This is a genomic window from Pseudomonas sp. DrBHI1 (assembly GCF_002205115.1).
Classification (GTDB): domain Bacteria; phylum Pseudomonadota; class Gammaproteobacteria; order Pseudomonadales; family Pseudomonadaceae; genus Aquipseudomonas; species Aquipseudomonas mosselii.
The window spans coordinates 29897-85971 of sequence record NZ_NIBE01000127.1; the positions used below are offsets into that span (position 1 = coordinate 29897).

Consider the following 56075-nt stretch of genomic DNA (forward strand, 5'->3'; position numbering starts at 1 on the left):
GGCAGCGACGTCGTTGCGCCCGGCAGCGGGCTGCTCGCCGTGCACCGGCGCGGCCACGCGACTGCCCCAGAGCACCGGAGCGGCACCGTCGGTGCGCGGGAATGGGCTGGAGTTCACGCTGTGCTTCTGCTTGCTCAGCTGACGCACCAGCACATCCTGCAGGCCAATGCCGCCACCCTGGCGGGACATGCTCACCGCCAGTTGCTGGTCATACATGTCACGGTACTGCTTGACCGTGTCGCTGTTCATCGGGCTGTCTTCGTCGGCCATCACATCGGTGGCCTTGCGCGACGCCTTGAGCATCTCGCTGACGAACAACGACTCGAATTCCTGGGCCACCTTGCGGATGTTGCCCTCGCTGTCGCGATCGCCAGCTTTGAGCGAACTCAACCGATTGAGGTCGGTGAAGGCCCCACTGTCGGACGCGCCGGAGATCAGGCTTTTCGGATTCATCCCTGGCGTCCTCAGATCACGATCAGGTCGGCTTGCAACGCACCGGCCTGCTTCAGGGCTTCGAGGATCGCCATCAGGTCGCTCGGCGCTGCGCCGACCTGGTTCACCGCGCGGACGATCTCATCCAGCGTGGTGCCCGGGCCGAACTTGAACATCGGCTTGGCTTCCTGCTCGGCATTGACCCGCGAGCGTGGCACCACGGCGGTCTGGCCGTTGGAGAACGGCCCCGGCTGGCTGACGATCGGGTCTTCGGTGATGGTCACGGTCAGGCTGCCGTGGGTCACCGCCGCCGGCGAGACCTTGACGTTCTGGCCGATGACGATGGTGCCGGTGCGCGAGTTGATGATGACCTTGGCCACAGCCTGCCCCGGATCGATCTCCAGGTTCTCGAGAATGGACAGGTAGTCCACTCGCTGGCTCGGGTCCATCGGCGCGGTGACCCGCACCGAACCACCATCGACGGCCTGGGCCACGCCCGGGCCAAGCAGCTCGTTGACCTTGTCGACGATGCGCTTGGCGGTGGTGAAGTCCGGGCGATTGAGGTTCAGGGTGAGACTGTTGCCCTGGTTGAAGCCACTTGGCACCGCGCGCTCGACCGACGCGCCACCGGGAATACGACCGGCCGACGGGACGTTGACGGTGATCTTCGAGCCATCACGGCCTTCGGCGTCGAATCCACCGACCACCAGGTTGCCCTGGGCGATGGCGTAGACGTTGCCGTCGATACCCTTGAGCGGCGTCATCAACAGGCTGCCGCCGCGCAGGCTCTTGGAGTTGCCGATCGATGACACCGTGATGTCGATCACCTGGCCCGGCTTGGCGAAGGCCGGCAGGTCGGCATGCACCGACACCGCGGCAACGTTTTTCAACTGCACGTTGCCCGATCCTGGCGGCACCTTGATGCCGAACTGCGACAGCATGTTGTTGAAGGTCTGCAGGGTGAACGGGGTCTGGGTGGTCTGGTCACCGGTACCGTTCAGGCCCACCACCAGGCCGTAGCCGATCAGCTGGTTGGCCCGCACGCCGGAAATGCTGGCGATATCCTTCAAGCGCTCGGCGTGGGCGCCGAACGCACAGGACAGAAGTAGTGTCGCGGCAATCAACCGCCTAGCGTTGAACATGGTCATCCGTACTCAGAAAGGCCAGAGCGGGCTGATGAAGAAGCGGTCCAGCCAACCGGGCTGGCTGGCATCGGCAAACGAGCCGGTGCCCGAATAGGTGATGCGCGCGTCGGCCACGCGAGTGGACGGCACGGTGTTGTCGGTGGCAATGTCGTCGGCGCGCACCAGGCCAGCAATGCGCACCAGCTCTTCGCCGGTGTTCAGGGTCATCCACTTCTCGCCACGCACGGCGATAATGCCGTTGGGCAGCACCTCGGCCACGGTGACGGTGATCGAGCCGGTCAGGGTGTTGCCCTGGGTGGCCTTGCTGTCACCTTTGGTGGAACGGTCACCGCTGTAGCCGGCCTCCAGGGTGAGGTCGCCACTGCCCAACGGGTTGTTGGTGTTCGGCACGGTACCGAACAGCGAGGTCAGACCGAGGTTGGCCTTGCTGTTCTTCTGGATCTGGGAACCTGCGTTCTTGCTCGCCGAGGTGCGCTCGTTGAGGGTGATGGTGATGATGTCACCGACCCGAAACGCCTTGCGATCGGTATACAGGCCCTGCTCGAAACCGGCCTGGTAGATCGAGCCGTTGTTGGCCGCTGCCGGCAACGGGGTGCGCGGCAGGACCGGCGCGTAGTACGGATCGTTGGGCTTGGGCGTCGGCGCGACGCAACCGGCCAACGATACCGCCCCCCCCAGGGCGAACACGGACAACAGACGTTTCATGACGCTTACCTCTAGGCAAAACAGGCGCTGCAACAGCGAGCGAATGGTCAGCGGCCCGCACCCGGCGGGCCGCCAGGGGTTACAGCTGCTGGGTGACGAACGACAGCATCTTGTCGGCGGCGGAGATGACCTTGGAGTTCATCTCGTAGGCGCGCTGGGTGGTGATCATGTTCACCAGCTCTTCGACGGTGCTGACGTTGGACGCTTCCAGGGTCTGCTGCTCGGTGGTGCCGAAGCCGTTCAGGCCTGGGGTGCCGACCTGCGGCGCGCCGCTGGCAGCGGTCTCCAGGAACAGGTTGCCACCGATCGCCTGCAGACCGGCCGGGTTGATGAAGTCGGCGGTCTGGATGTTGCCGATGACCTGCGCGGCCGGGTTGCCGACGGTGGTGATCGACACGGTGCCGTCCTTGCCGACGGTGAACGTCTGCGCGTCTGGCGGCACGACGATGGCCGGTTCCAGGGCAAAGCCGTTGGCGGTGACGATCTGGCCGTCGGAGTTCAGGTGGAAGGTACCGTCGCGCGTGTACGACACGGTGCCGTCGGGCTGCAGGATCTGGAAGAAGCCGCGACCGTTGACCGCCATGTCCAGCGGGTTTTCAGTGGTCTGCAGGCTGCCGGCATTGAAGCTCTTCTGGGTGCCGACGATGCGCACACCGGTACCGACCTGCAGGCCCGAAGGCAGCTCGCTGTCCTGGGTGGACTGCGCGCCAGGCTGGCGCTTGATCTGGTAGAGCAGGTCCTGGAACTCGGCACGATCACGCTTGAAGCCGGTGGTCGAGACGTTGGCCAAGTTGTTGGAGATGACCGCGAGGTTGGTGTCCTGGGCGGACAGGCCGGTTTTAGCGACCCAAAGAGCCGGAAGCATTTAATGTTCTCCTCGTGCGCCTGTTTTACGGCACCCGTTCAAATGTAATTAGCCGATTTGCAAAACCCGAGCCATGGCTTCATCGCCTTCCTTGGCCGCGTTCATCATCTTGACGTGCAGTTCGAACTGACGGGACAGCGCCAGCACCGAGGTCATTTCCTCGACGGCATTGACGTTGCTCGACTCCAGGAAACCCGAGACCACCCGCACGTTGACATCGGCGTCAGCCGGCTGGCCAGTGGTGGTGTGGATCATGCCGTCCAGGCCCTTGGTAAGCCCCTTGATATCCGGATTGACCAGCTTGATCCGGTCGACCTCGGCCATCACCCGCGGATCCTCGCCCATGGCGCGGATGCTGATGGTGCCGTCGTCGCCGACCTCGACCTTCTGCTCCGGCGGAATGGCGATGGGACCGCCATTGCCGATCACCGGCATGCCGTTGCCAGCACGCAGCACGCCCAGGGCGTCGATGTTCAGGCTGCCGGTGCGCACGTAGGCTTCGCTACCGTCTGGTGCCTGCACGGCGATGAAACCCTTGCCGGCAACCGCCACATCCAGCTCCCGACCGGTCTCGACCAGCGCACCCTCGCTGAAATCGGTGGCCGGGCGCTCGGTCATGGCGAAGGCGCGTGCCGGAAAGCTGTCGCCGAACACCGGCATCGAACGCGCCTGCTCCAGGTCACGCTGGAAGCCGTTGGTGGAAACGTTCGCCAGGTTGTTGGCATGGGCCTTCTGCGCCAGCGCGTTCTGGCTGGCGCCGGTCATGGCCACGTAAAGCATCTTGTCCACAGCATCTCCTCTACGCGAACCTTGCCGCGCTATCGTTGGCAAGGGTAAAGCAAATATCGAACCAAACTGACGCAACCCTTTGAGTACGGGGCATTCAGGGCCACGCCAAGACAAAAAGCGTCAGTTTGTCGGCGAATGTTTGCCGCAGGCGGCAACACCCCGTCAGTTGTTCCGACACGCGCCATTGTTGTAGGGCCCGGAATGACGCTTCCAGCCCTCGCCCGGATCGGTGGCCGAGCACATGTAGCGCCCGGTCGCCAGGCTTTGCCACTGATACCAGGGCGCCGGCGCGGCGCGCAGCGAGAGCGCGATCAACAGTGCGCCCGCCACCGCCACGAGCATCGACAGTTTCTTCATGGCTTTGCCCTCCGCTGTGCCAGACGTGAAAAAGCCCCCGCAAGCAGGGGCTTTTTCACGCCACGATCATCAGGTCATCTGGATGATGGTCTGCATGATGGTGCTTTCGGTGGAAATGGTCTTGGCGTTGGCCTGGTAGTTGCTCTGCGCCTTGATCAGGTTGACCAACTCGCCAGTCAGGTCGACGTTGGAGTCTTCCAGGGAACTGCCCGCGATACGACCCAGGGTACCGGTGTCCGGCTCGCCGATGATCGGCACGCCCGAAGCGTAGGACTCTTTCCAGGCGGTGGCGCCGACAGGGGTCAGCCCCTGCAGGTTCGCGAAGTTGGCGATCACCACCTGACCGATGACCTTGTTCTGGCCGTTGGTGAAGTTGGCGAACAGGTTGCCGCTCTGATCCACGGTCAGGCCGGCGAGCTCACCGGTGGCATAGCCATCCTGGTCCTTGGCAGTGGTGGCCGAGGCCGCGTTGTACTGAGTGGTGGCCAGCATGTCCAGGGTCACACCACCGGTGCGTGCGGTGGCACCATTGCCTACCCAGGCGCCTGCGGCGTTCTTCTCGGCCGGCACCCAGTTGGCCAGCTGGAAGGTCTTGTCGGCAGCGACGGTCAAGCCACCTGCGACCGGCCCGGCAGCCATTGCGGCGGTATCCAACTTGCCTGCCGAGGTGAACGGCAGCTTGTTGACCAGCGGAGTGGACAAGGTGGGGTCGGCCGGATTGCGACCATCGATGGTGGTGTACATGGTCCAGGAGTTGGTACCGGCATCCTTGACGAAATACTGGTTCATCTGGTGTTCGTTGCCCTGGCTGTCGTAGACCGGGGTATTGAAGGTGTAGTTGTAGCTTTTGACATTGGTCGGATCGAACGGCGCAACCGTCGGCGCTGCGTCGCTGGAGTTCAGGTTGACCGTTTCGGAAATGCGACCCGTCGGCTTTGGCGACAGGTTCGAAGTATCGATCTTCAGGTTGGTCAGCGACCCCTGGATGACCTTGCCGTTTTCATCCACCGGATAACCCTGCAGGTTGGCGCCGTTGGCGTTGACCACGTAGCCTTCCTTGTCGCTGTAGAAGGCGCCGGAGCGGGTGTAAATCCGCGAGCCGTTGTCATTCAGGGCAAAGAAGCCGTTGCCGTCGATGGCCATGTCCAGCGCCTGGCCGGTGCCATTGATGTTGCCCGGGTTGAACATCTGCGAGACCGCCATGGTCTTCACGCCGCTGCCCACCTGGGTCTTGCCGCCGGCGGTGCCACGGATGGACTGCGAATACTGGTCGCCGAACTCGGCGCGCGACGATTTGAAACCGGTGGTGGCGACGTTGGCAATGTTGTTGCCGGTAACGTTCAGAGCCTTGTTCGCCGCGTAGAGACCGCTAAGGCCGATATTGAAAGACATTTACTCGCTCCTTGTGCCGATGCTGCGGCGTTAGATTCCGATGGTGGTTACTTTGGAGATGCCGACTTTGCCGATACCGGCCAGGTCGAGCATCATCTCGCTGCCGTTCTGGAAGCTGACACTGTTGACCTTGGCCGGCAGCAGCGTGGCCAGCGTCTTGGCCTTGCCGTCGACCTTGGTCTCGGCACTGAAGGTATAGGTGCCCGGCTCGACCGCCTCGCCCTTCTCGTTCTTGCCGTCCCAGATGAAGTCGGCGGTACCGGCCTTGCGCGCCCCCAGGTCGATGGTCTTGACCACGTTGCCATCCTTGTCCTTGATGCTGACCTTGCCCTCGGTGATGTTCGACGGCACCACGACCTGACCATTGAAGCTCTTGGTGGTGTCGACCACCGCCTTGTCGCTCGCCACGATCACCGAGCGACCGACCAGCGAAGTGGCCTGCAGCGCCTGGGACGAACCAATGCCGGTGAGGATGCCGTCGACCGACTCCTTCAGCGACTGGATGCCCTCGAGGCTGCTGAACTGGGCCAACTGCGCGACGAATTCGCCGTTGTCCTGGGGATCCAGCGGGTTCTGGTTCTTCATCTGCGTCACCAGCAACTGCAGGAACGCATCCTTGCCCAGCGCGCTGCCGGCCTGCCCGGTGTTGCTCTTGTTGGCAGGCTTCTGCAGCGAATCCAGATAGCCGCTGCCGACCTTGGTATCGGTATTGGTGGTAGTCATTACGGCTCCCTGCTTACTGACCCAGGGTCAGCACTTTCTGCATCATGTTCTTGGCGGTGTTCATCAGTTCGGCGTTGGTCTGGAACGCGCGACTGGCGGAGATCATGTCGGCCATCTCCTCGACCACGTTGACGTTCGGGTAGTAGACGTAGCCGTCCTTGTTCGCCGCCGGGTGGTTCGGCTCGTAGCGGGCCTCGAGGTTGCTCTGGTCCTCGATGATGCCCTTGACCTGAACGCCCTGCCCCGCCTCGCCCTGATCCTCGAACAGCGACTGGCCCGCGCCGCCCTGAGCCTGCTGGAAGGTGGTGGCGAACACCGGATGACGAGCGCGGTAGGTCTGGTCGATGCTCGAGGACACCGTCTCGGCGTTGGCGATGTTCGAAGCGACGGTGTTAAGGCGCGTATTCTGCGCGCTCATGCCGCTACCGGCGATGTTGAAGACACTGGCAAGGGACATGGTCACTCTCCGCGCAGGGCCGATACCAGCCCTTTGAATTTACTGTTGAGCAGGGTGAAGCTGGCCTGGAAGCCAACGGCGTTTTCGGTGTAGTTCGATTGCTCGATCTGCGCGTCCACGGTGTTCTGGTCGATCGACGGCTGCATCGGGGTGCGGTACTGCAACGTGTCGTCCATCATCGCCAGGCCTTCGGCCTCGATGTGACGGCTGTTGGTGCGGTCCAGGGCGATACGTCCGTTCTGCTGTTTGTCGGCCTCGGCGGCGAGCACCGAAGAGAAGTCCATGTCACGCGCCTTGTAGTTGGGCGTGTCGGCGTTGGCGATGTTGTTGGCCAGCACCTCGGCACGCTGGGCGCGAAAGCCCAGCGCCTTTTCGTGGATGCCGAGCGCTTTGTCGAAGCTGATGCTCATATCGGGGAAACCTTCGGAGGTTGACCAGAGTTTCGTTGGCTTAGGCTTTAGCAAGGGCTGTGCCAACCACCACAACCCCGATAAACAGGGGCCCAACGGGCTCAGCACAGGATGGGCATGCCAGAAAAGCGGCAAAGTGCTTCCGCTTCGAACGCAACAAGCGGCAATTGCCAGGCGGCAAAAGCGGCAAAACAAAAAATTGACGTCAAACAATAATGACCATTAGCCATTATTCGCGGTAGGATTCGCGTCCTGCGCAGCGCTGTGGCACGAAGCCACCCTTCTCGAAAGCCAATGGTTTCTACCCACGCATGGATGCGCGACGACTTTTTACTGTTTTCCAAGGATAGAAGCCGTGGCTTTGCCAACCTTCCGCAAGACCCTCCTTACACTGGCCATCAGCGCTGCGCCCCTGCCCTCCCTGGCTCAGACCGTCACCCTGAACGACAGTGGATTTCGCAGCGAACACCAGGTCATCAACGACGACCTGGCGTTTGCCGGCAGCTTCACCGGCCAGGACAAGAGCGCCATCCACCTGTTCGACACCCGGGTCATGGGTGACCTCACTTTCAACAGCACCGTCAACGACAACGACCAGACGGTCATCGCCACGACACATGACAGTGATGGCATCCACCTCGCCAGCAGCAACCTGAGCGGGGAACTGCTCCAACTCGGCAACGTCAAGACCAGCAGCAGTGGTGGTGCCGCCCTGCGTCTGCGGGCCAGCATCCTGGACGGCGACCTGCGTAACCTGGGCCAGCTCAAGTCCACCGCTGGCGCCTTCGCAGTCAGCGGCGTGCAGAACCACGGTATTGACCTGGCCTCCCCCAACACCGGCACCACGCTGATCAGGGGCGACGTGATCAATGCCGAGGGGGCGCTCATCGAGGCTTCCTCGCCTGTAGCGCGCGCCATCAACGTGGCCGGCGCCAACCTGGAGGGCAAGGTCATCAACCGCGGCACCATCCGTGCGAGCGGCAGCAACGCCATCGGCATCCTGGCCAGCTCCAGCCCCGACAGTCGCGGGATCAGTGCCGTGCTTGCCGGCGTCCAGAACCACGGCGAGCTCTTTGCCAGCAGCGAGGGCATCTTGCTCGATGGCGCGACCCTGACCGACACGTTCGGGCAGCATGTCGTCAACACCGGCCGGGTCACAACCAGCGGCACCGCTATCAGGATCGGCAATGTCGCCCTCGATGGTCCTGGCATGCAGCCCTGGCAGAAGACCAATGGCGACCTCAACATCTACAACAGCGGCGGTATTTGGGCCGACGTCGCCATCGACGCCAGCGCGAGCAACCATCCGGTCGAACTGATCCTGCGCGAAGGCAGCGAGACCTATGGCACCCTGAGCGGAATAGCCAACATCGAAGTCGAGGGCGACAGCACCTACGGCACCACCGTCATCAACCGCGGGAGTGCCGACATCCGCCTGGTGAACGATGGCTGGATCGATGTCGGCAGCGCCGGCGATCCTGCCGTCACGCTCCACTTCGACTCCGACCACACCCGCATCGACGGCAACCTGCGCGTGGCCGACAACTCGGCGATGGGCCTGCTGCTCTCCGAGATGACCATCCCCAACGAGGCGATCGTCAGGGTCAGCGGCACCACGGAATTCGGCCAGAACACCAGGATCGCCCTGACCCCCGAAGGCGATGATTTCCAGGCCGGCGGCACGCGCTACCTGCTGCTCGAGGCCGGCCAGGTGAAGGTGCTCGACGCCAGCGGCACCCCCAAGGTCGTCAGCACCTCGGTGATGCTCAACGTCACGAGCAGCACCCTCGAGGACAACAAGGTCTATGCCGTCGTCAGCACCCAGCCCACCGAGCGCCTCGAACAGATCGTGGCCGGGCAAGGGGGCGACAGCAACGCGCGTCAAGCCCTGGGCAACCTGGCCGAGTCCGGCCTGCTGGCACGCCTGGGCAAGCAGGATCCGCTGTTCCTCGCTGCCGCCGGCGCCGACGAGGCTCGACTGGCCAGGCTCGCCGAGCAACTGGCACCGGACGTCAGCGACGGCGCCCGCCAGGCCGCCATGGCCAGCCAGCGACTGATCGGCAACGCCATCGCCAGCCGCTCCAGCAGCCTGCGCGCCCCTCACGCCAGCGAAGCACGCCGCGCCTCCGGCGTGTGGATGCAGTCGCTGTACAGCGACGCCAGCCAGCAACAGCGCGATGACATTGCCGGCTACAACGCCTACAGCCGCGGCATGGCGGTCGGCGCCGATGCCCAGCTTGACGACCAGTTCACGCTCGGCGCGACCTACAGCCTCATCGACAGCGACATCAACAGCCAACGCGGCAACAAGACCCAGGTACAGAGCCATGCCTTCTCGCTGTATGGCATCTACACACTGGACAACTACTTCGTCGACGCCAGCTTGACCTACGGCATCAACGACAACGAAGGCAAGCGCGAGATCGCCGGCACCCGGGCCAAGTCGGACTATGACAGCAACCTGCTGGGCCTGAACCTGGTGGGCGGCTACAGCTGGCAGCTGAATCCGCGACTGCTGGTCGAACCACGCCTGGCGGCGCGCTACACCCGCATCGACATCGACAGCTTCAACGAGAAAGGCTCGTCGGCCGCGCTCAAGGTCGAGGCACAACGCTACGAGGCCATCGAACTGGGCGTCGGCGTGCTCGTGGCCAGCCAACTGCCGCTCGGCGCCGGCACCCTGGAGCCGCAACTGAAGATGATGGCGTATCACGACTTTGCCGCCGACCCTGTGCAGAACACCGCGACCTTCGTGCTTGGCAGCACACCCTTCGTAAGCCACGGCGCCGGCGTGGCGCGCAGCAGCTACGAGGCCGGCCTGGGTGCGGACTACAAGCTGGGGGCGGTGAGCGTTGGAGTCAGCTATGACTACGTGGGCAAGTCGGGCTTCGATGCCGACGTGTTCTCGGCCAGGCTGCGCTACGCATTCTGACACGCCATCACAGGCAAGCCCGCAGCGAAAACAAAAAGGCCGGGATCGCAGGATACCGGCCTTTTTTGCCCAGCCTTACTTGGCCTGGTAGATGATCCCCGGACTGCACTGGACCATCTGATAGTGGTCCGGCAACCCGTTGAGCGCCTCGGACGCGCCAAGGAACAGGTAGCCACCAGGCTTGAGCGTGCTGTGAATGCGCATCAGGATGTCCTTCTTGACCTGAGCCGAGAAGTAGATCAGCACGTTGCGGCAGAACACGATGTCGAATTTGCCCAGCGGCGCATAGCTGTCGAGCAGGTTGTACGAACGGAACTCGACGCGACTGCGGATCGGCGGCTTGACCGCCCAGCGCCCCGGCCCCTTGGGGTCGAAGTAGCGCTGCAGGCGCTCCTGTGACAGGCCACGGGCAATGGCCAGGCTGTCGTACTCGCCAGTCTTGCAGTTGTTGAGCATGGCGCCGGACAGGTCGGTGGCAACAATCTGCGCGCCCATCTTCAACTGGCCGAGGTTGGTGCGCTCGAACTCGTCGATCGACATCGAGATCGAATACGGCTCCTGCCCCGACGAACAGGCCGCCGACCAGATGCGCAGGCGCTGGCCCGGATTGTTCTTGATGAACTCCGGGATCACCTTGCTCTTGAGCACTTCGAACGGGTAGGTGTCGCGAAACCACAGCGTCTCGTTGGTGGTCATGGCATCGACCACCTGCTCGCGCAAACCACTGCGTGGCTGGGTCTGGATGCGCTGAACCAATTCGCCCAGCGACTTGATGCCCTGTTGCTCCATCAGCTTGTTGAGACGGCTGGAGACCAGGTACTGCTTATTCTCGCCCAGCAGGATGCCACAGGCTTTCTCCAGGAAGACCCGGAACTGTTCGAAATCCAAATTACCCGTAGACAATGCTGCCGCCTCTTCTTAAATCGCTAGCGCCGGGGACGAGCCCCGGCCGTTTCAATGACTCGCCTTGATCCGATCGACCACGCGCTGGGCAAGATCGTCCGGCCTGAACTTGGCCAGGAAGTCATCAGCACCGACCTTCTTGACCATCGCCTGGTTGAATACCCCGGACAGCGAAGTATGCAGGCAGATGTGCAGCTTTTGCATACGCGGATCGCTGCGGATCTCCGCCGTGAGGGTATAGCCGTCCATTTCCGGCATTTCAATATCCGAGATCATCATGAGGAACTCTTCCTCCGGACGCTTGCCCTCGTCCACCAGCTTACGCAGGTAGTCCAGGGCCTGGCGACCGTCGTTGAGCGCCACCACCTCGACCCCCACAGTCTGCAGGCAACGGCTCACCTGCTTGCGCGCCACCGACGAATCATCGACCGTCAGCACCCGCAACATCACCGCCTTGTCCTGCACCTCGGCATCGATCACCCCCTCGGACACCGACTCGGACGACGGCGCCACTTCGGCCAGCACCTTCTCGACATCGATGATCTCGACCATGCGATTGTCGACCCGGGTCACGGCGGTCAGGTAGTGATCGCGCCCGGTGCCCTTGGGTGGCGGATGGATCTCTTCCCAGTTCATGTTGACGATGCGCTCGACCGAGTGCACCAGGAAGCCCTGGGTCTTGGTGTTGTACTCGGTGATGATCACGAAACTGTTGCGCGTTTCTTCCTTCAACTGCGGAAGGCCAGTGGCCATCGACAGGTCAAGGATCGGGATGGTCGCCCCCCGAATGTTGGCCACACCGCGCACCACCGGATGGGATCTGGGCAGCAGCGTCAGGTCCGGGCACTGCAGCACCTCCCGCACCTTGAACACATTGATGCCGTAGAGCTGATCGCCATTGAGGCGAAACAAAAGCAGCTCCAGGCGGTTCTGCCCCACCAGTTGCGTGCGCTGGTTGACCGAATCCATCACTCCAGCCATGCCAGACTCCTTCAACGATTGCCTAAGTACCGAATCGGCACGGGCTTTGCTTTTTTGAACGCCATGTACACGAAAACGACAAATTTCCGACGACTGACGCGCCTGCTGACCGGCTCACTGGCCGCCCTGTGCCTGCTGGCACCCGGCATTCGTACGCTGGCGGACTCTTTTACCTTGCCTGAACAGCTTATCGGTGTCACTCAGGGGTTTCTTGAGTTCACCGTAGAGGATTATCTGGCGACGACCCAAACCCCGGGCCGCTATGAAATCCAGGTCAATACCCTGGACCCGCGCCTGCGCATGCCCCAATGCAGCCAGCAATTGGATGCCTCGCTGGAAAGTTCGACGCCGCTCGGGCGGGTCACGGTACGGGTACGCTGCGACAGTGCCGCGCCCTGGACGGTGTTCGTCCCGGCACAGGTCCGCCTGCTGCGCGATGTGGTGGTCATGACGCGCCCCCTGAAGCGCGAAAGCGTGGTGACCGAAGGCGATGTGGCCATGCGCGAGCGCGATGTCGGCAGCCTCGGCCCAGGCTACCTGACCCAGCTCGACCAGGCCGTGGGCATGAAGCTGCTGCGCCCCACTGTGCTCGACCAGGTACTGACGCAACAGCACCTGGAACAGGCCGAGGTGGTTCGCAAGGGCGACCATGTGGTGATCATCGCCCGCAGCGGCAGCCTGAGCGTGCGCATGCCGGGCGAGGCACTGGACAAGGGCGGCCTGCAGACGCAGATCCGCGTGCGCAACCTGAATTCCAGGCGCGTGGTCAAGGCGCGGGTCACAGGCCCCGGCCAGGTCGAGGTGGCCATGTAATACACCGTGTCGGGATAATGACAGAACGCTGGCGATGTGGAACCGCGCGCCCTAAACTGTGTCACAAATCGGGTTGCGCACCTGTACCTGGAGGCACTGATGCATTCACACCTAAAGTTTTGCTCAGGCTGGCCGAAAACCAGGCATGCGTCCTAATTCCCAGGGGTTCTGAACATGGTCATCGACTTCAGTCGTCTCAACAACTCTCCGTCCGTCACGGGCGGCGTTCGCGGCAATGCCGCGCCAGGCAACGCCGAAAAAGCCGGCGAAGCCAGTGAAGCGCCAAAGCGCGCCAATGCCAGCGGAGAAGCGGTACACCTGAGCCCAGAGGCCCAGCAATTGCAGAAGATCAGCGACAAGCTGCGCGATCAGCCGACCGTCAACAGCGCCCGCGTGGCCGAGTTGAAGCAGGCCATCGCAGACGGCAGCTACAAGGTCGATGCCGACCGGGTCGCCAGCAAACTGCTTGATTTCGAAGCCCAGCGCTGACCTTCAGGCGCGCTGACTTCAAGGACGCAACACGCCAAGAGTTAGCCATGCACGACACTACCCTGCTGCAACTGATTGAAAACGACATAGCGCCGACGCAGGAACTGCTCGAGCTTCTGCAGAACGAAGCGATAGCCCTGCACGGTCGGGACATGATGGCCCTGGAGCAAATCCTGGCCCGCAAGCAGTCGTTGATCATCTTGCTCGAGCAGCAGGGCAAGCGGCGCAGTCAGCTGCTCCTCGAACTCGGCCTGAGTGCCGACCGCGAGGGGGCCCAGGCGCTGGCCGCACAGTCGAGCAATGGCGAGGCCATCATGAGCCGGCTCGATGCACTGGGCGAGCTGATGGATGCCTGCCGGCAGGTCAACGAGACCAATGGCCGGATCATCCAGGTGCAACAACAGACCACGGCGAACCAGATCAGAATCCTTCAGGGTGGCGATTCCCCGTCGCTCTACGACAGCCGTGGCGGCACCTCGCCAATGGCCAAGCCCCGCGCACTCAGCCAAGTGTGATTAGTTCTATCTTATTTGTACCAAGACACGGAACATACTGGCAAAATGCCGTAACTTGCGTGTGCCGTTTTGCCTGGAGATTGATAACCCGTGTTCAATGAATCCGATGCGCCCCAGCCACCAAAGGTGCTCACCACCCCTTTGGAGATCACGGCCAACTTGCGCCAGTTGCTGGATAGCCACGACCCGCTGATCATCAGCTTCCACGAGCGCAGCCAGCGGTTCCAGAGCTATGTGGTGCACGTCGACCGGGACAACGGCGTCCTGGCACTGGATGAAATGATCCCCCGCGACGGCGAAAAGTACATTGAGAACGGCGAGTCGTTCCGCGTCGAAGGCTTCCATGACGGCGTGCGCATCGCCTGGGAGTCCAGCACACCACTGACCATCACCGAGATCGACGGCCATCGCTGCTACCGCGGCCCACTGCCCGAGGAAGTGACCTATCACCAGCGTCGCAACGCCTTCCGCGCCGCGCTGAAGCTATCGCAACTGGTCGACATCACCCTCGACGGCGCCCACCTCAAGGGCAACGGCGCCCTGCGTGGCAAACTGCTGGACATCTCCGCCACCGGCTGCAAGCTGCGCTTCGACGGCAACGTCGAGGACCGCCTGCAACTGGGCCAGGTCTACGAGCGCTTCAAGGCCGGCAACCCGCTGGGCCTGACCGACACCCTGGTAGAACTGCGTCACCTGCACTTCGAGGAACGCATTAACACCACCTTCGCCGGGGTGCGCTTCCATAACCTCAACGGTCAGGCTCAGCGCAAGATCGAGAGTTTCGTCTATCAACTGCAGCGCGAGGCACGGCGGTTCGACAAAGACGACTATTGAGCGTCGCCAGGACATGATAAACGCCACCCCATGGGTGGCGTTTTGCATTCAGCGAGTAGCTGATTTGCTCGTCTCGCTTTCCCGCTCCATGCCGGCCTCCTCTTCGGTATCTTCCGCCGCCACCGGCGCCTGCATCACCTCCTGCACGGTCTGCTCATCGACCCGAGGGTCAAGGGCCGCCGACAAGGGCGAGCCAGCCGCCGGCATGGCCACGTGCCCAAGCGGCGCATCCTGGACCTGGTGCAGCCCGGTGACTGCCTTGGGCCGGATACGCCAGACCAGCACCAGGGCGAAGAATACGAAGAAGGCATACAGCATCTGCGCGCCCAGCAGCTTCATCAGCACCCCGGCCGCCAGCGGCCCGATGCAGGCGCCCACGCCATAAGTGACCAGCAGCATGGCGGTCAACGAGACGCGCCGCTCGCTTTCCACATGGTCGTTGGAGAACGCCACCGCCAGCGGATACAGGCAGAACTGCAGCAGCGATATGACGAAACCGATGCCGAACAACAGCGCCAACGGCACGCCTGGCAGGATCGCCAGCGGCGCCGAGGCCAGGGCCAGGCCGATCGCCACGCCACGTATCAGCACGGCGCGATCATAGCGGTCGGACAACCAGCCCAACGGCCACTGCACGAGCAGGCCGGCGAAAATGCAACTGCCCATGAACAGGCCGATCTGCTCGGTGGAAAGCCCCTGGCTGGACGCATACAGCGGCGCCAAGCCATAGAACGAACCGACGATCAGACCCGAGCCAAGTACCGTGGACAGCGACTGCGGCACACGCTTGATGAAAAACTTCGGCTCCATCGGCGCCGGCCGCAATGGCGCGGGGTGGATGCGTCGGGTCATGGCCACGGGCACCAGGCACAGGGCAAAGCACATCGCCACGAGCATCAGCAACTCAGGCCCAAGCTGCGGATGCACCACCAGGATCAACTGGCCAAGCACCAGCCCCAAATAGGAAGCGATCATGTAGCCGCTGAACACCGCGCCGCGATGCTTGGCATCGGCCTGCTCGTTGAGCCAGCTCTCGATGACCATGTACTGGCACATCATCCCCAGGCCGACGATCATGCGCAGCCCGACCCAGGCCGGCAGCCAGCTGGTCAGCCCGTGCCCGAGCACCGCCGCGCCGACAATGCCGGCACAGGTGGCGTAGGCGCGGATATGCCCGACCCGGCCAATCAGCCGGTGCCCGACCTTGCCGCCTACCGCCAGGCCGAAGTAGTTGGCCGCCATCAGCGCACCGATCCACAGGCTGTCGACATGGTCGGCGGCCAGACGCAGGGCCAGGTAGGTACTGAGCAGACCCGAACCGATCAGCATCATCAGGGCGGCGAAGTACAACGACTGAAACGGCTTCCAGATATTTCGCATACGTCCCGTCAAGCTCCTTGATCTGGTGGCGCGAGGTTGCCGCCAAGCATAAAAGCAAATTCACTGCAGCGCAGGCCCCCGGCGGCTAAATCGGCCGCCGGGGGCGCATCCAGTAGCGGTCGTGTCGCGCTCAGGCTTGCGCGGCCAGCACGCGGCGCTCCCAGGGCGTGATCTCATCGAAGAAATCGCTCAGCTCCAGGGTCTTGGTGGCGATGTAGCCTTCGATGAACTCCCTGCCGAACAGTTCCCGCGCCAGGTTGCTGCGCTTGAGGCGTTCCAGCGCGGCGTGCAGCGTACAGGGCAGGCTCAGGTGCTCGGGCACCTCGAACTCGCCCTGGATCGCCGGCGTTGGCGCGATCTGGCGCTCGATGCCATGCAGGCCGGCGGCAAGGCTCGCGGCGATGGCCAGGTAGGGGTTGGCGTCGGCGCCCGGCAGGCGGTTCTCCACCCGCCGGGCCGCAGGTGAGCTGGCCGGGATGCGCAGGCCCGCGGCGCGATTGTCCTCGGACCAGCAGGCGTTGTTTGGCGACGCATAGGGGTGGCACAGCCGCTGGTAGGAATTGACGTTAGGCGCGAACAGCACGGTGAAGTCAGCCAGGCAAGCCTGCAGGCCACCGATGAAATGGTGGAAGGTGTCGGTCGCCCTGCCCTGCTCGTCGCTAAATACATTGCGCCCGCTGGCGCTGTCGACCAGGCTCTGGTGGATATGCATCGAGCTGCCGGGCGTGTGCGCCAGTGGTTTGGCCATGCACACCACGGTCAGGCCGTGCTTGAGCGCGACCTCCTTGAGCAGGTGCTTGAACAGGAAGGTCTGGTCGGCCAGCAGCAACGGGTCACCGTGCAGCAGGTTGATCTCGAACTGGCTTACGCCCATCTCGTGCATGAAGGTGTCACGCGGCAGGCCCAACGCCGCCATGCAGCGGTACACCTCGTTGAAGAACGGACGCAGACCGTTGTTGGAGCTGACGCTGAAGGCCGAGTGCCCCATTTCCCGACGCCCGTCCTTGCCCAGCGGCGGCTGGAACGGCAGGGTCGGGTCGCTGTTGGCGGCAAACACGAAAAACTCAAGCTCTGTCGCCACCACCGGCGCCAGCCCGCGCTCGGCATAGCGGGCAATCACCGCCTTGAGCTGGCCACGACTGGACAGCCCCGAGGGCGTGCCATCGAGTTCCACCGCGTCGCAGATCGCCAGGGCCCGAGGCTCGTCGCTCCAGGGCAGACGGTGGATCTGCGAAGGCGCCGCCACCAGCGCCAGATCGCCGTCGTCGCTGCCATAGTATTTGGCCGCCGGGTAACCGCCCATGATGCACTGCAGCAGGACCCCACGGGCCATCTGCAGGCGGCGGCCTTCGAGGAAACCCTCTGCGGTCATCACCTTGCCGCGAGGCACGCCGTTAAGGTCGGGGGTGACGCATTCGATTTCATCGATGCCCTTGAAATGCGCTGCCTGGGCGCGCGGGCCTTCGGTCGTCATGACGCTGTCCTTCTTGTTGTGTTCGCATGCCGGGAATGGCGACGCACACAACATAGGCCGGGGGTGTTTAAAATATCAAGCACCCCAGGTACCTTGCCCGGATCATTGCTCGCGCAGGGTCATGCCATTGGCCGGCAACGGCAGCGCGGTCTTGTAGCGCACCTGCTTCAGCGCAAAGCTGGAGCGAATGTTCGCCACCCCGGGCAAGCGCGTGAGGTAATCGAGGAAGCGCTCCAGCGCCTGGATGCTCGGCAGCAGCACCCGCAGCAGGTAATCCGGATCCCCGGTCATCAGGTAGCACTCCATGACCTCAGGCCGTTCGGCAATCTCCTCCTCGAAACGGTGCAGCGACTGCTCCACCTGCTTCTCCAGGCTGACGTGGATGAACACATTCACATCCAGCCCCAGCGCCTCGGGCGATAGCAACGTGACCTGCTGGCGGATCACCCCCAACTCCTCCATGGCCTTGACCCGGTTGAAGCACGGTGTGGGCGACAGGTTGACCGAGCGCGCAAGCTCGGCGTTGGTGATGCGGGCATTTTCCTGCAGGCTGTTGAGGATGCCGATATCCGTTCGATCCAGTTTACGCATGAGAGAAATTGACCTGGTTTTTGTGTTTGTACGGAATGTTTATCTGCGCCGCCGGACAAAGGCAATGAACTTGAGAGAAAAATTCTTTTGCCGTCCCCCTATGATGTAAAAAGACGCTGACCTGCCAGTCACAAGCAGGCAGTCAGCAGCGGCCGCTTCAAAGCTCACAAAAACAACATTCGAGCGAGCGTAAAAAGCATGAACGAGTACGCCCCCCTGCGTCTGCATGTGCCCGAGCCTACAGGCCGGCCAGGCTGCCAGACCGATTTCTCCTACCTGCGCCTGAATGACGCCGGTCAAGTCCGTAAACCCCCTATCGATGTGGAGCCTGCCGACACGGCAGACCTCTCCTACAGCCTCGTGCGCGTGCTCAACGAGCATGGCGACGCCGTCGGCCCCTGGGCCGAGGGTATCGACCCGAAGGTGCTGCGCCAGGGCATGCGCGCCATGCTCAAGACCCGCATCTTCGACAGCCGCATGGTGGTCGCCCAGCGCCAGAAGAAGATGTCGTTCTACATGCAGAGCCTGGGCGAGGAAGCCATCGGCAGCGGCCAGGCCCTGGCCCTCAACCGCACCGACATGTGCTTCCCCACCTACCGCCAGCAGAGCATCCTGATGGCCCGCGAGGTGTCGCTGGTGGACATGATCTGCCAGCTGCTGTCCAACACCCGCGACCCGCTCAAGGGTCGCCAGCTGCCGATCATGTACTCGGTGCGCGAAGCCGGCTTCTTCACCATCAGCGGCAACCTGGCCACCCAGTTCGTCCAGGCAGTCGGCTGGGCCATGGCCTCGGCGATCAAGGGCGATACCAAGATCGCCTCGGCATGGATCGGCGACGGCGCCACCGCCGAATCGGACTTCCACACCGCCCTGACCTTCGCCCACGTCTACCGCGCCCCGGTGATCCTCAACGTGGTCAACAACCAATGGGCGATCTCGACCTTCCAGGCCATCGCCGGCGGCGAGTCGACCACCTTCGCCGGTCGTGGCGTAGGTTGCGGCATCGCCTCGCTGCGGGTCGACGGCAACGACTTCATCGCCGTCTACGCCGCCTCGCGCTGGGCCGCCGAACGCGCGCGCCGCGGCATGGGCCCAACGCTGATCGAATGGGTCACCTACCGCGCCGGCCCGCACTCGACCTCAGACGACCCGTCCAAGTATCGCCCGGCTGACGACTGGAGCCATTTCCCGCTGGGCGACCCGATCGCCCGCCTCAAGCAGCACCTGATCAAGCTCGGCCACTGGTCCGAGCAAGAGCACCAGGCGGTCACCGCGGAGCTTGAGGCCGAGGTGATCAAGGCGCAGAAGGATGCCGAGCAGTTCGGCACCCTGAGCAATGGCCATATCCCCAGCGCCGCCTCGATGTTCGAGGACGTGTACAAGGAAATGCCCGACCACCTGCGCCGTCAGCGCCAGGAACTGGGGGTCTGAGATGAACGATCACAACAACAGCATCCATCTGGAAAACGCCATGTCCACCACCACCATGACCATGATCCAGGCCCTGCGCTCGGCCATGGATGTCATGCTCGAGCGCGATGACAACGTGGTGGTCTACGGCCAGGACGTTGGCTACTTCGGCGGCGTGTTCCGCTGCACCGAAGGACTGCAGACCAAGTACGGCAAGTCCCGCGTGTTCGACGCGCCGATCTCCGAGAGCGGCATCGTCGGCACCGCCGTGGGCATGGGCGCCTATGGTCTGCGTCCGGTGGTCGAAATCCAGTTCGCAGACTACTTCTACCCCGCCTCCGACCAGATCGTCTCGGAGATGGCCCGCCTGCGCTATCGTTCGGCCGGCGAGTTCATCTCGCCGCTGACCCTGCGCATGCCCTGCGGCGGTGGCATCTACGGCGGCCAGACCCACAGCCAGAGCCCCGAGGCGATGTTCACCCAAGTCTGCGGCCTGCGCACCGTGATGCCATCCAATCCCTACGACGCCAAGGGCCTGCTGATCGCCTCGATCGAATGCGACGACCCGGTGATCTTCCTCGAGCCCAAGCGCCTGTACAACGGCCCGTTCGACGGCCACCACGACCGCCCGGTAACCCCGTGGTCCAAGCACCCGCACAGCGCGGTGCCGGATGGCTACTACACGGTGCCGTTGGACAAGGCGGTGATCACCCGCCCGGGCAACGACGTCACCGTGCTGACCTACGGCACCACCGTGTATGTCTCGCAGGTGGCCGCCGAGGAGAGCGGCGTCGACGCTGAGGTCATTGATCTGCGCAGCCTGTGGCCGCTGGACCTGGAAACCATCGTCGCGTCGGTGAAGAAGACCGGTCGCTGCGTGGTCGTGCACGAGGCCACCCGTACCTGCGGCTTCGGCGCCGAACTGGTGTCGCTGGTCCAGGAGCATTGCTTCCATCACCTCGAGGCGCCGATCGAGCGCGTCACCGGCTGGGACACCCCCTACCCCCACGCACAGGAATGGGCCTACTTCCCCGGCCCTTCGCGGGTAGGCGCGGCACTGAAACGGGTCATGGAGGTCTGAATGGGCACGCACGTCATCAAGATGCCGGACATTGGCGAAGGCATCGCGCAGGTCGAGTTGGTGGAATGGTTCGTCAAGGTCGGCGACATGATCGCCGAGGACCAGGTGGTGGCCGATGTCATGACCGACAAGGCCACCGTGGAAATCCCCTCGCCGGTCAGCGGCAAGGTATTGGCCCTGGGTGGCCAGCCGGGTGAAGTGATGGCGGTCGGCAGCGAGCTGATCCGCATCGAGGTCGAAGGCAGCGGCAACCATGTCGACGCGCCCCAGGCCAAGCCGGCGGAACCGGAACCGGCGCAGGTCAAGGCCGCGGCCCAACCCGAGCCACGCATCGAAGCACAACCCCAGGTTGCCGCGACCCACGCCGCCGCGCCTATCGTGCCGCGCGAGGCCCACGACAAGCCACTGGCGTCACCGGCCGTGCGCAAGCGCGCCCTGGACGCCGGGATCGAGCTGCGCTACGTGCATGGCAGCGGCCCGGCCGGGCGCATCCTGCATGAAGACCTCGACGCCTTCATCAGCAAGCCGCAAAGCAGCGCCGGCCAGGCGCCGGGCGGCTACGGCAAGCGCACCGACAGCGAGCAGGTACCGGTGATCGGCCTGCGCCGCAAGATCGCCCAGCGCATGCAGGACGCCAAGCGTCGCGTCGCCCACTTCAGCTATGTCGAAGAGGTCGACGTCACTGCCCTCGAGGCCCTGCGCCAGCAGCTCAACGCCAAGCATGGCGACAGCCGCGGCAAGCTGACCCTGCTGCCGTTCCTGGTGCGCGCCATGGTCGTCGCCCTGCGCGACTTCCCGCAGATCAATGCCACCTACGACGACGAGGCCCAGGTCATCACCCGCCACGGCGCGGTGCATGTCGGCATCGCCACCCAGGGCGACAACGGCCTGATGGTGCCGGTACTGCGCCACGCCGAGGCCGGCAACCTGTGGAGCAACGCCAGCGAGATTGCCCGTGTCGCCCACGCCGCGCGCAACAACAAGGCCAGCCGCGAGGAGCTGTCCGGCTCGACCATCACCCTGACCAGCCTCGGCGCCCTGGGCGGTATCGTCAGCACCCCGGTGGTCAACACCCCGGAAGTGGCGATCGTCGGCGTCAACCGCATGGTCGAACGGCCGGTGGTGATCGATGGCCAGATCGTTGTGCGCAAGATGATGAACCTGTCCAGCTCGTTCGACCACCGCGTGGTCGACGGCATGGATGCCGCCCTGTTCATCCAGGCCGTGCGCGGCCTGCTGGAACAGCCCGCCTGCCTGTTTGTGGAGTGATCATGCAAGCGCTCATCAATACCACCCTGCTGATCATCGGCGGCGGCCCCGGCGGCTATGTGGCCGCCATCCGCGCCGGGCAACTGGGCATCCCCACCGTGCTGGTCGAAGGCCAGGCCCTGGGCGGTACCTGCCTGAACATCGGCTGCATTCCCTCGAAGGCGCTGATTCACGTGGCCGAGCAGTTCCACCAGGCCAGCCGTTACACCGAACCTTCGCCGCTGGGCATCAGCGTGGCCTCGCCGCGACTGGACATCACGCGCAGCGTCGAGTGGAAGGACGGCATCGTTGACCGCCTCACCAGCGGCGTCGCCACCCTGCTGAAAAAGCACGGCGTGAAGGTGATCCATGGCTGGGCGAAGATCCTCGACGGCAAGAATGTCGAGGTCGATGGCCAGCGCATCCAGTGCGAGCACCTGCTGCTGGCCACCGGCTCGAACAGCGTCGAACTGCCGATGCTGCCGATCGGCGGGCCGATCATCTCGTCCACCGAAGCCCTGGCGCCCAAGGCGCTGCCCCAGCACCTGGTGGTGGTCGGCGGCGGCTACATTGGCCTGGAACTGGGTATCGCCTACCGCAAGCTTGGCGCCAAGGTCAGCGTGGTGGAAGCCCGCGAACGCATCCTGCCGACCTACGACGGCGAACTCACCGCGCCGGTGGCCGACTCGATCAAGAAACTCGGCATCGCCCTTTACCTGGGCCACAGTGTCGAAGGCTATGCCGACGGCTGCCTGCTGGCCAGCGACGGCCAGGGTGGCCAGCTGCGCCTTGAGGCTGACCAGGTGCTCGTGGCCGTGGGCCGTCGCCCTCGTACCAAAGGCTTCGGCCTGGAAAGCCTGGACCTGAAGATGAACGGCGCGGCCATCGCCATCGACGAACGCTGCCAGACCAGCATGCACAACGTCTGGGCCATCGGCGACGTGGCCGGCGAGCCGATGCTGGCGCACCGGGCCATGGCCCAGGGCGAGATGGTCGCCGAGATCATCGCCGGCAACAGCCGACGCTTCGAGCCGAGCGCGATCGCCGCGGTGTGCTTCACCGATCCGGAAGTGGTGGTGGTCGGCCAGACCCCGGAACACGCCAGCCAGCAGGGCGTAGACTGCATCGTCGCGCAGTTCCCCTTCGCCGCCAACGGCCGGGCCATGAGCCTGGAATCGAAGACCGGCTTCGTGCGCGTGGTGGCCCGTCGCGACAACCACCTGATCCTCGGCTGGCAGGCCGTGGGCGCGGCGGTGTCAGAACTGTCGACCGCCTTCGCCCAGTCGCTGGAGATGGGCGCTCGCCTGGAAGACATCGCCGGCACCATCCACGCCCACCCAACCCTGGGCGAGGCGGTGCAGGAAGCGGCGCTGCGCGCCCTGGGGCACGCCCTGCACATCTGACCTGATACTGAAGCGGCAATCGCCGATTTGGCCCGCTGCGCCCCTGGCGCCGCGGGTCTTTTTTCATTCGGCGACAACGTTCTTGCCGGCCGCCTTGGCCCGGTACAGCGCCTTGTCGGCACGGGCCAGCAGATCATGCCAGTCCTCCCCTTCCCGCCACTGCACCACGCCATAGCTCATGGTCAGCTGGCACTGACCAATTGGCGCCACCTTGGCCAGTGCCTCGCGGATTCGCTGGGCCGCTTCGCGCGCCTGCGCCAGTGAAGTCCGCGGCAAGACCACGACGAACTCATCACCGCCCCAGCGCGCCAGCAGGTCCTGCTCTTCCAGACACTGGCGGATCCGCTCGGTGACCTCGACCAGCGCCGCATCGCCACGGGCATGGCCGTGAAGATCGTTGATCGGCTTGAAGTCGTCCAGATCCATGGCGATCAACGCCAGCGGTTCGCGGAAGCGCCGGGCACGCTCGCACGTCTGCTCCAAGGTCTTTTCCAGGCGATAGCGATTGGCGGTGCGGGTCAAGGCGTCACGCTCGGCCAACTCACGATTTTCGTCGAGCTGGCGCTGCAACTGCTGGTTGACCCAGGACAGTTCGCGGGTGCGCTCGGCCACCTGGCTTTCCAGGGACAGGTTACGCTGCTCAAGCTCCGCCACCAACCGCTTGCCCGGGTCGATATTGCGGTGAGCACCCAGCATGCGCGCCACCGAACCATCGGCGTTGCGGGCGATGATATGGCCACTGTCCTCGATCCACAGGTAGCTGCCGTCCTGGCAGCGGCAACGGTACTCGATGCGATAGCGCTCATTGCGCTGGTTGATATATGCCTCGAAATGCGCCATCACCCGTGGGTAATCCTCGGGGTGGATCACGCTTTCCCAGGTCAACACGGAATTGTCCAGCGAATGGCTGGCGTAGCCGAGCATCGCGTACCAGCCAGGATTGCGGTAAACGTAGCCGTTGTTGGCATCCCAATCCCAGATGCCGTCGCTGATCAAATCGAACAAGGTGTGCAATTGCTGCTCGGTGAAGCCAGCCGGTAGTGGCTTTGCTGCCTGACTCATGGACGCGCTCCCTGTTGTCCAGCAACTGCGCCCCGTACCCGGTGCTGCCGACACATGATTGTGTTTGCCGCAAGCGGCAATCCTGTTCCTCTGCCGGGCAAGCATATTCCGAGGAACAGGCTGTCGGAATAGTCCTAACAGCCTATTTCGCCCCGGTCTCACTGCTGGCACAGCTTTTGCCACTTTCGTCGCGTTCTCACGATCCATTCATGGAGGAAACATGCTTATTACAGCGAACGGCCTGGGTTGGCAGGCCGTGCAACAGCAGCGCAGCGGTAACGAACAGTCCGCGGCTCAACCGTTCCCGTTCCAACTGGTCTCAGCCAGCGGCAAAGCTTCGGCGCAGCAGAACAGCCAGGGCAGCACCTCGCAACAGCATGCCGAAGACAACCGCAAGGAAGCTTTCTCCAAGCTCATGGTCATGCTGCACAACCCCGACGCGGCGAAGCAGGAGCAGACCAGCGTGGGCAAACAGGAAGCATCCGGCGCCCTGCAGGAGTTTCGCGACTACATGAGCAAGTCACCGGCGCAGAAGATCAAGGAAAAGCTGCTCGCGGAGCTTGGCCTGACCAAGGAAGAATACGACGCGCTGCCGCCCGAAAGGAAAATGATGATCGACCAACAGATCGCCCAACGCATGCAGGAAGAGGCCGAGATGAAGGTCCAGGCCAAACTTGAGCAGCAGGCACAGGCCGCCAGCCAGCCGCATGGCAGCCTGAGTTCGACAGATGCCCGCGACATCGAAAAACGTTACAGCCCCCAGCTCTGACTCAGTAGAAGCGCTTCGGATCCCCTGACTCGAGCAGGCTGGCCAGCTGGGTCAGGGCGAAGCGCAGCTCCTCCCGGCTGGTCGGCGACATCAGCACGACCCGCACGCCACGCGGATCGCCCGTGCGCTCCACCTGGAACTGACTGGCGCTCACCACCACCACGCCATTGGCCCGCGCCAGCAGGGCAAACTCGTCACTGCGCCATGGCTCGGGCAGGTTGAGCCAGAGGTGATAGCTGTGCGGTTGGCTTTGCAGCGATGCCTCGGTGAAGACTTCGCGGGCGATGGCCTGGCGCGCCGCCGCCTCGGCCCGATGCATTCGAATCAGTTGGCTGTCCAACCCTTCGCCGATCACATGGCTGGCCAGTTGCGCGGTCAACGGCGAAGGCATCCACACCGTGCTGCGCACCATGGCGGTCAGGCGCGACAGCAATTTCGGCGGGCTGTACAGGTAGCCGATGCGCAGCGCCGGCATGACTGACTTGGACAGGCTGGTGAGGTAGATCGAACGCTCCGGGGCAAAAGTCGCCAGCGGCCGGGTCTGTGGGTCGGTGGCGAGGAAGCCGTAGATGTCATCGTCCAGCAGCAGGAAGTCGAACTCCTCCGCCAGCGCCGCGATCTGGGCACGGCGCTGGTTGGACATGATTGCCGTGGTTGGGTTCTGGCAGGTCGCCACGCACACCAGCATCGTGGGCCGCTCGCGCTGGCAGATCTCGCGCAAGGCCTCGGGAATGATGCCCTGCTCGTCCATCGGCACGCCCCGCAGGCGGCGGCCCAGGCCGTGGGCCACGGAAATGATGCCCGGATAGCACAGCGACTCGCATAGCACCAGGTCGCCCGCCCCGGTCAGGGCGCTGATCGCCACCATCAGCCCGTGCTGTGCACCACTGGTGATGACCACCTGCTGCCACTGCGCGCCTGGCAGCCACTGGCGCAACCATTGCGCGCCCGCCTCGCGATGCGCCGGGTGGCCCCCGTCGGGGGCGTAGTCCAGCACCTGCTCCAGTCGCGTGGTATTGGCCAGTTCGGTCAACGCGTTGCGCAACCAGTACTGCAGGGTTTCGCCGTAGGGCTTGATGATCGACAGGTCAAGTGCTTCGCCGCGGGCAGCGGGCGCCGCGCGGGTAACGACAGGGGCCTCGCCGGTGTCGGCGATCCGGTCGAGGACGTAGGTGCCACGCCCCACCTCGCCCTGGGTCAGGCCACGCCGTGACGCCTCGGTGTAGGCGCGGCTGATGGTGCCCGGGGTGACATCCAGCGCCTGTGCCAGTTCGCGCAGCGTCGGCAAGCGCTCGCCACGGCGCAGCGCGCCGCTGGCGATGTCATGCGCCAAGGCATCGGCGATGGACAAGTAGACAGGCTGATTGCTTTCGCTGATCCGTGGAACCCACATGAGACGGCTACCGGGCTGAAAATGATTGAAATTTGAACACACAGGTCGACTTGAGTCGATCCTTCGAGCGATTCAAGTTGTTAGCAGCACCCGCGTGAGAGTCGCCCACTTGAATTCAGGTCTCGTTACCGTATAGATTCAATTTGAATCGAATCAATAGAATCAATTAACTCAAATGGACTCGCCATGGATAACCTCAGAAAGGATTTTTCCGTCTCCGCCCTGGTCGCCGGCCTGATCGCCGTGATCATTTCCTACGCCGGCCCCTTGATTATCGTGTTCCAGGCCGCTGACCAGGCGGGCCTGGGCAACGAAGCGACTGCTTCGTGGATCTGGGCCATCTCCATCGGCAGCGGCCTGACCGGCCTGCTGCTGAGCTGGAAACTGCGGGTGCCGGTGATCACCGCCTGGTCCACGCCAGGCGCGGCATTATTGGTGTCGATGCTGCCGAGCGTGTCACTGGCCCAGGCGGTGGGCGCCTACATCGTCGCCTCGCTGCTGATTGGCGTGATCGCCCTGAGCGGAGCCTTCGACAAGCTGATGAATCGCCTGCCCAAGGCCATTGCCGCAGCGATGCTGGCCGGCATCCTGTTCCGCTTCGGCGCCGAGCTGTTCAGCTCGATCCGCCTGCAGCCCGTGCTGGTGCTGTCGATGCTGGCGAGCTATCTGCTGTTCAAGCGCCTGTCGCCGCGCTACGCGATTCTTTCGGTGCTGATCGTCGGTTGCGGCCTCGCCGCCGGCCTGGGCCAATTGGACACCCAGGCCCTGGTGCTGGAAATGACCATGCCGACCTGGACCAGCCCACAGTGGAGTTGGCAGGCCATCGTCAATATCGGCCTGCCTCTGGCCCTGGTGTCGCTCACCGGCCAGTCGGTGCCCGGCATTGCCGTGCTGCGCACCTCCGGCTACCAGGTACCGGCACGCCCGATCGTCTCGGTCACCGCCCTGGGTTCGCTGCTGCTGGCGCCATTCGGCTGCCACGGCGTCAACCTGGCGGCGATCACCGCTGCCATCTGCACCGGCCGCGAGGCCCACGAGAATCCGGACAAACGCTACATCGCCGGCATGGCCTGCGGCGCCTTCTACCTGCTGATGGGCAGCTTCGGCGCGACCTTGGCCTCGGTGTTCGCCGCCTTGCCGAGGGAACTGATCGCCGCCCTCGCCGGCCTCGCGCTGTTCGGCGCCATCGCCAACGGCCTGGCCGGCGCCATGAATGACGAGAAACAGCGGGAGCCGGCGCTGATCACCTTCCTGGTCACCGCATCCGGCATGAGCCTGCTCGGCCTTGGCGCCGCGTTCTGGGGGCTGATCTTCGGGCTGGCGGCACACTTCGCCCTGAGCTACAACCGTACGACGCGACAGCCGCAGACAAGCGTTCAGGTTCGTTGAACGAAGACAAGGGGAATGGGGGAGAAATGGCGTCCCAGGGCAGGTTCGAACTGCCAACCTTCCCCTTAGGAGGGGGATGCTCTATCCAATTGAGCTACTGAGACACTGGAGCCGACAACAGACGCTGTGCGGCGGGGACGGCGAGCATGTTAACCAGCGTGTGGGCATTTGTCATGTATCAATCGGGCATTTTGCACGTCGGCTTTTTCCCCGCCGCGTCGGCGATCACGCCTTCGCTGCGCAACAGCGCAAGCAGCGCCTCGACCGCGCTGACCAGAGAAGCAGAGTTGTCCACGACATGCACGCTGGGATCATAGGCCTGCAACCTGAAGTTGCGGGCCAGGCGCTGCTCGATCTCTTCGTTGCTCTCCCGCCCCCTGGCCAGCAATCGCTGCCGTAGCGCCTGCTGGGAAACCGTCAGCCCCACGGCCACCAGGTCGGGATAACGCTGCCGGGCGTTGGTCAGGTAGGCACGAGAGCCATTGACCAGCACCGACCGCCCTGCGGCGAGCCACGCGTCCAGCTGTACGGGAATGCCATAGCTCAGGCCGTTCGCCTGCCAATCCAGGGCAAACGCCCCCGCCTCGCGCATCGTCTCGAAGCGCTCGACACTCACCCCCAGCGCGTCTTCACCCTTGGCCTCGGCCGAGCGCGTGATGACCCGGCGGGCGATTTCGATGCCGTGGGCAATCAATCGCTGACGCGCCGCTTCGATCAGGGAATCTTTTCCCGAACCAGACGGTCCCATGAGGAATATCAAGCGCCCTCTTGAGGCCGCACCACCGCTTGCGTCATATTGCATAGCCACTATGCTCAATGTGTGGGAAACCAGCGAATTCCAGGATTTTCCCTAGGCCTTTGCCGTCTTTTACCAGATTTTGACGGCATTTGTCTGACGCCGGTGCAATTCGATGAATGTGAAACTTTTCAAACCAGTGCTCATTTCTGATAATTGGTACTGGCAAAAAGCCTTTATCGAGATCACTATTTGTCACAGAATTGACGCCAAGGAAACGGCGACCATGAGGCAAGATGAAGAACCAAAATCACATCACGGTTGAACATTTTGTCGTCGCCGCGGTCGTACTTCCACCGTGCGGCCAATTTGCGAACCGCTCCCCCTGAACCAGAACAACCGGTCAATTTATATGCGCCCAATGAAACAGGCTATCTATTCGAGCCGCACCGCCGACAAGTTTGTCGTCCGCCTGCCAGACGGGATGCGTGAGCGCATTGCCGAGGTAGCGCGCAACCATCACCGCAGCATGAACTCCGAAATCATCGCACGTCTGGAGCAGAGCCTTATCCAGGAAGGTGCCTTGGGTGACGAACTGAGCATGCGCCTGGACAGCCCAGAGCTCAGCCTCCATGAACGTGAACTGCTGCAGCGCTTCCGCCAGCTGTCCCATCGCCAGCAGAATGCGCTGGTCGCCCTCATCGCTCACGATGTGGAAATGGCCGCCGACGCGTCCTGATCCAGGCAAGCGACAACCGCACACAAAAAAGCCAGCGCAAGCTGGCTTTTTTGCATCTGATGATTGCAGAGTTGCGACGGGGTCACGCACGCCCCTGAAGGAGCGACCCTATCGCGACACAAGGCCGCTCCTACAGGGGTTGGCATGGCCTGAGCACCACGCTTACAGCAGGAACAGCGTGGCCAGGCCGAGGAAGATGAAGAAACCGCCGCTGTCGGTGACCGCCGTGATCATCACGCTCGACCCCATCGCCGGATCACGCCCCAGGCGCGTCAACGTCATCGGGATCAGCACGCCCATCAAGGCAGCCAGCAACAGGTTCAGGGTCATCGCAGCGGTCATTACCAGGCCCAGCGACCAGCTGCCATAGAGCCAGAACGCCACGGCACCGATCACGCCCCCCCAGATCAGGCCATTGAGCAGCGACACCGCCAGCTCCTTGCGCATCAGACGGCTGGTATTGCCCGGCGACACTTGGTCGAGGGCCATGGCGCGCACGATCATGGTGATGGTCTGGTTACCCGAGTTGCCGCCAATACCCGCCACGATCGGCATCAGCGCCGCCAGCGCCACCAGCTTCTCGATGGAGCCTTCGAACAGGCCGATCACCCGCGAGGCGACAAATGCGGTGATCAGGTTGATGGCCAACCACGCCCAACGGTTGCGCAACGAGCGCCAGACCGAAGCGAAGATGTCTTCTTCCTCGCGCAGACCGGCCATGTTGAGCACTTCGCTCTCGCTCTCTTCACGAATCAGGTCGACCATTTCATCGATGGTCAGACGACCAATCAGACGCTCGTTCTTGTCCACCACAGGGGCGGACACCAGGTCGTAGCGTTCGAAGGCCAGGGCGGCGTCGTAGGCATCTTCCTCGGGATGGAAGCTCACCGGGTCATTGGCCATGACCTCCGCGACTTTCTTGTCCGGGTCGTTGACCAGCAACCGCTTGATCGGCAGCACACCCTTGAGAATGCCATCGTAATCGACGACGAAGAGCTTGTCGGTGTGCCCCGGCAGCTCCTTGAGCCGGCGCAGGTAGCGCAACACCACCTCGAGGCTGACGTCTTCGCGAATGGTGACCATCTCGAAGTCCATCAGCGCGCCGACCTGCTCTTCGTCGTAGCTCAGGGCCGAGCGCACACGCTCGCGCTGCTGGGCATCAAGGCTTTCCATGAGCTCGTGAACGACGTCGCGGGGCAGTTCCGGCGCCAGGTCGGCGAGTTCGTCGGCGTCCATTTCCTTGGCGGCAGCCAGCAGCTCGTGATCGTCCATGTCGGCGATCAGGGTCTGGCGTACGGCGTCGGAGACTTCGAGCAGAATGTCGCCGTCGCGATCCGAGCGCACCAGTTGCCAGACCGTCAGGCGGTCGTCCAGCGGCAAGGCTTCAAGGATGTAGGCGATGTCGGCGGGGTGCAGGTCGTCGAGCTTGCGCTGCAACTCGACAAGGTTCTGACGGTGGACGAGGTTTTCCACCAGGTCATGGTGATGACCTTCCTGACGGTGCGTCAGGTCCTCGACCACCCGCTGGCGCTGCAGCAGTTCGATCACCTGGGCCAGGCGATCCTGCAGGCTGTCTTGGGCTTTCTTTACTTCGATTTCGGTCATAGGCGAACTCCACTCCCAGCAGCGGAGCACGCCGGGAGAATCAATCGGTCAGATCTGGCTGTATGAAGCGTGTTAGCGAGTAACTACTGGGTAAGTCCATGGTGGGATTCCACAAGCCCCGGCGGGGCTGACGGGCGCAATCATACACTGTGTAAGCTGTCGGATCGCTTAAATTTTTGGCCAGAACAATCGTTTGCGCGCTAAAGCTGTGACAACGCTCGAAGCCATCAGTGCGACGGTCACTCTGGCGTGAAAAGCACATTCGTCGTGTGCCGACTCGATGTGCACCGCCGATCCCTGCAGGGACCTCCTACAGAACAGCGTAGATGGACATCCGTGACAATTCAGCGCGCCAGAAAAACAAGAAGCCCGCTCTAATGAGCGGGCTTCTTGATGTATGGCGGACTCAGGAGGATTCGAACCTCCGACCGCTCGGTTCGTAGCCGAGTACTCTATCCAGCTGAGCTATGAGTCCATGGTGGTAGTTTTAGGCCAGATTACCACTGGCTTGTTGAAGCGTCTTTGCAAGCAAAGCCACTTCAAAAGTGGCGGACTCAGCAGGATTCGAACCTGCGACCGCTCGGTTCGTAGCCGAGTACTCTATCCAGCTGAGCTATGAGTCCGTGGTTGGTAGTTTTAGGCCAGATTACCACTGGCTTGTTGAAGCGTCTTTGCAAGCAAAGCCACTTCAAAAGTGGCGGACTCAGCAGGATTCGAACCTGCGACCGCTCGGTTCGTAGCCGAGTACTCTATCCAGCTGAGCTATGAGTCCGTGGGGTAGTTTTAGACCAGATTACCACTGGTGGATTGAAGCAGCCTTGCAGGCAAAGCCACTTCAAAAGTGGCGGACTCAGGAGGATTCGAACCTGCGACCGCTCGGTTCGTAGCCGAGTACTCTATCCAGCTGAGCTATGAGTCCGTGGGGTAGTTTTAGACCAGATTACCACTGGTGGATTGAAGCAGCCTTGCAGGCAAAGCCACTTCAAAAGTGGCGGACTCAGGAGGATTCGAACCTCCGACCGCTCGGTTCGTAGCCGAGTACTCTATCCAGCTGAGCTATGAGTCCGTGTCTTGCTGTGCCATTCGGATCGCTTTAAGCGCTCCAGGCAAATAATGGCGGTGAAGGGGGGATTCGAACCCCCGATACCCTTATGAGGTATACTCCCTTAGCAGGGGAGCGCCTTCGGCCACTCGGCCACCTCACCGCAACACGAGGCGAATATTAAACACACCCTTCCTCGTTTGCAACCCTTTTTTTGAAAAAAACTTCAAAAAAATTAAAGGCTTGGCTCCTCGTCCTTCTCTTTCTTGATCCGCAGGTAGATTTCCTCGCGGTGAACAGCCACTTCCTTGGGCGCGCTAACGCCAATACGCACCTGGTTGCCTTTGACACCCAGGACCGTCACGGTGATCTCACCGTCACCAATGATCAGGCTCTCGGCGCACCGACGAGTCAGAATCAGCATAGTTTTCTCCTCACATGAATCTTCAGGGACAACAGTCTTTGAAAAGCAGGGCCTGGCCGGGGACAACGGCACTGGCCCGGATCGACCGCCACGACTGCCTGGACAGGGACAGCCGCAGCGACCAGAAACGCGAAGGGCGCGGCAAGCCGCGCCCCTCCAGGCAGCGTGTCACTCACCCTGTCGGGCAGGCGCGTCAAGCTCGAACGCGGTGTGCAGCGCGCGCACGGCCAGCTCCAGGTACTTCTCTTCGATCACTACCGAGACCTTGATCTCGGAGGTGGAGATCATCTGGATGTTGATGCTCTCCTTGGCCAGGGCCTCGAACATGCGACTGGCAACGCCCGCGTGGGAGCGCATGCCGACGCCGACGATCGACACCTTGGCGATCTTGGTATCGCCGATCACTTCACGCGCGCCAATTTCGCGGGCGGTATTCTCCAGCACGCTCAACGCCTTCTCGTACTCGTTGCGGTGCACAGTGAAGGTGAAGTCGGTGGTGTTATCGTGCGAGACGTTCTGCACGATCATGTCGACTTCGATGTTGGCAGCGCTGATCGGACCGAGGATCTTGAAGGCAACGCCCGGGGTATCCGGGACGCCACGAATGGTCAGCTTGGCCTCATCACGGTTGAAGGCGATACCGGAAATGATCGGCTGTTCCATGGATTCCTCTTCATCGATGGTAATGAGGGTACCCGGACCCTCCTTGAAGCTGTGCAGCACGCGCAGCGGGACGTTGTACTTGCCGGCGAACTCCACCGAGCGGATCTGCAGCACCTTGGAGCCGAGGCTGGCCATTTCCAGCATCTCCTCGAAGGTGATCTTCTCCAGGCGCTGGGCCTGGGGCACGACACGCGGGTCGGTGGTATAGACGCCATCGACATCGGTGTAGATCTGGCACTCGTCGGCCTTCAGCGCCGCCGCCAGGGCCACGCCGGTGGTGTCGGAGCCGCCACGACCGAGGGTGGTGATGTTGCCGTGCTCGTCGACACCTTGGAAACCGGCGACCACCACGACACGGCCGGCCTTGAGGTCGGCGCGGATCTTCTGGTCGTCGATCTGCAGGATGCGCGCCTTGTTGTGCGCACTGTCGGTGAGGATGCGCACCTGGTTGCCGGTGTAGGACACCGCCGGCACGCCGCGCTTCATCAGGGCCATGGACAACAGGGCGATGGTGACCTGCTCGCCGGTCGAGACGATCACATCCAGCTCCCGGGGTTCGGGCTTGTCGGTGATCTGCTTCGCCAAGTCGATCAGGCGATTGGTTTCCCCGCTCATCGCCGACAGCACAACCACCAGGTCGGTGCCTTGCTCGCGGAATTTCTTGACCTTGTCGGCAACCTGCTCGATCCGCTCGATGGAACCGACAGAGGTACCGCCAAATTTCTGTACGATCAACGCCATTTCAAAGGTGCCTCAGCCCTCAAGGGCCCCAAAAAACAATCCAACATGGCGGAGACGCCGACCAGACCGACGCCCCCGCCATCTCAAAGTCCCTGCTCGGCGAACGGCACGGCCAGGGCCAGCGCCTGGTCCAGCGCGGCGACGTCGACGCCACCGCCCTGGGCCATGTCAGGACGACCGCCGCCCTTGCCACCGACCGCCGCAGCAGCTTGTTTCATCAGGTCGCCAGCCTTGAGTTGGCTGGAGAGGTCCTTGGTCACGCCAGCCACCAGCACGACCTTGCCCTCATGCTCGCTGCCCAGCAGGATCACTGCGTGGCCGAGCTTGTTTTTCAGTTGATCGACGAGCGCCAGCAGCGCCTTGCCATCCTGCCCATCCAGGCGGGCGGCGAGGACCTTGGCACCCTTGACCTCAACGGCCGCGTTGGAGAGATCATCCCCGGCGGCGCTGGCGGCCTTGGCCTGCAGCTGCTCAAGCTGCTTTTCCAGCTGGCGGTTGCGCTCGAGCACAGCCGACAGCTTGTCGATCAGGTTGTCGCGATTGCCCTTGACCAGTTGCGCGGCTTCCTTGACCTGCTCTTCGGCAGTGTTCAGGTAGGCCAGCGCAGCAGCGCCGGTGATCGCTTCGATACGGCGCACGCCAGAGGCCACGCCGCCTTCGCTGATGATCTTGAACAGGCTGATGTCGCCAGTGCGTTTGGCGTGGATGCCGCCGCACAGCTCGACGGAGAAGTCACCGCCCATGCTCAGCACGCGCACGGTGTCGCCGTACTTCTCACCGAACAGCGCCATGGCGCCCTTGGCCTTGGCGGTCTCGATGTCGGTCAGCTCGGTCTGCACCTCGGTGTTGCGACGCACCTCGCGGTTGACAATGTCTTCCAGGGCCTTGATCTGCTCCGGTTTGACCGCCTCGAAGTGGCTGAAGTCGAAACGCAGGCGCTGGCTGTCTACCAGCGAGCCTTTCTGCTGCACGTGTTCACCCAGCACCTGGCGCAGGGCTTCGTGCAGCAGGTGAGTGGCGGAGTGGTTCAACGAGGTGGCGTGCTGCACTTCGGCATCGACGCGAGCATCAACCACGGCGCCGACAGTCAGCGCACCACTGGCGACCACGCCGTGGTGCAGGAAGGCACCGCCGGTCTTGGTGGTGTCGCGCACGTCGAAGCGCACGGCGCCGGCCTGCAGATAGCCGCTGTCACCGACCTGACCACCGGACTCTGCGTAGAACGGGGTGCGATCAAGGACAACAACGCCCTCCTCGCCTTCTGCCAGTTGCTCAACGGCCTGGCCGTCCTTGTACAGAGCGATGACCTTGCCCTGACCTTCGGTAGCGTCGTAGCCGAGGAAGTCGGTGGCGGTGTCGACCTTGACCAGGCTGTTGTAGTCCATGCCGAAGGCGCTGGCGGAGCGGGCACGCTCACGCTGGGCCTCCATCTCGCGCTCGAAGCCGGCTTCGTCGATGGTCAGCTCGCGCTCGCGGGCGATGTCGGCGGTCAGGTCCATGGGGAAGCCGTAGGTGTCGTACAGCTTGAACACCACGTCGCCCGGCACGACCTTGCCCTGCAGTTGTGCCAGGTCCTGCTCGAGGATGCGCAGGCCCTGCTCGAGGGTCTTGGCGAACTGCTCTTCCTCGGTCTTGAGCACGCGCTCGATGTGTGCCTGCTGGCTCTTGAGCTCAGGGAACGCTTCGCCCATCTCGGCCACCAGCGCGGCGACGATCTTGTGGAAGAAGCTACCCTTGGCGCCCAGCTTGTTGCCGTGGCGGCAGGCACGACGAATGATGCGGCGCAGCACGTAGCCGCGGCCTTCGTTGGACGGCAACACGCCGTCGGCGATCAGGAAGCCGCAGGAACGGATGTGGTCGGCGACCACTTTCAGCGACGGCTGATCGTCATTGGCGCAACCGATGGCTTTGGCGGCAGCAGCCAGCAGGCTCTGGAACAGGTCGATCTCGTAATTCGAGTGCACGTGCTGCATGACCGCACTGATGCGCTCCAGGCCCATGCCGGTGTCCACCGACGGGGCGGGCAACGGGTGCAGGACACCGTCGGCGGTGCGGTTGAACTGCATGAAGACGTTGTTCCAGATCTCGATGTAGCGGTCGCCGTCTTCTTCCGGCGAGCCGGGTGGGCCGCCCCAGATGTCAGCGCCGTGGTCGTAGAAGATCTCGGTGCATGGGCCGCACGGGCCGGTGTCGCCCATGGTCCAGAAGTTGTCGGAAGCGTACGGGGCGCCCTTGTTGTCACCGATGCGCACCATGCGCTCGGCCGGCACGCCGACTTCCTTGGTCCAGATGTCGTAGGCTTCGTCGTCACTGGCGTAGACGGTGACCCACAGTTTTTCCTTCGGCAGGTTCAGCCACTTGTCCGAAGTCAGGAAGGTCCAGGCGAAGGTGATGGCATCGCGCTTGAAATAGTCGCCGAAGCTGAAGTTGCCCAGCATCTCGAAGAAGGTGTGATGACGGGCGGTGTAGCCGACGTTTTCCAGGTCGTTGTGCTTGCCGCCGGCGCGTACGCACTTCTGGCTGCTCACGGCGCGGGTATAGGCGCGCTTTTCCTGGCCGAGGAAGCAGTCCTTGAACTGGTTCATGCCGGCGTTGGTGAACAGCAGGGTCGGGTCATTGCCCGGGATCAGGGAGCTGGAGGCAACGCGAGTATGTCCCTGCTCTTCGAAGAAGCGGAGGAAGGCTTCACGGATTTCTGCGCTTTTCATAGGTTCTTCCACGGAAACGGCGGCCACGCGTCGAATCGACGAAACGACGGCAAAGGGCCGCATTATATCGGTCCTGCAGTCTCGGTGCAGTGTGTTTATGCGATAGAAACCGTCGAATGGACGGTTTGTCGGACTACAGCAATTGAAAACGGCATGACCGCGATGCTAAAGCCAGCGTTTCGCTACTGGCAAGCCAATTACGGTCCCGGGGCGGGGAAAATTAACAGCTTGGTGAATTAAAAGAATTTCATCACCGAAAGGATCCAAAACCAGCCAGGCGCGCAGCACTCCTGCAGGAGCGGCCTTGTGTCGCGAAAGGGCTGCGTAGCAGCCCCGGGGATCTCAGTAGCGAAGCTGATATTGCCGGGGTCGCGCAAGGCTTAAGCCAGCCGCTGCCCCGAATCCGGCACGATGAGGATGCCGGCGCGCAGCCCGTTTTTCACCTTGGGGTTGGGGAAGATGATCCGCGCGCCCTCCTCCTCCACCACCCAGCGCGTCTCTGCCAGGTCCTCGGCCAGCAGGTAACCCTTGCTCAGCTCGGAGAAGTTCTCGATGTCCGCCGGCAGGTGCAGGTGGAAGCTGTCGCTGTGCTTGATGATCTCGCGGGCGACGCTGAACAGCTTGAGGCCATCCAGGGACTGCTCGGTTTGCGGCTCGGTATCCTCGATGAGCTGGATCAGGCGCGCCTCGAGCCGATCGAGGTTGACCTCTTCGTTCTGCCCGAACGGGCGGGCCTTGCCGAGTTCCAGGGTGAAAGCCTCGGCGTCGAGCTGCTCGTAGGTGAATGCGCTGAAGGTGATCGACGACTTGCTCTGCAGCAGCACCGCCTCCATGCCGGCCGCAGCCAGACGGGCCAGCTCGCGTCGGGAATGCCGGCGACCTTCCTTGTAGGGATACAGGGCAAACTGCTCGATCTTCGACCCGCGAATGGCAGTATGCAGGTCGTAATGCAGGCGGGTGCGCTCGGGCTTGCTGAAGAACACCCGGGCGAACTGTTCGAGCTCGGCGGCACGCAGCGCCTCGAAGCCACTGGAGAGTTCATGACGGCCATTGAACAGGCGGTTGATGTCCTGTTCGATGAAGCGCTCGCCCTTGCGGATCGCCGCTGGGTTGCCGAACAGGAACAGCACCCGCGCGCGCGGCTTGATCTTGCCGTTTGCAACACCGTGCAGCAGCCTTTCGAGCAGCTCGATCGGCGCCGTCTCGTTGCCATGGATACCGGCCGACAACAGCAGGTCGAGACCGCAATCCTCACCTTCGGGCGGACGCACTTCCAGCGCACCCTCCCCCAGCCAGCGCAAACGCACGCCCCGGGTGGTCACTTGGGTCTTCTCGGCCGGTTCGTGATCGGTCAGGGTCAGCTCAAGCAGTTTGCCAAGGGCGAGCATAGGCGCTTCCTTAGTGGTGGTGGCCGCAGTCCGGGCCGTGGACGTGGTCGTCGTCACCGGCGACGTCGGCCGGTTCCATTTCCAGTTGCAGGCTGACCAGGTTGGTGGCCATCGGGCGCAGCAGCAGGTTGGCGTACTCGGTGTCGTCTTCCTCGACATCGACGCCGATCAGCAGCTGGCCGCGGCCGTCCTGCTGGATCCACACTTCCTTGCCTTGCCAGACCACGGCAAAACGGGTGCAGGAGGTTTCCAGCTGGGTGCCGTCTTCATCTTCCAGAATCAGGCGCAGGGCGTCGGACATTGCAATTTCTCTCTATCAAGGTTGGCGTTGGAACGGATACACCGAACCCAGCTTGAGGATCTGGGTCAGTTCATCCAGGGCCGTGCGGCATTCCACCAGCAACTGCGGGTCGGCCAGGTCCGCTTCGCCGAGGCGATCGCGGTAATGCTTGTCGACCCACTGCACCAGGGTGTCGTACAGCGAGGCGGTCATGATAACGCCTGGATTGACCGCCGCCAGTTCGTTTTCCTTCAGCGCCACACGCAGACGCAGGCAAGCCGGGCCGCCACCGTTCTGCATGCTCTGCTTGAGGTCGAACACCTTGACCTCCTTCACCGGACCGCCCCGGCTGGTCAATTGACTCAGGTAAGCCCAGACGCGCTCGTTGTTGCGGCACTCTTCCGGCACCACCAGCAGCATCGAACCGTCCTCGCGGCTGAGCAACTGGCTGTTGAACAGGTAGGAACGCACCGCGTCCTCCACCGTCACTGCCGCGCGCGGCACGCAGATACCCTGGAAGTTGCCACCCTTGCTGGCCAGTTTAGCCTGCAACTGGCCGAGCACCGCGTGGGTCTCGAGGAAGGCGTCTTCGTGGTAGAACAGCACCTCGCCGTTGCCCACCGAGATCACGTCGTTGTGGAACACGCCCTGGTCGATCACCGCCGGATTCTGTTGAGCGTAGACCACGCCATCATCGCTCAGCCCGTGCAGGCGAGCGACAGCCTGGGAGGCTTCCAGGGTCTGGCGCGCCGGATACTTCTGCGGCGCGGGATAGCGGCTGTCGAAGGCGCTGCGGCCATAAACGAAGAACTCGACGCCGGCCTCGCCATAGGCGCGGCAGAAGCGGGTGTGGTTGGCCGCGCCCTCGTCACCGAACTGGGCCACCGCTGGCAGCGCCTCATGGTGGGCGAAGACCTTGTCATCGCTGAACATGGCGCCCAGCACACGGCTGGTGGTCGGGTGCTCGATGCTGCGGTGGTACTTGCAGTTGAGGTTGGCGGCGGTGAAGTGCACGCGGCCATCGGCAGTGTCGGCGCTGGGGCTGACGGTGGCGGCGTTGGCCACCCACATGCTCGAGGCCGAGCAACTGGCGACCAGCAGCGGCATGGCTTCCTTCGCGGCGCGCTGGATCACTTCGCCGTCGCTGCCGGTGAAGCCCAGGCGGCGCAAGGCGGCCACGTCCGGGCGCTCCTGCGGGGCCAGCACGCCCTGCTTGAAGCCCATTTCCATCAGCGCCTTCATCTTCGCCAGGCCCTGGCGCGCCGCCTCGCGCGGGTTGGAACCCTGCTGGCTGTTGCTCTGCGAGGCCACGTTGCCGTAGGACAGGCCGCCGTAGTTGTGGGTCGGCCCCACCAGGCCATCAAAATTCACTTCAAAGGATTTCATCGGCAAGGCTCCGAGACCGGTTGTTATAGGGTGACGCCCGGCGTCAGGGTCGCCGGCAGTGCAAGGCTCGCGGTCTCCAGCGAAGCCACGGGGTAGGCGCAGTAGTCCGCCGCGTAGTAGGCGCTGGCGCGGTGGTTGCCGCTGGCGCCGACGCCACCGAACGGCGCGCTGCTGGCGGCGCCGGTCAGTTGCTTGTTCCAGTTGACGATGCCGGCGCGGCTGCGCAGCCAGAAGTGCTGGTAGCGGGCATTGGAGTCCGACAGCAGGCCGGCGGCCAGGCCGTACTGGGTGTTGTTGGCTTCCTCGATCGCCGCATCGAAGTCGGCGTAGCGGATCACCTGCAGCAGCGGGCCGAAGAACTCTTCGTCCGGGCGCTCGGCCACGGCGCTGACATCGATGATGCCCGGCGTGAGCAAGGCCGCGTCGGCCTGCGGCTGGGTCATCTCCAGCAGCGTCACCGCGCCCTTGGCGAGCAGGTCGGCCTGGGCCGCCAGCAGCGCGCGGGCCGCCTGCAGCGATATCACCGAGCCCATGAATGGCGCGGGTTGCTGATCGAAGGCACCCACACTGATGTTGCGGCTCACCTCGACCAGGCGCTGGATCAGCGCGTCACCCCAGGCGCCCTGCGGCACCAGCAGGCGGCGGGCGCAGGTGCAGCGCTGGCCGGCGGAGATGAACGCCGACTGGATGATGGTGTACACCGCAGCGTCCAGGTCCTTGACCTCATCGACAACCAGCGGGTTGTTGCCGCCCATTTCCAGGGCGAGGATCTTGTCCGGGCGGCCGGCGAACTGCTGGTGCAGCAGGTTGCCGGTGCGACTGGAACCGGTGAAGAACAAGCCATCGATACCCGGGTTAGCGGCCAGCGCGACGCCGGTATCGCGAGCGCCCTGGACCAGGTTGAGCACGCCGGCCGGCAAGCCAGCCTCGATCCAGCACTGCACCGTCAGCTCGGCGACCTTCGGGGTCAGCTCGCTGGGCTTGAACACCACGCAGTTGCCGGCCAGCAGCGCCGGAACAATGTGCCCGTTGGGCAAGTGGCCGGGGAAGTTGTACGGGCCGAACACCGCCACCACGCCATGGGGCTTGTGCCGCAGTACGGCGGTGGCGTCGGCCAGCGGGCCGCTCTTCTCGCCGGTGCGCTCGCGATAGCTTTGCACCGAGATGGCGACCTTGTTGACCATGCTGGTCACTTCGGTAGCCGACTCCCACAGAGGCTTGCCGGTTTCCTCACCAATGCAGCGCGACAACGCCTCGGCATTGGCCTTGAGCTTGTCGGCGAAGGCCTCCAGCACACTGATACGCGCTTCCAGGCTCAGCGAAGCCCAGGCCGGGAACGCCTGGCGGGCGGCCTGCACGGCAGCTTCGACCTGGGTGGCGTCGGCGCCCTGCCCTTGCCATATCACCGCCTGGGTGACGGGATTGAGCGACTGCAGGGTTTCACCCTGGCCGGCCAGCCAGTGGCCGGCGATGTAATGCGTGTTCATTTACTGGGCCTCCCGACCGGCGGACAGCGGCACGGCGCGGACATTGTCGCCGGCGCCCAGGCGCAGGCGCTTGGCAGTCTGCGGATCGACCACCAGGGTGCCTGCCGCCAGGCGCGCCGGTGCGGCGGTGATGCGGCAATCTTCGCGCTTGCGGTTGTGAATGATGTAAGGGGTGGCGTCGTCACCCGGGGTGCCGACGGCCAGTACCAGGGTCTCGCTGTCACGCACGGCGCGGATCTTCGAGGTCTCGCACTCGATGGCGGGACCTGCGTCGAAGATGTCGACGTACCCCTGGTAGTTGAAGCCTTCACGCTTGAGCATGGCCAGCGCCGGCTCCGTGTCGGTGTGCACGCGACCGATGACGTTGCGCGCCGCTTCCGAGAGGAAGCAGGTGTACAGTGGAAACTTGGGCATCAGCTCGGCGATGAACGACTTGTTGCCCACGCCGGTCAGGTAGTCGGCCTGGCTGAACTCCATCCTGAAGAAGTGCCGGCCCAGGCTCTCCCAGAAGGGCGAACGGCCTGCCTCGTCGGACATGCCGCGCATCTCGGCGATGATCTTGTTGCCGAACAGCTGCGGGAACTCGGCGATGAACAGCATCCGCGCCTTGGACAGCAGACGACCATTGAGACCGCTGCGGTAGTCGCTGCGCAGGAACAGCGAGCACAGCTCGGAGTTGCCGGTCAGGTCGTTGGCCAGGAACAGCGTGGGAATCTCGCGGTAGATGTTCAGCTCCTGCGAGGCGCTGACGGTCAGCCCGACCCGATAGTTGTACCAGGGCTCACGCAGGCCGACGGCACCGGCGATGGCGCTGATGCCGACCACCAGGCCTTCGTCGTTCTCCAGCACGAACAGGTAGTCGGTGTCGCCGCGCTCGGCTTCGCCGCGAAAGCTCTTCTCGGCCCAGCCGACGCGCTGGCCGAGGCGCTCCTCGTTGGCGGGCAGCGTGGTCAGCCCGGTGGTGCCGGTGCTGCGGGCCAATTCGATCAGCGCGGGTAAATCGCTGCTGCGTACAGGACGAACGATCATGCTATCTCCTTGTGCGGCGGTCTGTGCCTGCCGCGAAACTCTCTGTTGCGGCGGTTCAGACCGCGACCAGGCGCACGCTGGCGCCTTCGCCGACCCCCAGGGCCTCGGCGGCTTCGCCGCTCAGGCTGACCGGCTTGCCCGGCACCCAGTCCAGCTCCAGCAGCACGGCGCGGTAATCCTGCAACTGGCCGTTGCACACCAGGTACGGACGGCCACCCTTGACCGGCGTCTGGTCGAGCTTGACCGGCACCACCCGGCTCTGGGCGATGGAGCGGATACCCGAGGCGCGGGCGTGCAGGGTCGGGCCGCCGTCGAAGATGTCGATGTAGTGCTCGGTCTCGAAGCCTTCGCGCATGAGGATGTCGAAGGTGATCTGCGCCCGCGGGTGCACCTGGCCCATGGCTTCCTGTGCCTGGTCGGCCAACAGCGGCACATAGATCGGGTAGTGCGGCATCAGTTCGGCGAGGAAGGTGCGGCTCTTGAGGCCGCAGAGGCGCTCGGCGTCGGCGTAGTTGAGGTCGAAGAAGTTGCGGCCGATGGCGTCCCAGAACGGCGACTCGCCCTGCTCGTCGCTGTAGCCGACAATCTCGGTCACCACCGAGTCGGCGAAGCGCTCAGGGTGCGCGGCCATGAACAGCAGGCGGCCGCGGGAGTTGAGCTCGGCGAAGGCGCTGCTCACCAGCTCCGGCACCACGTAGAAACTGGTCAGCAAGCTGTTGCCGGTGAGGTCGTGGCACAGCGACAGGACGTGGATCTTGTTGTGGATCTTCAGCTCGCGGGAGGCGTGCACGAAGGTCTCGTTGCGAAAACTGTAGAACGGCTCGGAGTAGCCGGCCGAGGCGACAATGGCCGAGCAGCCGACCAGTTTGCCGGTGGCGCTGTCCTCGAGCACGAAGAAGTAGCTCTCCTCGCCATTGAAGCTGACCTCGGCGGCGAAGGAGGTTTCCGAGGCGGCGATCTTGTCGCCCAGGCGGCCGGCGTCATCCGGCAGCGAGGTGACACCAATGGGGCTGTCGGCAGCCATGCGCTGCACTTCGTTCAGATCAGCCATTTGCGCGGGGCGCATCACCAGCATGGTGTCACTCCTTTCGGGAAAGCGCGCCGATCACATCGGCACGGAAAAACGGCGGGCACGCGCCACCACCTGCAAGCAGGTGCCCGCACTGGAATTCAGGTATCGCCGGCCCCGTCTGGAGGCCGGCGAAGGGCGATCAGCCCTTGGTCAGTTTTGCCACGGCACGTTCGAAACGATCCAGGCCTTCGTCGATGTCGGCATCCTCGACCACAAGGCTCGGGGCGAAGCGCACCACGTCGGGACCGGCCTGCAGAACCATCACGCCCTCCTTCTCGGCGGCGTTTAGAATGTCCTTGGCCTTGCCTTTCCAGGCCTCGCTCAGCACGCAGCCGATCAGCAGGCCGACGCCACGCACCAGGGTGAACAAGCCGGTTTCCTGGCCGATCTTCTCCAGACGGGCCTTGAAGCGCTCATGCTTGGCCTTGATGCCTGCCAGGGTTTTCGGGGTGTTGACCACATCAAGCACGGCGCAGGCGACGGCACAGGCCAGCGGGTTGCCGCCGTAGGTAGTGCCGTGGGTGCCGACGGCCAGGTGCTTGGCCAGGTCACTGGTGGTCAGCATGGCGCCGATCGGGAAGCCGCCGCCCAGGCTCTTGGCGCTGGTCAGGATGTCCGGGGTCACGCCGTAGTGCTGGTAGGCATACAGCGAGCCGGTACGGCCAACGCCGGTCTGCACTTCGTCGAAGATCAGCAATGCGTTGTGCTCATCGCACAGCTTGCGCGCGCCTTCCAGGTAGGCCTTGTCGGCCGGGACCACGCCGCTCTCGCCCTGGATCGGCTCGATGACCACGGCGCAGGTCTTGTCGGAAATCTGTGCCTTCAGCGCTTCCAGATCGTTGTACGGCACGTGGCTGATGCCGGTGATCTTCGGACCGAAGCCGTCGGAGTACTTGGGCTGGCCACCGACGCTGACGGTGAACAGGGTACGACCGTGGAAGCTGTTCACGGTCGCGATGATCTCGTGCTTCTCCGGGCCAAAGCGGTCGTGGGCGACGCGACGGGCCAGCTTGAAGGCGGCCTCGTTGGACTCGGCGCCGGAGTTGCAGAAGAACGCGCGCTCGGCAAAGGTCGCGTCCACCAGCTTGTGCGCCAGGCGCAGGGCCGGCTCATTGGTGAACACGTTGGAGACGTGCCAGAGGGTGTTAGCCTGCTCGGTGAGCGCCTTGACCAGCGCCGGGTGGCAGTGGCCCAGGGCATTCACGGCGATGCCGCCGGCGAAGTCGATCAGCTCGCGACCGGTCTGGTCCCAGACTCGGGAACCCTCGCCTCGTACAGGAATGAACGCCGCCGGGGAGTAGTTGGGAACCATGACCTGGTCGAAATCGGCACGTTGCACCGGGGCTTGCTCAACGGACATCTGAGTCTCCTGAAGAGGAACGCTGGCCTGGAAGTGGCGAGCGATGAGGGGATTGTAAGGACTGATTGGCGCCTGTCCTTGCTGCCAGGCGACAACTTGTTACAGCGCCAAACCGTGTTTTCACGCGGTTTTCGGCAATGCGACAAACAGTGTCGCAATCGCGCAGTGTAACGGGAGGACGGGGTGTCGGGGAGATGCCCGGCGAGAATTGGGTGAACGGGTGTTCACATATATAAACCCCATCGCGGGGCAAACCCTCTCCCACACACAGCGCAAGCCGTGGGAGCGGGCCCGCCCCGCGATAGCGTCTTCGCAGGAAGGAAGGTCTTCAGCCCCGCTCGGCCGGCGCCGAACTCAGCTCGAATGGGCTGCTGCTGCGCCGCTGGTTACGGTCTTCACGCGGCGTGGCGCCAAAGAAGTTGCGGTACGCACTGGAGAAATGCGGCCCCGAGGAGAACCCGCAGGACAGCCCGATCTGGATGATCGACTTGCTGGTCTGCATCAGCATCTGCCGTGCCTTGTTCAGGCGCAGCTCCAGGTAATACTGACTGGGCACTCGATTGAGGTACTGCTTGAAAATCCGCTCCAGCTGGCGACGGGACACGCACACATGCTGGGCGATCTCGTCGGTGGTCAGCGGCTCCTCGATATTGGCCTCCATCAGCAGCACCGCCTGGGTGAGCTTGGGATGACTGGAGCCCAGGCGATTCTGCAGCGGAATGCGCTGGCGCTCGCCGCCTTCACGGATACGCTCGACCACCAGCTCTTCGGACACCGCGCCCGCCAGCTCCGCGCCATGATCGCGCGCCAGCACCGCCAGCAACAGGTCGGTCACTGCCATGCCACCGCAGGCCGTCAGGCGGTCACGGTCCCAGTCGAACAGATGACTGGTGGCGATCACCTTGGGGTAGCGCTCGGCGAAATCATCCTGCCAACGCCAGTGCACCGCGGCGCGGTAGCCATCGAGCAGGCCCAGCGCCGCCAGCGGGTACACGCCGGCGGACAGGCCACCGATCATGCAGCCGCTGCGCGCCAGTTGCTTGAGCGCGGCGGACAGCGACGATCCAATTGTCACCGGCGGCTCATCGGCCAGCAGGAACAGTTTGTGGCAACCCTCGAGACGACCGTTCCATGCCTCGCCCGGCAAGCGCCAGGGGCCCTCCTGCCCGGCTTCGGCCTGCAAATAGCTCAACTCGTAGACCACGTCCGGATGCACCCGCTGGGCCACCTGCAGCACCTCTTCAGCCAACGCCAGGGTCAGCGGCTTGGTACTTGGCCAGATGAGAAAACCGATTCGCTGGGTGGTCATAGGGCGTGGTCCGAAACCTGGAAGGAAGGGTTCGCGCTTGTGGCGCCAGGGCATGCCGCGCGGATGGCGCAGCATGCCCCATTAGGGTGCAAATGTGCAGCGATTACTTCAAGCTGCCGGAAAGGAACTGCTTGAGGCGCTCGGACTGCGGATTGACCAGCACCTCGCGCGGGCAGCCGCGCTCCTCCACCAACCCCTTGTGCAGGAACACCAGCTGGTTGGACACCTCGCGGGCAAAGCCCATCTCGTGAGTGACCACGACCATGGTGCGGCCTTCCTGGGCCAGCGACTGCATGACCTTGAGCACATCGCCCACCAGCTCCGGGTCGAGCGCCGAGGTCGGTTCGTCAAACAGCATCACCTCAGGCTCCATGGCCAGGGCGCGGGCGATGGCCACGCGCTGCTGCTCGCCGCCGGACATGTGGCCAGGGAAGGCATCCTTGCGATGGGACACGCCGACCTTCGCCAGGTAGTGCTCGGCCTTCTCCAGCGCTTCCTTCTTGTTCACCCCCAGCACGTGCACCGGCGCTTCGATGACGTTCTCAAGCGCGGTCATGTGCGACCAGAGGTTGAAATGCTGAAACACCATCGACAGCCGCGAGCGCATGCGCTGCAGTTGTTTCGGGTCGGCGGCCTTGAGCGCGCCGTCCTTGCCGGCCACCAGCTTGAGCTCTTCGTTGTTGAGCAGGATCTTGCCCGCGTGCGGCTGCTCCAGCAGGTTGATGCAGCGCAGGAAGGTCGATTTGCCCGAACCGCTGGAGCCGATGATGCTGATGACGTCGCCTGCCTTGGCTTCGAGGGAGACGCCCTTGAGCACCTCATGGCTGCCGTAGCGCTTGTGCAGGTCTTGGATTTGGAGTTTGTACATGCTGTCGGATCTCACAGAGCGGTCAGTGCTTGCGCGGCGCCAGGTAGCCGAGCCAGCGGCGTTCGGCCATCTTGAACAGGCGCACGAGGATGAAGGTCAGGCACAGGTAGAACACGCCCGCCGTGATGTAGGCCTCGAAAGGCAGGTAGTACTGGGCGTTGACCGTGCGCGCGGCACCGGTGATGTCGATCAGGGTGACGATCGACGCCAGGCTGGTGGTCTGCAGCATCATGATCACTTCGTTGCTGTACTGCGGCAGCGCCCGGCGCAGCGCCGAAGGCAGGAGAATGCGGCGGTACATCTTCATGCGCGACATGCCGATGGCCTTGGCCGCCTCGATCTCGCCGTGAGGCGTGGCCTTGAGGCTGCCAGCGATGATCTCGGCGGTGTAGGCGCTGGTGTTGATGGCAAAAGCCAGGCAGGCGCAGAAGGTCGCGCTGGACAGCCACGGCCACAGGAAGCTTTCGCGCACCGCCTCGAACTGGGCCAGGCCGTAGTAGATCAAAAACAGCTGCACCAGCATCGGCGTGCCGCGGATCACGTAGGTGTACAGCCAGGCGCTCATGTTCACCAGCGGCTGCTTGGAGACGCGCATCAGGCCCAGCGGAACAGCCGCCAGCAGACCGAACAGCAGCGACAGCGCCAGCAGCTTGAGGGTGGTCAGCAGGCCGCCCAGATAAAGCGGCATGGCCTCCCAGATGACGTTGTAGTCGAAGATCATAGTTCAGCCGCCTTGACGCCCACCGAGTAGCGCTTCTCGAGATACTTCAGCGCCAGCAGCGAGACACTGGTCAGCACCAGGTACAACGCCGCCACCGCGAGGAAGAAGGTGAAGGGTTCGCGGGTGGCGTCCGCCGCCTGCTTGGCCTTGAACATCATGTCCTGCAGGCCGACCACCGATATCAGCGCGGTCGCCTTGGTCAGCACCAGCCAGTTGTTGGTGAAGCCAGGGATCGCCAGACGGATCATCTGCGGCACCATGATGCGGAAGAACACCTGGACACCGCTCATGCCATAGGCCGCGCCCGCCTCGGCCTGCCCCTTGGGAATACCCAGGAAAGCGCCGCGGAAGGTTTCCGAGAGGTAGGCACCAAAGATGAAGCCCAGGGTGCCGATGCCGGCGACCAGCGGGTTCAGGTCGATGTAGTCGTCATAGCCGAGCAGCGGCGCCACCCGGTTGATGATGTCCTGGCCGCCGTAGAAGATCAGCAGGATCAGGACCAGGTCAGGGATGCCACGGATCACCGTGGAATACAGATCCCCCAGCCAGGCCAGCCAGCGCACCGGCGACAAGCGCAGCGCGACGCCGATCAGGCCGAGGACGATGGCCAGGGCCATCGACGACAGGGCGAGCTGCAGCGTCAGCCACGCCCCATCGAGGATGACTGCCCCATAGCCTTTCAACATGATTCGAATTCCTCAGGGCTTGGGAATGAAAAATGGTGCAAACCTCAGAGATTCTGCTGTTTGCACCATTGCACAGGTGAAACTCGAGGGCTTACTTCGAGTCTGGACCGTAGATATCGAAGTTGAAGTACTTCTTCTCGATTTCTTTGTATTTGCCGTTGGCGCGGATAGCGTCGATGGCCGCGTTAATGCGCTCGGCGTTGGCGGTGTCGCCCTTGCGCACGGCAATGCCGACACCGTCACCGAAGTACTTGGTATCGGTGAAGGCCGGGCCTACGAAGGCGAAGCCCTTGCCGGCGTCGGTTTTCAGGAAACCGTCTTCGAGCAGGGTGGCGTCGGCCACGGTACCGTCCAGGCGACCGGCGGCGACGTCCAGGTAGATTTCGTTCTGGGTGCCGTAAGGCACGACGGTAGCGCCTTGCGCGCCCAGGACTTCCTTGGCGAAGCGATCATGGATCGAGCCGCGCTGCACGCCGATCTTCTTGCCCTTGAGCTCAACCAGGCTGTCGCTGACGGCAGTGCCTTCCTTCATGACCAGACGCGCCGGGGTGAGGTAGTAGCGCTTGGTGAAGTCGACCGACTTCTTGCGATCATCAGTGATCGACATGGACGAGAGGATGGCGTCGATCTTGCGCACTTTCAGCGCAGGAATCAGGCCGTCGAACTCCTGCTCGACCCAGGTGCACTTGGCTTTCATCTGTTCGCACAGGGCGTTGCCGATGTCGTAGTCGAAGCCGGCGAGGCTGCCATCGGGTTGCTTGAAGGCGAAGGGTGGGTAGGCGGCCTCGATACCGATCTTCAACGGCTTCTCATCGGCCTGCGATACCAGGGAAAACACGGAAAGCGCCAGGGCGCCAAGCAGTGCGAGCTTCTTCATCAGGTAACTCCATCGGTACGGGGCAATACAAGGCAGTTGTAACGGCTGCCCGATATGCGAATGGGTACAGCGCGAGCCGCGCAGGTTTCGACCAAGGTCGCAGACCACGAGCGAGTGAGTGGCATTCTAGCGACAGCCCGGTGGTCGATATTTCTTCAAAGCGACAACTAATTACAGAAGCGCCAGGAACCGCGGCGGGCGATATTGACAGCTCCTGCGAGATATGCAAGAGCAAAAGAGAAATAACCTATACCCAAAGCAATAAGCGGGCCCATTATTGGCAAAGCCTTGTATTCCGGCAAGTGCAGCGTGCGACCCCGCACAAAATGCTCGCAGCAATGCACTCAAATGGCACGCGAATGTTTCCACAAGCCCCGCATTTGGGCGAAATCGGTGACAGCCAGGGTTACCGATGGATGTCGGAGTAACAGTCGGTATCAGTAAAGCAAAAACCCCGCCGGGCATGGGCGGGGTTTTTGCTGATGACCGTATCGCGGGAAAGGTCCACCCCCACGATTGCGATGCTTCAACTCAAGCGGTGGCCAGGCTCATCGCCTTGTGGGTGTCGATCAGGTGCTGCACCACCCCTGGGTCGGCCAGGGTGGAGATATCACCCAGCGCATCGTACTCGCCGGTGGCGATCTTGCGCAGGATGCGGCGCATGATCTTGCCCGAGCGGGTCTTCGGCAGTCCCGGTGCCCACTGGATCACATCCGGCGAGGCGATCGGGCCGATCTCCTTGCGCACCCAGTTCTTCAGCTCCTGGCGCAGTTGCTCGCTCGACTCCTCGCCGGCGTTGAGGGTGACATAGACGTAGATACCCTGCCCCTTGATGTCGTGCGGCACGCCCACCACGGCCGCCTCGGCGACCTTCGGATGCGCCACCATCGCGCTCTCGATCTCAGCGGTACCCATGCGATGCCCTGAGACGTTGAGCACATCATCGACACGGCCGGTGATCCAGTAGTAGCCGTCTTCGTCGCGGCGGGCACCGTCACCGGGGAAGTACATGCCGCGGAAGGTCTTGAAGTAGGTGTCGACGAAACGGTCGTGGTCGCCGTACAGCGAACGCGACTGGCCCGGCCAGGAGTCGAGGATCACCAGGTTGCCCTCGGCGGCGCCTTCGATCAGGTTGCCCAGGTTATCCACCAGCGCTGGCACCACGCCGAAGAACGGACGCGTCGCCGAGCCCGGCTTCAGCGCGGTGGCGCCCGGCAGCGGGCTGATCAGTACACCGCCGGTCTCGGTCTGCCACCAGGTATCGACAATCGGGCAACGTTCCTTGCCGACGGTCTTGTAGTACCAGTTCCAGGCCTCGGGGTTGATCGGCTCACCCACCGAGCCCAGCAGGCGCAGACTGGAGCCATCAGCACCGGCCACCGCCGCCTCGCCCTCGGCCATCATGGCGCGAATGGCGGTCGGCGCGGTGTAGAGGATATTGACCTTGTGCTTGTCGACGATCTTCGACACCCGGGTGATGTCCGGGTAGTTCGGCACGCCCTCGAACAGCAGTGTGGTGGCGCCATTGGCCAGCGGGCCGTAGACGATGTAGCTGTGGCCGGTGACCCAGCCCACATCGGCGGTGCACCAGTAGACCTCGCCCGGACGGTAGTCGAACACGCGCTCGTGGGTCAGCGCGGCATACACCAGGTAACCGCCGGTGGTGTGCAGCACGCCCTTGGGCTTGCCGGTGGAACCGGAGGTATAGAGGATGAACAGCGCCTCCTCGGCGCCCATCTCTTTCGGCGCGCAGTGGCTGGAAGCAACCTTCATCAGGTCTTCGTACCAGATGTCGCGGTGCTGGTGCCAAGCGATGTCGCCACCGGTGCGCTTGCACACGATGATCTTCTGTACGCTGTTGGTTTCAGGGTTGGTCAGGGCCAGGTCGACATTGGCCTTGAGCGGGGTGCGACGGCCACCGCGCAGGCCTTCGTCGGCGGTGATCACCACTTTCGACTTGCAGTCGATGATGCGCCCGGCCAGCGCCTCCGGCGAGAAGCCGCCGAACACCACCGAGTGGATCGCGCCGATGCGGGCACAGGCCAGCATGGCGACCACGGCCTCGGGGATCATCGGCATGTAGATGGTCACCACGTCACCACGGTGCACGTCCTGGCCACGCAGGGCGTTGGCGAACTTGCAGACCTGCTCGTGGAGCTCGCGATAGGTAATGTTGCGGTGTTCGGAAGGGTCGTCGCCTTCCCAGATGATCGCCAGCTGGTCGCCGCGCTCGGCGAGATGGCGGTCTAGGCAATTGTAGGAAACGTTCAGAGTGCCGTCGGCGAACCACTTGATGTCGACATGGTGGTCGTCGAACGAGGTCTGCTTGACCTTGGTGAAAGGCTTGATCCAGTCCAGACGCTGGGCCTGCTCGCGCCAGAAGCCGTCCGGGTTGATCACCGATTGCTGGTACATGGCCTTGTAGGTGGCCTCGTCGGTCAGGGTACTGGCCGCAACCTCGGGACGAACGGGATACAGTGGAGCCGCACTCATCTGTGTTACCTCGGTGTAATAGTTGTTTTTGTATGGAACCGTTTGTAACTGTACCAGAGCGGCCAAGACCATTCGACGTTGGTAGTAACACGACGGGTCGTCGACCTACTGATCGGGCGCGACCGCTCTAGTACATGGCATGCAGCCATCGTCGAGAGGAAAAGACAGGGTTTCGACGGGGATTGTTACAGATTCTGTCAAAAGACTTTATCAAAACCCCCTCTGTTTCAGCCGTGGGCGCCCCCCCTAAAATTCATCTCGCCAGCAACGGCAACGCGATTAACTTGGTAACAGCCCCCACGCAGGCAGCGTTAATCCGTATCTCATCCCGATAGTTGAAACTTGCTGTACTCGCGGCGCCATAAGCGCCGCGTGCCCCCTCACGACCTTAGACAGGTAACTTGAAAATGAAAGCTTTACTGGTATTGGTACTTGGCGGTTTTTGCGGCGCGGCATTGGCCGGCGAAGCAAAAGATGTCGAGCAGATTCCGGTTGAACAGTACAGTTATTCGCAGCACCTGGACATCGCCCGCGTCATCTCCATGAGCGAAGTGCCAAATGTCTGCGAAGTGGTGCCGGCCCGTATGACCTACGAGGACTCCCAGGGCCAGAAGCATATTCTCGAATACCGCGTGATGGGGAACGGTTGTTCCAACGGCTGAGGCGACCGCGCCAATCTCAAGCCTTGCGCGATCCCTGTAGGAGCGGCCTTTTGTCGCGAAAGGGCCGCAAAGCGGCCCCGGCGATCTTTGCATGCTGCTAAAACCCCGGGGCTGCTACGCAGCCCTTTCGCGACACAAGTCCGCGCCCACAAGACCAAGTGTAACTTTCAAGGCAATTAGCCACGCTCACTCCCCTGACTTGCTCAACGAATAATCCCGCAACTTGTTGGCAATGGTCGTATGGGAAACCCCCAATCTTTTCCCCAGCGCCCGGCTACTTGGAAATTCACTCATCAAACTTTCCAATACCGCCTTTTCAAACCGCCCGACAATTTGCGAAAGATCGCCATCCAGGGAAAACTCGCCCAATGGCTGGCGTGCGCCATAATCCGGCAAACGGATATGTTCGCTCTTCACCACCCCGCCCTCGCACAACGACACCGCCTGGAACAGCACGTTCTCCAGCTGGCGCACGTTGCCCGGCCAATGATATTGAGCAAGCTTGTCCATCGCCGCCGGTGCCAAGCGCGGCATCGGGCAACCGATCTGCCGGCTGGCCTGGTCAAGGAAGTGCTGCACCAGCCCCTCCAGGCCATCCATGCATTCGCGCAGCGGCGGAATATGCAGCGACAGCACGTTGAGGCGATGGTAGAGGTCCTGGCGGAACTCGCCCCGGGCACATAGCTCGGACAGGTCGACCTGGGTCGCGCAGATCACCCGCACATCCAGGTACACCTCTTCGTCACTGCCGACCCGGCGGAAACAGCCATCCTGCAGAAAGCGCAGCAGCTTGACCTGCAAGCGCGGGCTCATCTCCCCGACGCCATCGAGGAACAGCGTGCCACCGGCGGTAAGCTCCAGCAGCCCCAGCTTGCCTTCGGCACGCGCGCCTTCGAACGCCCCCGGGCCGTAGCCGAACAGCTCGGTTTCGGCCATCGACTCCGGCAGGCCGGCGCAGTTGAGCGCCATCAGCGGCGCCTGGCCACGGGGGCTGGCCAAGTGGCAGGCGCGCGCCAGCAATTCCTTGCCGGTACCGGTCTCGCCCTCGATCAGCAGCGGCGCATCCAGCGGCGCCATGCGCCGCGCCTCGCGCACCACCGCAGCCATCACCCGCGAGCTCTGGAAGATGCTGTCGAAGCCTCGCAGCTCCTGCTTGCGCACGTTGTAGATACGCTCGCCGATGCGATCGGCGCGATGCAGGGTGATCACCGCACCCGCCAGGGCCTCGCTGTCATCATGCTCCGACTGCAATGGCGCGATATCAGCGAGGAACACATCGCCCTTGACCTTGATGCGCAGGCCGTTGATGCGCGACTTGTTGGCGCGGATCAGCTCCGGCAGGTCGAAGTCCTCGACATAGCGCGACAACGGAATGCCCGGCACCTCGTCCACCCGCACCCCGAGCAACTGTGCCGCGCCACGGTTGGCGGCAACGATGCTGCCACCCATGTCGATCGACAGCACCGGGAAATCCAGCGCGCCCAGCAACGCGTTCAGTTCCATGTGTCGGCGCTCGCTGGGCATCAGGCCGACGCGCTTGACCCCGAACACCCCGGCGATCGACTCGAACTTCGGCCGCAGCGCCTGGAACTGCAAGTTGATCAGGTTTGGGCAGTGCAGGTAGATGGCGTTGCCATGATCGCCGCCCACCTCGCCGCGCAACACGTTGATGCCGTACTCCACCAGCAGGTTGAGGATATCCCGCAGGATGCCGATGCGGTTCTGGCAGTGCACTTTGATACGCATGAAAGGTCTCGAAGCGGCCAAGGTTTTTACTCGGCACGCGGAAAATTCGTAAAGATAAACTGACAGAATTACCCTTCTGCCCAGCTCGATACCCGTGATTTTCCGGCACAAGGGCATTTTTGTAAAATTATCGTTACGATTTCAGGACCAGCGGATAGCCATAACTGGCCTCAACCCCGGTGCAAAGCCGCGTTTGTAGGGATATTCCTAAGGTATGTCCTGTACATAACAAGAACGCCCTCACCAGGAGAGCCACATGAAACAGACGCAATACGTGGCACGCGAGCCCGATGCGCATGGTTTTATCGACTACCCGCAACAAGAGCATGCGGTGTGGAACACCCTGATCACTCGCCAACTGAAAGTGATCGAAGGCCGGGCATGCCAGGAATACCTGGACGGCATCGAGCAGCTCAAGCTGCCCCATGACCGCATCCCCCAGCTCGGCGAAATCAACAAGGTGCTGGGCGCCACCACCGGCTGGCAGGTTGCCCGCGTGCCGGCGCTGATCCCTTTCCAGACCTTCTTCGAGCTGCTGGCCAGCAAGCGCTTCCCGGTCGCCACCTTCATCCGCACCCCAGAAGAACTGGACTACCTGCAGGAGCCCGACATCTTCCACGAGATCTTCGGTCACTGCCCGCTGCTGACCAACCCCTTCTTCGCCGAATTCACCCACACCTACGGCAAACTCGGCCTGGCGGCGACCAAGGAACAGCGTGTGTACCTGGCGCGCCTGTACTGGATGACCATCGAGTTCGGCCTGATGGAAACCGCGCAGGGTCGCAAGATCTACGGCGGCGGTATCCTCTCCTCGCCGAAGGAGACCGTCTACAGCCTGTCAGGCGAGCCGGAGCACCAGGCCTTCGACCCGATCGAGGCCATGCGCACGCCGTATCGCATCGATATCCTGCAGCCCCTGTACTTCGTCCTGCCGAACATGAAGCGCCTGTTCGACCTGGCCCACGAAGACATCATGGCCATGGTCCACCAAGCCATGCAGCTGGGCCTGCACGCACCGAAGTTTCCACCCAAGGTCGCCGCCTGAGCGCCCCTGTCGATAACAACTCAAACCGGAAAACACCCATGAATGCCTTGAACCAAGCCCACTGCGAAGCCTGCCGCGCCGATGCGCCGAAAGTCACCGACGAGGAACTGGCGGAACTGATCCGCGAGATCCCGGACTGGAACATCGAAGTCCGCGACGGCCACATGGAGCTCGAGCGCGTGTTCCTGTTCAAGAACTTCAAGCACGCCCTGGCTTTCACCAATGCCATTGGCGAAATCGCTGAAGCCGAAGGCCATCACCCGGGCCTGCTGACCGAATGGGGCAAGGTCACCGTGACCTGGTGGAGCCACTCGATCAAGGGCCTGCACCGCAACGACTTCATCATGTGCGCGCGCACCGACGAAGTCGCCAAGACCGCCGAAGGGCGCAAGTGATGCACTTCGCAGCCATCGGCCGGGTCCCTGGCGACCCGATCCTCGGGCTGATGGAGGCCTACGCCCGCGACGCCAACCCGGCCAAGTTTGACCTGGGAGTCGGCGTGTTCAAGGACGCCCAGGGTCTGACGCCGATTCCCGCGGCGGTCAAACAGGCCGAGCAGCGCCTGGTCGAACGCCAGGCCACCAAAAGCTACATCGGCGGCCATGGCGACGCGGCGTTTGGCCGCCTGGTCAGCGAACTGGTGCTGGGCAGCGACTCGCCGTTGCTGGCCAGCCAGCGCGCCGGCGCGACCCAAACCCCGGGCGGCACCGGTGCCCTGCGCCTGGCCGCGGAGCTCATCGCCCATTGCCTGCCGGGGCGTGGCATCTGGCTAAGCGACCCGACCTGGCCGATCCACGAGACGATCTTCGCCGGCGCCGGGCTCACGGTGTCACACTACCCCTACGTGGGCAAGGACAACCGCCTGAACGTCGACGGCATGCTCGCCGCGCTGGAACAGGCAGCGCAAGGCGATGTGGTGCTGCTGCACGCCTGCTGCCACAACCCGACCGGCTTCGACCTGGGCCAGGACGACTGGCGCGCGGTGCTCGACATCGTCAAGCGCCGCAACCTGCTGCCGTTGATCGACTTCGCCTACCAAGGCTTCGGTGACGGCCTGGAAGAAGAT

General features: G+C 63.3%; 53 protein-coding genes and 7 tRNA genes (1 of these 60 cut by a window edge). 17 read left to right on the forward strand and 43 right to left on the reverse strand.

The genetic code is table 11. From position 1 onward, the window contains the following. From CC207_RS28025 to flgB, 10 genes are all read right to left on the reverse strand, one after another. Positions 1 to 453 (reverse strand): rod-binding protein (locus CC207_RS28025; protein ID WP_256582339.1); only part of this gene is annotated, 453 nt, incomplete at its 3' end. A gap of 11 nt (positions 454 to 464) precedes the next feature. After that, positions 465 to 1574, reverse strand: a complete 1110-nt coding sequence (locus CC207_RS23505) for a flagellar basal body P-ring protein FlgI (protein ID WP_028691033.1) — start codon at positions 1572 to 1574, stop codon at positions 465 to 467. Between the two features lie 12 nt (positions 1575 to 1586). After that, the gene (gene flgH, locus CC207_RS23510) at positions 1587 to 2282 is read right to left on the reverse strand and encodes a flagellar basal body L-ring protein FlgH (RefSeq protein ID WP_028691034.1); all 696 of its coding nucleotides are present in this window, start codon (positions 2280 to 2282) and stop codon (positions 1587 to 1589) included. A gap of 79 nt (positions 2283 to 2361) precedes the next feature. After that, entirely contained in the window at positions 2362 to 3147 is a 786-nt protein-coding gene (flgG, locus tag CC207_RS23515; RefSeq protein WP_028691035.1) for a flagellar basal-body rod protein FlgG, read from the reverse strand. Positions 3148 to 3195: 48 nt separating this feature from the next. Beyond that, entirely contained in the window at positions 3196 to 3936 is a 741-nt protein-coding gene (gene flgF / locus CC207_RS23520; RefSeq protein WP_062360683.1) for a flagellar basal-body rod protein FlgF, read from the reverse strand. Positions 3937 to 4098: 162 nt separating this feature from the next. Next, on the reverse strand, positions 4099 to 4293 hold the full coding sequence (locus CC207_RS23525; protein ID WP_062360681.1) for a hypothetical protein: 195 nt from the start codon (positions 4291 to 4293) through the stop codon (positions 4099 to 4101). 69 nt (positions 4294 to 4362) lie between these two features. Beyond that, complete coding sequence (gene flgE, locus CC207_RS23530; RefSeq protein ID WP_062360680.1) at positions 4363 to 5685, reverse strand: flagellar hook protein FlgE; 1323 nt, start codon at positions 5683 to 5685, stop codon at positions 4363 to 4365. Positions 5686 to 5715: 30 nt separating this feature from the next. Continuing rightward, the gene (gene flgD, locus CC207_RS23535) at positions 5716 to 6408 is read right to left on the reverse strand and encodes a flagellar hook assembly protein FlgD (protein ID WP_062360678.1); all 693 of its coding nucleotides are present in this window, start codon (positions 6406 to 6408) and stop codon (positions 5716 to 5718) included. Positions 6409 to 6421: 13 nt separating this feature from the next. Further along, positions 6422 to 6865 carry a flagellar basal body rod protein FlgC gene (gene flgC / locus CC207_RS23540; protein ID WP_023629792.1) on the reverse strand — a complete coding sequence of 148 codons (444 nt, stop codon included), beginning with the start codon at positions 6863 to 6865 and terminating at the stop codon, positions 6422 to 6424. Positions 6866 to 6867: 2 nt separating this feature from the next. Beyond that, on the reverse strand, positions 6868 to 7275 hold the full coding sequence (gene flgB, locus CC207_RS23545; RefSeq protein ID WP_028691041.1) for a flagellar basal body rod protein FlgB: 408 nt from the start codon (positions 7273 to 7275) through the stop codon (positions 6868 to 6870). 355 nt (positions 7276 to 7630) lie between these two features. On the opposite strand from flgB, the gene CC207_RS23550 reads away from it, so the two are divergent. Beyond that, complete coding sequence (locus CC207_RS23550; protein WP_256582345.1) at positions 7631 to 10207, forward strand: autotransporter outer membrane beta-barrel domain-containing protein; 2577 nt, start codon at positions 7631 to 7633, stop codon at positions 10205 to 10207. Between the two features lie 75 nt (positions 10208 to 10282). Here the strand turns inward: CC207_RS23550 and cheR are convergent, their stop codons facing one another. Next, positions 10283 to 11110: a protein-glutamate O-methyltransferase CheR gene (cheR, locus tag CC207_RS23555; RefSeq protein ID WP_028691042.1), complete on the reverse strand. Its 828-nt coding sequence runs from the start codon at positions 11108 to 11110 to the stop codon at positions 10283 to 10285. 51 nt (positions 11111 to 11161) lie between these two features. Continuing rightward, positions 11162 to 12091: a chemotaxis protein CheV gene (locus CC207_RS23560; RefSeq protein WP_028691043.1), complete on the reverse strand. Its 930-nt coding sequence runs from the start codon at positions 12089 to 12091 to the stop codon at positions 11162 to 11164. 63 nt (positions 12092 to 12154) lie between these two features. Between CC207_RS23560 and flgA the strand changes: the two genes are divergently transcribed. The 4 genes from flgA to CC207_RS23580 all read left to right on the forward strand — a co-directional run bounded on the left by flgA (position 12155) and on the right by CC207_RS23580 (position 14742). Continuing rightward, positions 12155 to 12904, forward strand: a complete 750-nt coding sequence (gene flgA, locus CC207_RS23565) for a flagellar basal body P-ring formation chaperone FlgA (RefSeq protein ID WP_028691044.1) — start codon at positions 12155 to 12157, stop codon at positions 12902 to 12904. A gap of 174 nt (positions 12905 to 13078) precedes the next feature. Then, positions 13079 to 13393 carry a flagellar biosynthesis anti-sigma factor FlgM gene (gene flgM, locus CC207_RS23570; RefSeq protein ID WP_028691045.1) on the forward strand — a complete coding sequence of 105 codons (315 nt, stop codon included), beginning with the start codon at positions 13079 to 13081 and terminating at the stop codon, positions 13391 to 13393. A 47-nt stretch (positions 13394 to 13440) separates the two neighbouring features. Further along, entirely contained in the window at positions 13441 to 13908 is a 468-nt protein-coding gene (locus tag CC207_RS23575) for a flagella synthesis protein FlgN (RefSeq protein WP_028691046.1), read from the forward strand. Positions 13909 to 13998: 90 nt separating this feature from the next. Beyond that, a complete protein-coding gene (locus CC207_RS23580) occupies positions 13999 to 14742 on the forward strand; it encodes a flagellar brake protein (protein ID WP_028691047.1) in 744 nt (247 codons plus the stop codon). 48 nt (positions 14743 to 14790) lie between these two features. Here CC207_RS23580 and CC207_RS23585 read toward each other — a convergent pair whose 3' ends face one another. The 3 genes from CC207_RS23585 to bkdR form a co-directional block, all read right to left on the reverse strand. Next, a complete protein-coding gene (locus CC207_RS23585; protein ID WP_088852863.1) occupies positions 14791 to 16122 on the reverse strand; it encodes an MFS transporter in 1332 nt (443 codons plus the stop codon). A gap of 130 nt (positions 16123 to 16252) precedes the next feature. Next, the gene (locus tag CC207_RS23590; RefSeq protein ID WP_178080991.1) at positions 16253 to 17494 is read right to left on the reverse strand and encodes a glutamine synthetase family protein; all 1242 of its coding nucleotides are present in this window, start codon (positions 17492 to 17494) and stop codon (positions 16253 to 16255) included. A gap of 204 nt (positions 17495 to 17698) precedes the next feature. Then, on the reverse strand, positions 17699 to 18187 hold the full coding sequence (gene bkdR / locus CC207_RS23595) for a Bkd operon transcriptional regulator BkdR (RefSeq protein WP_028691050.1): 489 nt from the start codon (positions 18185 to 18187) through the stop codon (positions 17699 to 17701). 198 nt (positions 18188 to 18385) lie between these two features. Between bkdR and CC207_RS23600 the strand changes: the two genes are divergently transcribed. Genes CC207_RS23600 through lpdA form a run of 4 tightly spaced genes read left to right on the forward strand, consistent with a single transcriptional unit; the run spans position 18386 to position 23329 of the window. Then, entirely contained in the window at positions 18386 to 19618 is a 1233-nt protein-coding gene (locus CC207_RS23600; RefSeq protein ID WP_088852865.1) for a 3-methyl-2-oxobutanoate dehydrogenase (2-methylpropanoyl-transferring) subunit alpha, read from the forward strand. 1 nt (position 19619) lies between these two features. Continuing rightward, positions 19620 to 20678, forward strand: a complete 1059-nt coding sequence (locus tag CC207_RS23605; RefSeq protein WP_028691052.1) for an alpha-ketoacid dehydrogenase subunit beta — start codon at positions 19620 to 19622, stop codon at positions 20676 to 20678. Next, complete coding sequence (locus CC207_RS23610; protein WP_088852866.1) at positions 20679 to 21947, forward strand: dihydrolipoamide acetyltransferase family protein; 1269 nt, start codon at positions 20679 to 20681, stop codon at positions 21945 to 21947. Positions 21948 to 21949: 2 nt separating this feature from the next. After that, positions 21950 to 23329, forward strand: coding sequence for a dihydrolipoyl dehydrogenase (gene lpdA, locus CC207_RS23615; protein ID WP_088852867.1), 1380 nt, complete (start codon positions 21950 to 21952; stop codon positions 23327 to 23329). 63 nt (positions 23330 to 23392) lie between these two features. On the opposite strand, the gene CC207_RS23620 is transcribed toward lpdA, so the two are convergent. Further along, a complete protein-coding gene (locus CC207_RS23620; protein ID WP_062360664.1) occupies positions 23393 to 24391 on the reverse strand; it encodes a diguanylate cyclase domain-containing protein in 999 nt (332 codons plus the stop codon). A 220-nt stretch (positions 24392 to 24611) separates the two neighbouring features. On the opposite strand from CC207_RS23620, the gene CC207_RS23625 reads away from it, so the two are divergent. Beyond that, complete coding sequence (locus CC207_RS23625; protein ID WP_069016757.1) at positions 24612 to 25160, forward strand: hypothetical protein; 549 nt, start codon at positions 24612 to 24614, stop codon at positions 25158 to 25160. 1 nt (position 25161) lies between these two features. Here CC207_RS23625 and CC207_RS23630 read toward each other — a convergent pair whose 3' ends face one another. Next, entirely contained in the window at positions 25162 to 26553 is a 1392-nt protein-coding gene (locus tag CC207_RS23630; RefSeq protein WP_088852868.1) for a PLP-dependent aminotransferase family protein, read from the reverse strand. Positions 26554 to 26739: 186 nt separating this feature from the next. Between CC207_RS23630 and CC207_RS23635 the strand changes: the two genes are divergently transcribed. Next, a complete protein-coding gene (locus CC207_RS23635; protein WP_062360663.1) occupies positions 26740 to 27942 on the forward strand; it encodes a benzoate/H(+) symporter BenE family transporter in 1203 nt (400 codons plus the stop codon). Between the two features lie 27 nt (positions 27943 to 27969). Here the strand turns inward: CC207_RS23635 and CC207_RS23640 are convergent. After that, positions 27970 to 28046: transfer RNA gene (locus tag CC207_RS23640), tRNA-Arg, on the reverse strand. Between the two features lie 74 nt (positions 28047 to 28120). Further along, positions 28121 to 28744 carry a phosphonate metabolism protein/1,5-bisphosphokinase (PRPP-forming) PhnN gene (phnN, locus tag CC207_RS23645; protein ID WP_088852869.1) on the reverse strand — a complete coding sequence of 208 codons (624 nt, stop codon included), beginning with the start codon at positions 28742 to 28744 and terminating at the stop codon, positions 28121 to 28123. 109 nt (positions 28745 to 28853) lie between these two features. On the opposite strand from phnN, the gene CC207_RS27060 reads away from it, so the two are divergent. Both CC207_RS27060 and CC207_RS23655 read left to right on the forward strand, forming a co-directional pair. Then, entirely contained in the window at positions 28854 to 29003 is a 150-nt protein-coding gene (locus tag CC207_RS27060; RefSeq protein ID WP_155952690.1) for a hypothetical protein, read from the forward strand. An 87-nt stretch (positions 29004 to 29090) separates the two neighbouring features. Next, on the forward strand, positions 29091 to 29417 hold the full coding sequence (locus CC207_RS23655; RefSeq protein ID WP_003254499.1) for an Arc family DNA-binding protein: 327 nt from the start codon (positions 29091 to 29093) through the stop codon (positions 29415 to 29417). A gap of 162 nt (positions 29418 to 29579) precedes the next feature. Here the strand turns inward: CC207_RS23655 and mgtE are convergent, their stop codons facing one another. From mgtE to acs, 23 genes are all read right to left on the reverse strand, one after another. Beyond that, complete coding sequence (mgtE, locus tag CC207_RS23660) at positions 29580 to 31022, reverse strand: magnesium transporter (protein ID WP_028691059.1); 1443 nt, start codon at positions 31020 to 31022, stop codon at positions 29580 to 29582. 398 nt (positions 31023 to 31420) lie between these two features. Beyond that, a tRNA-Arg gene (locus tag CC207_RS23665) sits at positions 31421 to 31497 on the reverse strand. A 71-nt stretch (positions 31498 to 31568) separates the two neighbouring features. Continuing rightward, a tRNA-Arg gene (locus tag CC207_RS23670) sits at positions 31569 to 31645 on the reverse strand. 72 nt (positions 31646 to 31717) lie between these two features. Continuing rightward, positions 31718 to 31794 (reverse strand) — tRNA-Arg (locus tag CC207_RS23675). A 70-nt stretch (positions 31795 to 31864) separates the two neighbouring features. Next, a tRNA-Arg gene (locus CC207_RS23680) sits at positions 31865 to 31941 on the reverse strand. Positions 31942 to 32011: 70 nt separating this feature from the next. Beyond that, positions 32012 to 32088, reverse strand: a tRNA-Arg gene (locus CC207_RS23685). Between the two features lie 48 nt (positions 32089 to 32136). Then, positions 32137 to 32227 (reverse strand) — tRNA-Ser (locus tag CC207_RS23690). Positions 32228 to 32299: 72 nt separating this feature from the next. Beyond that, positions 32300 to 32488 carry a carbon storage regulator CsrA gene (gene csrA, locus CC207_RS23695; protein ID WP_003254503.1) on the reverse strand — a complete coding sequence of 63 codons (189 nt, stop codon included), beginning with the start codon at positions 32486 to 32488 and terminating at the stop codon, positions 32300 to 32302. Positions 32489 to 32656: 168 nt separating this feature from the next. Further along, entirely contained in the window at positions 32657 to 33892 is a 1236-nt protein-coding gene (locus CC207_RS23700; protein WP_028691060.1) for an aspartate kinase, read from the reverse strand. A gap of 83 nt (positions 33893 to 33975) precedes the next feature. Then, on the reverse strand, positions 33976 to 36600 hold the full coding sequence (gene alaS / locus CC207_RS23705) for an alanine--tRNA ligase (protein ID WP_028691061.1): 2625 nt from the start codon (positions 36598 to 36600) through the stop codon (positions 33976 to 33978). A gap of 380 nt (positions 36601 to 36980) precedes the next feature. Further along, entirely contained in the window at positions 36981 to 37988 is a 1008-nt protein-coding gene (astE, locus tag CC207_RS23710) for a succinylglutamate desuccinylase (RefSeq protein ID WP_028691062.1), read from the reverse strand. Between the two features lie 10 nt (positions 37989 to 37998). Next, on the reverse strand, positions 37999 to 38289 hold the full coding sequence (locus tag CC207_RS23715; protein ID WP_011534960.1) for a hypothetical protein: 291 nt from the start codon (positions 38287 to 38289) through the stop codon (positions 37999 to 38001). Between the two features lie 15 nt (positions 38290 to 38304). After that, positions 38305 to 39654: an N-succinylarginine dihydrolase gene (gene astB, locus CC207_RS23720; RefSeq protein ID WP_062360657.1), complete on the reverse strand. Its 1350-nt coding sequence runs from the start codon at positions 39652 to 39654 to the stop codon at positions 38305 to 38307. Between the two features lie 23 nt (positions 39655 to 39677). Continuing rightward, the gene (astD, locus tag CC207_RS23725) at positions 39678 to 41141 is read right to left on the reverse strand and encodes a succinylglutamate-semialdehyde dehydrogenase (protein WP_028691064.1); all 1464 of its coding nucleotides are present in this window, start codon (positions 41139 to 41141) and stop codon (positions 39678 to 39680) included. Next, the gene (astA, locus tag CC207_RS23730) at positions 41142 to 42170 is read right to left on the reverse strand and encodes an arginine N-succinyltransferase (protein WP_028691065.1); all 1029 of its coding nucleotides are present in this window, start codon (positions 42168 to 42170) and stop codon (positions 41142 to 41144) included. It lies immediately after the preceding gene. Positions 42171 to 42225: 55 nt separating this feature from the next. Then, positions 42226 to 43245, reverse strand: a complete 1020-nt coding sequence (gene aruF / locus CC207_RS23735; protein ID WP_028691066.1) for an arginine/ornithine succinyltransferase subunit alpha — start codon at positions 43243 to 43245, stop codon at positions 42226 to 42228. Positions 43246 to 43381: 136 nt separating this feature from the next. After that, complete coding sequence (locus CC207_RS23740) at positions 43382 to 44602, reverse strand: aspartate aminotransferase family protein (RefSeq protein WP_088852871.1); 1221 nt, start codon at positions 44600 to 44602, stop codon at positions 43382 to 43384. A gap of 328 nt (positions 44603 to 44930) precedes the next feature. Then, positions 44931 to 45911, reverse strand: coding sequence for a transcriptional regulator ArgR (gene argR / locus CC207_RS23750; RefSeq protein ID WP_028691068.1), 981 nt, complete (start codon positions 45909 to 45911; stop codon positions 44931 to 44933). Positions 45912 to 46014: 103 nt separating this feature from the next. Then, positions 46015 to 46779: an ABC transporter ATP-binding protein gene (locus CC207_RS23755; protein WP_023630946.1), complete on the reverse strand. Its 765-nt coding sequence runs from the start codon at positions 46777 to 46779 to the stop codon at positions 46015 to 46017. A gap of 22 nt (positions 46780 to 46801) precedes the next feature. After that, positions 46802 to 47500: an ABC transporter permease gene (locus CC207_RS23760; protein ID WP_050706737.1), complete on the reverse strand. Its 699-nt coding sequence runs from the start codon at positions 47498 to 47500 to the stop codon at positions 46802 to 46804. Next, positions 47497 to 48186 (reverse strand): ABC transporter permease, encoded by a 690-nt coding sequence (locus CC207_RS23765; protein ID WP_028691070.1) that lies wholly within the window; start codon positions 48184 to 48186, stop codon positions 47497 to 47499. The genes CC207_RS23760 and CC207_RS23765 overlap by 4 nt, the downstream gene beginning before the upstream one ends. Before the next feature lie 91 nt (positions 48187 to 48277). Then, the gene (locus CC207_RS23770) at positions 48278 to 49063 is read right to left on the reverse strand and encodes an ABC transporter substrate-binding protein (protein ID WP_028691071.1); all 786 of its coding nucleotides are present in this window, start codon (positions 49061 to 49063) and stop codon (positions 48278 to 48280) included. Between the two features lie 531 nt (positions 49064 to 49594). Further along, complete coding sequence (gene acs / locus CC207_RS23775) at positions 49595 to 51556, reverse strand: acetate--CoA ligase (RefSeq protein WP_088852872.1); 1962 nt, start codon at positions 51554 to 51556, stop codon at positions 49595 to 49597. Positions 51557 to 51963: 407 nt separating this feature from the next. On the opposite strand from acs, the gene CC207_RS23780 reads away from it, so the two are divergent. Further along, on the forward strand, positions 51964 to 52218 hold the full coding sequence (locus tag CC207_RS23780) for a DUF2790 domain-containing protein (protein WP_023630669.1): 255 nt from the start codon (positions 51964 to 51966) through the stop codon (positions 52216 to 52218). A 186-nt stretch (positions 52219 to 52404) separates the two neighbouring features. On the opposite strand, the gene CC207_RS23785 is transcribed toward CC207_RS23780, so the two are convergent. Then, complete coding sequence (locus tag CC207_RS23785; protein WP_028691073.1) at positions 52405 to 53964, reverse strand: sigma-54-dependent phenylalanine hydroxylase transcriptional regulator PhhR; 1560 nt, start codon at positions 53962 to 53964, stop codon at positions 52405 to 52407. A 256-nt stretch (positions 53965 to 54220) separates the two neighbouring features. Between CC207_RS23785 and phhA the strand changes: the two genes are divergently transcribed. The 3 genes in view from phhA to CC207_RS23800 are tightly spaced (at most 38 nt apart) and all read left to right on the forward strand, a layout consistent with a single transcriptional unit that may run on beyond the window. Further along, entirely contained in the window at positions 54221 to 55009 is a 789-nt protein-coding gene (gene phhA / locus CC207_RS23790; RefSeq protein WP_062360651.1) for a phenylalanine 4-monooxygenase, read from the forward strand. A gap of 38 nt (positions 55010 to 55047) precedes the next feature. Next, positions 55048 to 55404 (forward strand): 4a-hydroxytetrahydrobiopterin dehydratase, encoded by a 357-nt coding sequence (locus CC207_RS23795; RefSeq protein ID WP_028691075.1) that lies wholly within the window; start codon positions 55048 to 55050, stop codon positions 55402 to 55404. After that, positions 55401 to 56075, forward strand: partial view of an amino acid aminotransferase gene (locus CC207_RS23800; RefSeq protein WP_178080989.1) — the 5' portion only. 522 nt of this gene lie beyond the right edge of the window; only the first 675 of its 1197 coding nucleotides appear in the window; its start codon is at positions 55401 to 55403; its stop codon lies beyond the right edge, outside the window. The genes CC207_RS23795 and CC207_RS23800 overlap by 4 nt, the downstream gene beginning before the upstream one ends.

Bases quoted from the DNA above. Each gene is read 5' to 3' on its own strand.
- CC207_RS23505 (WP_028691033.1), bottom strand. From the start codon at position 1,574: ATGTTCAACGCTAGGCGGTTGATTGCCGCGACACTACTTCTGTCCTGT.
- flgH (WP_028691034.1), bottom strand. From the start codon at position 2,282: ATGAAACGTCTGTTGTCCGTGTTCGCCCTGGGGGGGGCGGTATCGTTG.
- flgG (WP_028691035.1), bottom strand. From the start codon at position 3,147: ATGCTTCCGGCTCTTTGGGTCGCTAAAACCGGCCTGTCCGCCCAGGAC.
- CC207_RS23525 (WP_062360681.1), bottom strand. From the start codon at position 4,293: ATGAAGAAACTGTCGATGCTCGTGGCGGTGGCGGGCGCACTGTTGATC.
- flgE (WP_062360680.1), bottom strand. From the start codon at position 5,685: ATGTCTTTCAATATCGGCCTTAGCGGTCTCTACGCGGCGAACAAGGCT.
- flgD (WP_062360678.1), bottom strand. From the start codon at position 6,408: ATGACTACCACCAATACCGATACCAAGGTCGGCAGCGGCTATCTGGAT.
- flgC (WP_023629792.1), bottom strand. From the start codon at position 6,865: ATGTCCCTTGCCAGTGTCTTCAACATCGCCGGTAGCGGCATGAGCGCG.
- flgB (WP_028691041.1), bottom strand. From the start codon at position 7,275: ATGAGCATCAGCTTCGACAAAGCGCTCGGCATCCACGAAAAGGCGCTG.
- CC207_RS23560 (WP_028691043.1), bottom strand. From the start codon at position 12,091: ATGGCTGGAGTGATGGATTCGGTCAACCAGCGCACGCAACTGGTGGGG.
- flgA (WP_028691044.1), top strand. From the start codon at position 12,155: ATGTACACGAAAACGACAAATTTCCGACGACTGACGCGCCTGCTGACC.
- flgM (WP_028691045.1), top strand. From the start codon at position 13,079: ATGGTCATCGACTTCAGTCGTCTCAACAACTCTCCGTCCGTCACGGGC.
- CC207_RS23575 (WP_028691046.1), top strand. From the start codon at position 13,441: ATGCACGACACTACCCTGCTGCAACTGATTGAAAACGACATAGCGCCG.
- CC207_RS23585 (WP_088852863.1), bottom strand. From the start codon at position 16,122: ATGCGAAATATCTGGAAGCCGTTTCAGTCGTTGTACTTCGCCGCCCTG.
- CC207_RS23590 (WP_178080991.1), bottom strand. From the start codon at position 17,494: ATGACCGCAGAGGGTTTCCTCGAAGGCCGCCGCCTGCAGATGGCCCGT.
- bkdR (WP_028691050.1), bottom strand. From the start codon at position 18,187: ATGCGTAAACTGGATCGAACGGATATCGGCATCCTCAACAGCCTGCAG.
- CC207_RS23600 (WP_088852865.1), top strand. From the start codon at position 18,386: ATGAACGAGTACGCCCCCCTGCGTCTGCATGTGCCCGAGCCTACAGGC.
- CC207_RS23605 (WP_028691052.1), top strand. From the start codon at position 19,620: ATGAACGATCACAACAACAGCATCCATCTGGAAAACGCCATGTCCACC.
- CC207_RS23610 (WP_088852866.1), top strand. From the start codon at position 20,679: ATGGGCACGCACGTCATCAAGATGCCGGACATTGGCGAAGGCATCGCG.
- lpdA (WP_088852867.1), top strand. From the start codon at position 21,950: ATGCAAGCGCTCATCAATACCACCCTGCTGATCATCGGCGGCGGCCCC.
- CC207_RS23620 (WP_062360664.1), bottom strand. From the start codon at position 24,391: ATGAGTCAGGCAGCAAAGCCACTACCGGCTGGCTTCACCGAGCAGCAA.
- CC207_RS23625 (WP_069016757.1), top strand. From the start codon at position 24,612: ATGCTTATTACAGCGAACGGCCTGGGTTGGCAGGCCGTGCAACAGCAG.
- CC207_RS23630 (WP_088852868.1), bottom strand. From the start codon at position 26,553: ATGTGGGTTCCACGGATCAGCGAAAGCAATCAGCCTGTCTACTTGTCC.
- CC207_RS23635 (WP_062360663.1), top strand. From the start codon at position 26,740: ATGGATAACCTCAGAAAGGATTTTTCCGTCTCCGCCCTGGTCGCCGGC.
- phnN (WP_088852869.1), bottom strand. From the start codon at position 28,744: ATGCAATATGACGCAAGCGGTGGTGCGGCCTCAAGAGGGCGCTTGATA.
- CC207_RS27060 (WP_155952690.1), top strand. From the start codon at position 28,854: ATGAATGTGAAACTTTTCAAACCAGTGCTCATTTCTGATAATTGGTAC.
- CC207_RS23655 (WP_003254499.1), top strand. From the start codon at position 29,091: ATGCGCCCAATGAAACAGGCTATCTATTCGAGCCGCACCGCCGACAAG.
- mgtE (WP_028691059.1), bottom strand. From the start codon at position 31,022: ATGACCGAAATCGAAGTAAAGAAAGCCCAAGACAGCCTGCAGGATCGC.
- csrA (WP_003254503.1), bottom strand. From the start codon at position 32,488: ATGCTGATTCTGACTCGTCGGTGCGCCGAGAGCCTGATCATTGGTGAC.
- CC207_RS23700 (WP_028691060.1), bottom strand. From the start codon at position 33,892: ATGGCGTTGATCGTACAGAAATTTGGCGGTACCTCTGTCGGTTCCATC.
- alaS (WP_028691061.1), bottom strand. From the start codon at position 36,600: ATGAAAAGCGCAGAAATCCGTGAAGCCTTCCTCCGCTTCTTCGAAGAG.
- astE (WP_028691062.1), bottom strand. From the start codon at position 37,988: ATGCTCGCCCTTGGCAAACTGCTTGAGCTGACCCTGACCGATCACGAA.
- CC207_RS23715 (WP_011534960.1), bottom strand. From the start codon at position 38,289: ATGTCCGACGCCCTGCGCCTGATTCTGGAAGATGAAGACGGCACCCAG.
- astB (WP_062360657.1), bottom strand. From the start codon at position 39,654: ATGAAATCCTTTGAAGTGAATTTTGATGGCCTGGTGGGGCCGACCCAC.
- astD (WP_028691064.1), bottom strand. From the start codon at position 41,141: ATGAACACGCATTACATCGCCGGCCACTGGCTGGCCGGCCAGGGTGAA.
- astA (WP_028691065.1), bottom strand. From the start codon at position 42,170: ATGATCGTTCGTCCTGTACGCAGCAGCGATTTACCCGCGCTGATCGAA.
- aruF (WP_028691066.1), bottom strand. From the start codon at position 43,245: ATGCTGGTGATGCGCCCCGCGCAAATGGCTGATCTGAACGAAGTGCAG.
- CC207_RS23740 (WP_088852871.1), bottom strand. From the start codon at position 44,602: ATGTCCGTTGAGCAAGCCCCGGTGCAACGTGCCGATTTCGACCAGGTC.
- argR (WP_028691068.1), bottom strand. From the start codon at position 45,911: ATGACCACCCAGCGAATCGGTTTTCTCATCTGGCCAAGTACCAAGCCG.
- CC207_RS23755 (WP_023630946.1), bottom strand. From the start codon at position 46,779: ATGTACAAACTCCAAATCCAAGACCTGCACAAGCGCTACGGCAGCCAT.
- CC207_RS23760 (WP_050706737.1), bottom strand. From the start codon at position 47,500: ATGATCTTCGACTACAACGTCATCTGGGAGGCCATGCCGCTTTATCTG.
- CC207_RS23765 (WP_028691070.1), bottom strand. From the start codon at position 48,186: ATGTTGAAAGGCTATGGGGCAGTCATCCTCGATGGGGCGTGGCTGACG.
- CC207_RS23770 (WP_028691071.1), bottom strand. From the start codon at position 49,063: ATGAAGAAGCTCGCACTGCTTGGCGCCCTGGCGCTTTCCGTGTTTTCC.
- acs (WP_088852872.1), bottom strand. From the start codon at position 51,556: ATGAGTGCGGCTCCACTGTATCCCGTTCGTCCCGAGGTTGCGGCCAGT.
- CC207_RS23780 (WP_023630669.1), top strand. From the start codon at position 51,964: ATGAAAGCTTTACTGGTATTGGTACTTGGCGGTTTTTGCGGCGCGGCA.
- CC207_RS23785 (WP_028691073.1), bottom strand. From the start codon at position 53,964: ATGCGTATCAAAGTGCACTGCCAGAACCGCATCGGCATCCTGCGGGAT.
- phhA (WP_062360651.1), top strand. From the start codon at position 54,221: ATGAAACAGACGCAATACGTGGCACGCGAGCCCGATGCGCATGGTTTT.
- CC207_RS23795 (WP_028691075.1), top strand. From the start codon at position 55,048: ATGAATGCCTTGAACCAAGCCCACTGCGAAGCCTGCCGCGCCGATGCG.